Consider the following 56,127-nt stretch of genomic DNA (forward strand, 5'->3'; position numbering starts at 1 on the left):
TCAAATCTGGAAACGCTCTAGGATTGGCCGAAACATCCCTCCGTCGTCTTCCCAGGGCGGAGCAAGGAGCGAAGCGACGCGGCGCAGACCCTGGGAAGACGACGGTGTGGTGGCTTAGCTAATCGCAGCGTTTGAGACTGGCGGCTGAAGGCAGTCGGCAGAACCCATCCCGATCGGTCAGGATGGCTCCTGGCAGTCAGTTGCGATCCTCCGGGAATACCGGAACCGGCATAAATTCGACGCCGTCCTCGGCCAGGCTCTTGGCCTCCTCCAGCGTCGCCTCGCCATAGATGCCGCGCGGATCGCTCTCGCCGAAATGGATCTTGCGGGCTTCCTCGGCAAACTTGTCGCCGACATAGTCAGCGTTCTCGCGCACCTTCTCGGCCATCGCCTTCAATTGCGCCAGCGCCTGCTTCTGGGCCTCTCCCATGGCGAGCGCGATCTTTTCTCGGCTGCGCCCGGTGGAGACGGCCGGTGCCATCAACGCCTTCTCGACCCTGTGCGAGCCGCAGGTCGGGCAATCGACGAAGCCACGCTTCTTCTGGGTATCGAAATCGTCGTTGCTGCGAAACCAGCCCTCGAATTCGTGCTCGTGTTCGCAGATCAGGGAAAAGCGGATCAAGACGCCGCCCCCCTGAGCGGCAGCGCCTCAGCCTGTCCGCCGTTTACGGCAAAATCCCGCGCATTCTTCAGGTTCGGGATTTTCTTGCGCGCGGCGGCTGACTGCGCCGGGTCGATGTCGGCGACGATCACCGCCGGTTCGTCATGTGCCGCTTCTGCGACGATGCGACCCCACGGATCGACGATCAGCGAATGGCCATAGGTTTCGCGGCCGTCCTCGTGCAGGCCGCCCTGCGCTGCGGCGACGACATAGGCGCCGTTCTCGATGGCGCGCGCCCGCAGCAGCACATGCCAGTGCGCCTCGCCGGTCTGGCGGGTGAAGGCGGCGGGCACCGAAAGCAGGACGGCGCCGGCCAGCGCCTCGGCGCGGAAGAGCTGCGGAAAGCGCAGGTCGTAGCAGACGGCGAAACCCAGCCTCGCACCATCGATCCCGGCGCCGCTGATCTCGGTGACGACGGCCTCGGTGCCGGCCTCGTAGGCGGCGGATTCGCGCCAGCTCTCGCCATTGTCGAGATCGACGTCGAACATGTGGATCTTGTCGTAGGTGGCAATCGTGGCGCCATCCGGCGCGAACAGAAGCGCGCGGTTGGCGAGCTTGCCGTCGGCGCGCAGGATGGCGGTCGAGCCGATATGCAGGAAGATGCCAAGGTCTTTCGCCAGCTTGCGCGAGGTCGAGACGATGATGTCCTTGTCCTCGGACGTGAAGGCGGCGGCCCGCGCCTGGCTGTCACGGACCAGCGCACCGGTCATTTCCGGTGACTGGATATAGGTCGCACCCTGGCCCGCGGCCTCGCGCACCAGCCGCTCCAGATCGACCGCGTTGCGCTCGGGGCTGGTGCCCGAACGCATCTGGATCGCCGCCGCCTTGAAAGCACCCATCGTCATGTCCTCAATTCGTCGAGCCATTGGCGAGCAGGCGGTCCAGCCGGCCCTCCGCCTCCAGTTCATGGAGATCGTCGCAGCCGCCGACATGGGTGTCGCCGATGAATATTTGCGGAAAGGTCGAGCGGCCGTTCGCGCGGGAAATCATTTCCCGGCGCAGTTCCGGCGAGAACGAAGCGTCGTGCTCGGTGTAGGCGACCCCCTTACGCTCGAGCAGCCGCTTGGCGGCCGTGCAATAGCCGCACATCATCCGCGTATAGATCGTCACGTCGACCATCGGCCAGCAATCCTGCCTTTCCCAAGTCCATAGAATCGCAGAGTCTATATAGTCGCGGACTCGTCGGCCCGAAAGTCCCCGGGCAGCACGCGCGCAAAGGTCAACACGTCGACGGTCCCGGCACCGCCCTTTTTCAGCGCCTTGGCGACCGCCCGGACAGTGGCGCCGGTGGTATAGACATCGTCGATCAGGAGCACCCGGCGGCCGGCGATCTCGATCTCGGCCTCCTCCGGCACTCTGAAGGCGGCACGCACATTTTCCTCGCGTTCCCGCCGCTCAAGCCCGACCTGCTGGCGGGTGAGTTTGACGCGCCTGACCGCGGAGGGCGCAAAAGGCAGGCCGCCAAGCTGCGATACCGCCCTTGCCAGATCCGCCGACTGGTTGAACTGGCGCCTGAAAAAGCGCCGCCAGTGCAGCGGATCAAGAGCCATTGAAGTTACAGGGTTTTTTCGCATAAAGCCTTGGTGTCGCTTATCTTTGCGTTGACATGGATATTATGGTTATCCATAGTAGCAACCATTCTCGTTATGTTAGGCGGTATGGTAAATGGCACGGCACAAGCTTACGGATTCAAAGGTCAAGGCACTCACCGAGCCGGGCATATACGGCGATGGCGACATGCTGTATCTGCGCGTCCACCCTGCGGGAAGTAAGTCCTGGTTTTTCATATACCGCCGCAACGGTGTACGACGCGAATTGGGACTCGGCAGTTATGGCGGGCCGGTATCCGTCAACCTGGCACTTGCCAGGCGAAAGGCCGAAGAGTTCCGAAACATGCTTGCGGAGGATCGTGATCCATATGCTGAACGCGTGACTCGGAAGGCCAGCCGTTCCACATTCCGGGAAGTTGTCGAAAGCTATATCAAAGACGCAGGCGGCTGGACTCCCAAGACGATAGGGGAGTGGCGCCACCATCTTCTCGTGCATGCCGCGAAGTTGAGCAATGTGGCGGTCGACAGGGTCAACACCGATCTTGTAGAGGAAGTGCTGAGGCCGCTTTGGGCGAAGAAACCAGCGACAGGCCAGAGGGTACGAAGCAAGATCGAGAATATTCTTGACTTCGCCAAGGCGAAGCGATTGCGCAGCGGTGACAACCCGGCACGCTGGACCGGTCACCTCGAACACGTCTTAGACGAGGCTAGCCGGGTCACTGGCGCAAACCATGCCGCCATGCCGTACGCGGACGTCGCAGCGTTCCTCAAGGATCTAGGCGGAGAACCGGAGGAACGATGCCTACGCTTTACGATCCTGACGGCAGTGCGGAGCAGTGAGGCGCGCGAAGCGCATTGGAACGAAATCGACCTGGACAAGAAGCTTTGGACGATACCCGCCACGCGGACAAAGACGGGTAAAGAGCATGTCGTGCCGCTGTCGGACGCCGCAGTGACGGCTCTTGGCGAGCCATCAGGCGGCCATGTGTTCGCCTCTCAGCGGTTGCGGGATCGGCGACCAATAGGCAACGGCCGCATGCGTGAAGTCATGGCAGAGAAGCGTCCAGGCTTTACCACCCACGGCTTTAGATCGGCCTTCAGAGACTGGGCCGGTGATTGCACGGATCATCCGCGAGAGATCGCCGAGATGGCCTTGGCGCACAAAGTGGGGGATGCCACAGAACGCGCATACCGGCGTGGATCCGCGCTGGAGAAGCGCCGTTCGTTGATGAACGACTGGGCGGCGTACTGTACCAGCGGCAACTAGGGATTGTGCCAGACAATCAATTTGGTTGCCTATTTCATTTTTTGGCCTATATAGGCAATGCTACCAGAAGTTTGGTGTAGCCGCCCGTAGGTTTGCGAGATTTCAAACCGGCCGACCCAACGTGGCGGTCACATAATGTCCTTGGGCCATAGGCCACCAATCCCCTATTTCCATCAACGCTTGAGCCGCGTCCGGATTCCGTCCGTTCGCGAGGAGGACACATGACGCCTGCAAACGATAATGCGCCAACTCTGGTTAGCCTAAACGATGCTGCCCGCATGACCAGCCTGTCCCGAACGATGGTCAACCGATATCGAGCGGAAGGGCGCTTCCCGCCTGCAATACCGCTCGGGGACCGCAGAATCGCTTTCATCCGGAGCGAGATCACGGAATGGATTCAGGCGCGCATTGATGCTGCGCGTTCGTTGAGGGCAGCCGCTTAAATTCAAATAAAAACCCACTGCGGATCCAACCGCGGCCACATCGAAAAACGGGAACCACCCTTGAAAATCCTATCTTGCAGACCCGAGCCACATGGCTCGGGCAATGTCATTGCGCGCGTCGATGTCGAACTGACCGAGGACATTCGCGCCTTCAATTTGAAGGTGTCGAAGCGGCCAGATGGGGGTTATGCCGTCTTTGGGCCTAACGCCCTCGGCGGGCGTGTCGTCACCTTCTCTCGCACCCTCGTTGCAGAAATCGCCAGCGCCGCTATCGCAGCGCTTATGGAGCCGACGCCGCATGATCGCACCGCTTCAAATTGATATCGATGCCGCGACGGAACTGGTCACAAAGCGAGGCGGCGGAACAATTCGTATCGATCCTGAAGGCGGCGTATGCGTTTTCAACTATCCAGGCGGGGCGATAAAAAAGCTACGGTTCAATACGCGATGGCGCAACGGGATCGAAACCGCGGTCGAACACGCTGAGCATGAGACTGTGGCGCCTGAGAACTTTCGTGCGTCACCGTCCAAAGACGCCAGCGATCTTCCTCGCCCATCGCCAAAGGCAGCCAACGACAACCGCGAACAGAAATGGCCGGGTATCGTATCGAGCGGCGATCTGGTGCGCGGTTTCGTGCCGCCAGATTACCATCTGGAAGGTATTGCACAGGCTGGCTTCCTTTATTCCACGACGGCAATGACAGGGACCGGTAAGACAGCCGTATTGCTTCTTCTGGCGGCACATACAGCCCTTGGAAAGCCGATCAGCGATCGGGAGGTCCGAAAGGGGCGCGTCGTGTACTTCGCGGGCGAGAATCCCGACGACGTGACGATGCGCTGGATTGCCATGGCCCACCATATGCGCTTCGACCCAGACGCCATGGACGTCCACTTCATCAAGGGTACGTTCAGTATCTCCAAGATGTTCGCTCGTATAAAACAGGAAGTCACCAAACTCGGTGGCGCTGAGTTGGTCGTGGTCGACACATCGGCGGCATATTTCCAAGGCCAGGAGGAAAACAGCAATACGGAACTTGGTCGGCACGCGCGTGACCTGCGCACGCTGACGACATTACCTGGCTCGCCATGTGTGCTGGTGGCGTGCCATCCGGTAAAAGCCGCGGACGCCTCCAACCTGCTACCGCGGGGAGGCGGCGCGTTCATTGCCGAACTGGACGGCAATCTAGTGCTGACTAAGGGTGATGCCGGAAGCATCCGGTTGCACTGGCAAGGCAAGCACAGAGGACCGGATTTCGAGCCGCTTCACTTCGATCTGAAAACCGTAACCGCCCCAGCACTTATCGACAGCAAGGGGCGAGACGTTCCGACCGTGATGGCCTCCGCTGTGTCAACCGGTGAGACAGTCAAGAGAGGCATTGATGCCCGCAAGGACGAGGACGAGGTGCTGCTTCTGATCGAAACGGACGGCGACAAGTCGCTGCAGACAATGGCTGAAATCCTCGGCTGGAAAGAGGGAGACGGAAGCCCTCACAAGCGACGGGTGCAGACCGCGACCGACAAGCTCAAGCGCTTGAAGTTGGTCACTCATACTGGCCGCAAGTGGGGCCTGACGTCGATCGGGCAGACCGCGGCCGTAGACGCTAGGGCAGAGCGCTTCAAGGCCGAACAGGCAGCAACTGCGGCATCGAACCTGGTGGCGAAATCTGGCCGTTCCGAGCCGTACCGAGCGCCGTACGACGACCATGACGAATAGGCCCGAAAACTGGATGTTTTTTGCGAGGTCGTACCGCCGTACGCACGCGCCGTACGGCACATGCAAAAAAGGGGGAAGAACTCAATGATTTCAAGCCGTACGGCCGGTACGGCCTCAAATTGAAAACAGATTGGTTGTGGGGGTGGATTTGTCCACCCCACCACTGTCGTACGCACCGCTAGATTCTTAGGGTCGGTACGGCGGTACGATTTCTAGAAACAAAGAGGAGAACAACGAATGGAAAATGCCGTGATTGCACTGCAAACTCAAATTAAAGCGAAACACCCCACTACCGGAAAACCGATCACAATTGTCGGCGTGGATACGTCTTCGCCGGAACCGCGTCTGATCGTGGTCCATCGCGGCCCAAAGGGAATTTACGCGGAAGCCGTCGACCACGCCGACGAGGTGCCGGAATGACGCCAATACTCGACAGTCGCACCGCAGCCGCGACAGCGCGGCATGACGGCGCCTATCGCGGCAGGCGCATGAGCTGGGCGGAATTCTATCGAGAGCGGCCAGACCTGCGGCCGGCGAATGATAATCGTCCCGCACGACGGGAAAAAATAGAGAAAAAGATTATCTGAACTGCGGCCACTGCGGCCTGACACCGGTCTGGCGGCCGGTATTCCAAACCTGGGGATTCCACATGATTAGTGAAACCGGCTCGATGGCCGACAACGACAACGGCCCGCTCTGCGCCCACCGCTTTACGGACCTAGCCGCCCGGCGTGCCTTCCTCGCCAGCATCCGCGGCAAGGCAGAGCCCGTACTAGCCTGGCCGACTTTCGAACGTCTAGCGCACCTCGGCGACGCAACCAAGCTGGGCGCGCTTATGCGATGGCGAGATATCACCGAGCCTGCCAGGTACATTGCAGCAAACGACAACAACGATGCCGAGGAGGAATTGCGCCGAGAGATTCGGCCTTCAGTGCCAGAATTGCTGGCTGCGGCAGGCAATGCCGGCGTTGAGTTTGGAGAAAAGGAAGAACGACATATCGTCCGGCTCGGAGAACTTGTCTTCAACTTCGATCCGGCACGGCGTCGCCATCCTGGCCTGCTGACCGAATGGGGCACAACGGCGAAAGGGAAGTCGCTCAAGCCCGTCGATCGCGCGCGCGCGCCGATGGGGCGCCGGCCAGCCAAGCGCAGCGCCGAGGCCGTCAAGGCATACCTGGCACGGCCCGCGGCAATTCCCAGCTCGTTAGCCGCAGACCCACACCAACGCCCTATGGGCGGCGTGCGTGGAGCCGGAATGTACGACCCTCTGCCGCGGGAAAAACCTTCCACAACGAACGAGGTTGGCCGCTACGGTGTGAATGAGGCTCGGGCAGAACTGGCCGCACTTGGCGTCGACGGCAGTGTCAGATTTGCCGACCTGCCGTTTCCGGCCACCAAGTGCCCCACCTTCATCCTGCATGGTCCACAATGGACGGGTGGCGTATCTGCTATCAAGGGTTCTGGCGGCGATGGCCTCACCACTGCGGTCGCCCGCGGTCACTACGATGCAGCGGTCGAGTTGGCGCGGATCGCAGAAGCAGAACGACTTCGCAATGCTCTTGGCGAGCATGCCGATGTTCTCGACATGGCGGTTACCGACTCCACCGCCGAGGAAATCGGCGTTGCGGAGGGTTACGCGCCAAGCAGCGCGAAAAAATTCGGGGCGCGGTTGATTGACAGAGCCATTGCAGAATATTTGGCTATTGCGGCTTGAGGCTATCCACTCAAACACGGTGCCGTTCCGTATCTAAATGAATACTGCAGTTAAGCGTCGCCCCCCAGGTCGACGCTCGCCGGATGCGTCGCCAGCGCACCGGCAACCAATTGCGCTGCGATCTTTAGATCGCGGTGCGATCTCCCTTGCTGCTAATTCGGGCTGAACCGGCAGCAAGGGCCAGTTTCTTATTGCCGTCGACTGCGGATGTACCAGCGACAGCATCTATCGCGCCGCAAGGCGCTGATCTCCCGACTCGTTGCAGAGCGTCTTGCTGCAATGGGTCGGTGCAGTTTTTACCTCCAAAAACGCAAATCGCGCTTGGCGCAGAAACGAGGAAGCTTTGCGCATCCATAGTGAGTTACTGCCTGACACGCTGGTCAGCCACACCCGCTTGCCGCGACCTTTCGTCAGTCAAACGATTCGGCAGATGAAGGCAGCAAACCGTATCGCGACAGGCCGGCCATACTGTCCACCGATGACGCCCAGAGATATTGCCAGACTTGTCCTGGCACTCTCAGCGCCCTCGCCTGGCACCGCCGTTGCGCATGAGCGAGACGTGGGACGGTTGGCTCTTTCCGAGGGCGGCGGATCTGCCACCGTTGAGGCTGCGATCGTTGCCCTTATCGACACCAGCCAGGCGGCTGGGCAGATAGCCATCGCGTCATCATTCGCTGAGATCCGAACACCAAGCGGCAGCGCAACATATGGCGTGCTTCCAGAAGGCGCGACCAATATCTTCGTCATCCCCATCGCCGCAATGAAAGCCATCGCGGGCACACTTCTCACGAAAGAAAACCAGTAATGTTTAATCGAAAGCAGGCGCCGACCACCGACGCATCGGACATTCCATCAGTCGAAGAAATCTCACCGCGTCTTGCCGAGATTGCCACGCTGCGAACGGCGCTTGGACAGGAATCGGCCAGTCTGCGCCAGGAGGAATTTATCCTCGCGCAAGAAGACGGACCTGAATTGGTCGACGGTGCCAGAGAGGCGCGCGTTGCGGCCATCTTGGGCTTGGCTCCAAAGACCGTGACAGCACCACGATCACAGCGGCGTCAGCAGATCGCTACCCGGCTCCGCGATATCGAAGAAGCCGGTGACATACTCGCGCGCGAGGTGACAACCGAAAGAAACCGCGCCACCGCAGTCATCAAAGATCGCCTGATGCCGGAATACAAACGGCAGATTCGCGGACTTCTCGACGCATTAATCGCCGCTCACACGGCGCAAGTCGAAATTCGCAACTTTGCAAGTCAGGTCGAAGATGCCGGATACAACACTGGCTGGCTTGACGCACATCCTTGCCGTTGGCTCGACATTGGACCAAACAGCAATATCGGCCGGTTTGTCGATGAGAAAAGGAAGGCCGGATTCATTGCCGACCGTGACATTCCGGGAGAACTCAAATGAGCCGCGCGCCCATCGTAATACCGGATCTTGAGCGTCACGCTGCCCGCGCGCATACCGCTGTCCGGCTTGGCGCTCGCCTGCCAGGTGGCGTTAGCGGCCTCATGCTGGCCAATCACGCTGAGAGCTTGATGGAGCGGCCAGCAGTGCGTGGGTTTGCAGCCACGTATGGCACGCCGTTTTACCATAAGGGTGTTTTGACCGCGCTCATGCCGGGGTGCTTCTCCGCTTCCTTGGCGTCGAGGGGAAATGTTGAGTTCCAGCTCGAGCACGATGACAATATTGTCTTCGGATCGACGGCCACCGGCCTTGCTTTCATCGACACACCGGATGGCCTTGCATTTGAGTTTCCCGTGCCGAAGTCACAAGCCGGAGCCATCTTGCTCAGCATGGTAGCCAGCGGCGATCGGCCAGACATCAGCGTTTCCGCGGACATTGTCGAGTCAACCACTCGCCAGTTTCAGGGCCACGACGTTCGAGTGGTCACTAATGCTACACTGCGCGAGATATCGGCATGCCGTGATGGCGCAATCGGCGAGAGCCATGTCCGCCTCGTGGACCTAGCCGAGGCACCGTCATTGCGCCAAGAGCTTGAGAGTGGCGTCGTGGCCTTCATGGGCCGACATAATGAACGCATGACGAAGGGCAAGGCTCTGTCTGCCCAGCTCGCTAAGATGCTGGACCAAGCGGAAACTGCCACTCCCCGAGGACGGCTAGTCTACACTGTCGACGGCCACCTCGTAGCACCGGACTGATGGGCGGGGGTGGGTCGAATCCCTAGGTCGATTCCAGCCGGTACCGCGTGCCCCCCACAGCGTTAGCGCGTGCTGCCCCGAATCGACTGGTGAGTTTGTCGGCGCTATGCGCTGCAAGGCTTCAGCCAGCCAGAAACCGAGAAAAGACATGGAAAAGCACAAAATCCCCGGCCATCTTCGGCCCGAAACTCGCAAGTGGCTACGTGGAATTCTTGCCGACTTCGAACTTGAAAGCCAGGATTTTCGAGTGTTGGTGAAGACTGCCGAGGCGTTCGACCGCTCCGAACAGGCGCGCGAAGCGCTGGCGGCTGACGGGCTAACCGTTGTCGATCGATACGGCACGCCGAAAGCGCACCCGTGCGTAGCCATCGAAAGGGACAGCCGCACGGCATTCTTCCGCGGCCTGCGCGAGCTTGCGCTCGGTGTAGATGCACCTGAGGCGCCACGAGCGGCTCGCACGCGTGATTACGGATCGCGGCGCTAGAAATGCCGATACGCCGCAAGGTCGATAAACGGCGCGACGGCATGCCTGTCGAGAAGTTACAGCTTATATGGGGATTTTGGGCCAGGCAGAATTTTTGCCAACTTACCGGCCTGCATCCACCTGAAGAAATCGCGAAGGCGCGTCTTTCCGAGGCCGAAGAAGCCGAATTGGGGCGGCTGCACGAAGAGTGCGAGGCGGCGGGCTACGATCCGCTGCTGGCGTGGTGCTGAGCGGCGAGCCGGTACGTGCTGCCCAGACGGTATGCACCGCATGGCAGGATGAAGCGGCGCGCCATCTGTTCAACGGACATTTTTTTATCTCCATCGGTGATTGCCGACGGCTCGCTCAGTTTACGAGGCCGAGCTTAAAAGTCGAATGAAAGCTGGCGAGGCCACGACCTAAAATGAGCACACACATGCTCAAGTCGGCCAAGGCGCGTACGAAAGTACGCCCTAACGCTCACCACTTTAGACTTCAACGTCGACATTTGACGTTCCCTGTTTTCTAAGGCGGAAGGAAGTCCGCCACTCCAGCGCAACTTTATTGCAGCGCCGTGCTCCGTGTGAGTACACCCGAAGCTGCCTAGAAAGCAGGTTGCCGTCGGCAATCACCAGTAGAGATAGCTGATTCACGCACGACAACATGCACCCTTTGTGCGTGTGCTTCCCCGCTTTTCACAGGATCCCTCAACATGACACTGAATTCAGTCACCGCCCGATTTGGCGGTCGCGACGTCACGTTCAAAATCGACCGCCAGGACTTGCCGCTCTTCGAAGCTTATGCCGGCATTCCGGCCTATGAAATGTTCACCCGCATCACGGCCGGAAAATGGACAGTCGAAAACCTCAAGAGCGTTCTGACATTCGCTTCTGTTCCGGCTGGCAAGCTTGCCGAACTGCGGCAATTCACTGGCGTACTTAGACGCATGGCGTCAAGCGACACCGGACTATTGGACAGCTATTTCAAGGGATGTGCCCCTCTTGTTAGACGAACGCTGAGCTCCAATCCTGTCGCCCAATACGCGCTGCTCGCGCAGGCGATCTTGGCCGGTGCTTTGTTCGGCATCACTGCTGCGGACGCGACATTCAGCGACAGCACGGCCGATGGCGAATAGCGGCCTGCGTGATTTTGAACGGCGGCTAAGGGCGCTGCCAGCGGCAGCCAAGCGGGCTGCTGCTGTGGCCTTGAACACGTCAGCAGACGAGCTTGTGAGAGCACAGCGCTTCCTCGCACCCCACGACGATGGCGATCTTCGTGCATCCATAAAATGGCGGCAGACGGCCGAGCTTACCCGCACCGTAGAGGCAGGCGGTGAGGCTACAACTAGGGCGGCCCGTGCCGGCCAAGGCGATTATGACTACGCTCTGTATGATTGAGCGCCACCGCCTTGATGCGCAGCTCAAGAATTCGGCACGGAAGACACGCCCGCCCAGCCGTTCTTCTGGCCGGCTTATCGACTGACAAAGAAACGTATTAGAGCGCGCATTAAGCGGGCGATCAGCAAGGGCGTGAAGGACTCCTATGCCAAATGATTCACCCAAATTATCAGTCGATCTAGAAGCCCGCATAACTGCATTCGAGAAGCAGCTTAGGCGGGCCACCGCCACAGCCGATCGACAATTCGGAGCGATCGAAAAACGCAGCGCAGCTATGACGTCTCGCCTGGACGGGCAGTTCGCCAAGATCGGCAGCGGGTTAAAGGGGAATGTTCTCGGCTTTTTCACAGGCATTGGTAGTGGCGCGTTGGCAGCACTGGCGCCTGTTGCACTGTTCAACACCGCACTCAAGACTATCGATGACGCTAGCCGCTTGGTGGACGTTGCGGACAGGATCGGCCTGACGACTACGGCGCTTCAGGAACTCTCATTCGGATTCAGCCAGGCTGGCGTTGACCAGGCCACGTTCGAAACTGGCATGGAACAGTTCAGCAAAAGGATTGGCGAAGCGGCGACGAAGGGCGGGCGGCTTGCCGACATCCTGAAGGCCAACGGAATTGCCATTCGCGACACCAATGGGCAGATAAAGTCCTCAGAGCAATTGCTTGCGAGCTATGCCGAACTGGTGCGCAACGCCGCGTCTGAGCAAGAGCGGATGGTGCTCGTTACCGAAGCCTTCGGCAAAGGCGGCGGCGACTTCCTAAACGCTCTTAAGGACGGTGCGGCCGGCATTAACGGGATGGCAAAGGCCGCCGAGGATGCAGGTGGCGTCATTGACGAACAATTGCTCCGGCGTGCCGAGGAGATGGGTGACCGCTGGGACGCGGCGTGGCGTCGATTCAGCGTAAGTGCGCAGTCGGCAATCCTGACCGCTATCGAGGGACTAGACGGTCTCAACGGCCGGATGCAAGAATTTCTAAAGAACCGACAAGCAGCCGAAATGGGCGCCTTGGCGGGTTCGCTGGCCGGTCAACCGGGTGATGTGGTCACAGGGCCAGGCCGGAGCGGCAAGCCTGACGCCATAGATACGCGCATAGCGCAGGCGTTCGGCGGTGAGATCCAGAAGGCCGACACGGCCTTGGTCGAAGCGCTGCAAAAGCGATACGGCACCGCGGCAAGCAAGGCAACCGTCATTCCCGGTGAGAAATCATCGGGCGGCGGCGGAGGTGGTGGGCGTAACGCGGCTGCGGCTGCGGCTTTGCGCGAAGCAGAAGCGGTTCTGAGGGTCATCGAAGGACTGAAGGAAGAGCAAGCCCTTATCGGTGCCACTGAAGTCGAGCGCGAAAAAGCGAACGCTCTTCGTCAGGCGGGCACCGCGGCCACGGCAGAGCAACGTGCCGAGATAGAGCAGCTTGTAGAAGCGATTTACCACGAGCGCGAGGCCACGGAAGCTGCAGCCGACGCCTCGCAAGAGTTGCGTGACATCGGCAAGGACGTGCTGGGCGGAATGATCTCCGATCTACGATCGGGCCAGTCGGGTGCAGAAGCCTTGGCGGGCGCTTTGGACAAGGTCGCGTCGAAGCTGCTCGATATCGGCCTAGATAGCCTCTTCAGCGGCAGCGGTGGTGGCCTGGGCGGCATCTTCAGCTTGTTTGGCTTTGCCAAGGGTGGATACACCGGTAACGGCGCTAAGAACCAACCAGCTGGCATCGTACACCGCGGCGAGTACGTCTTTTCAAAAGCGGCCACTGAACGCATCGGCGCCGGCAACCTCGAGGCCATGCACCGCGGCTATGCGTCGGGCGGCTTGGTAGGAAGTATTCCGTCCATTATGCCGAGCGTGCCGCGCATCACGCCTGCCGCCAATCAAAACCGGCCGCAAGTGGTTGAGCTTCATGTCGTCGGAGAGCCGGGGCCGGAGTTCATCCCGACCATTCAGGCGCACTCGCGGGACGTGGCGGTCAAGGTCACACAGGCCGGGATTGGGCAATACGACAAAAGACTGCCGGGCAAAATGCCGGGTCTTATAGCCTCTGCGCAATCGCGACGCCTCTAGGAAAGGGAATCCCATGGAACCAATACCAGACCCAGAAACAGAAGACGACGATACCGACGACCCTGGCACGCCATTCGACGACGGCAGCACATTTGATGATGGCTCCGGATTCGACTGATTAAACAAGCACTGCCGGCATGCCGGATTTTTTAAGGGCTCGCTTTTCGCGGGCTTTTTTCATCTTTGGGACAATAAAATTATGGCGAATGAAGTAGCTGCAGCATTTAACGATGCGTGGCGTGATTATGTCACTGAAGGTGTGCCGTCGAGCGGACCAAACAAGCCTCTAAAATCACAGATCCGTGGCATTGGTCCGATTGTCGATGCGCAATTTGTGCTGGTAAGAGAGGAGATCGCTGCAGTCGAAGCTGACACCGTTGCGGCGGTTGAGGTAATCACTGACGCGCTAAGCGAACGCGTTGATGACGTGGAGGCGATAGCCACTGCTGGCATTATTTGGACCACCCAGACGATTAGGGTGCGCTCTACTGCCAACGTCGTTCTCGCAAATGGACTAGTGAACGCTGCGACGCTCAACGGAGTTACGCTAGCGACTGGAGACTTTGTCTTTCTTGGATCGCAAACCGCGCATGCGGAAAACGGCATCTACACTGTTGTGGCTGCTGGCGCGACGTCCCGCGCCGCTTTTGCCGACAGTGCGGCTGAACTGGCGCACATTGGCTTTGTTATACAAGAGGGCACAGACGGGACCGGTGAACGTTGGACGCTCCCGTTGGCGGCCGCCGACATCACGCTCGGCACAACGGCACTAGTCTTTGCTGAAACCGGCATCGAGCCCGGCTATGCGGCGGAGGTTGAAGCGGCTCGTGGTGGCGAAGCAACGCTCAGTGATCGGCTTGACACTATCGACGCTCGACCGTCCGGTTTCGAGGAATACGGCGTCGCGATCTATAAATCGGATGGTATTGAACTTGGCGGCTACTACGCTGAGCGGTCTGTCAGCGTCGACCTGACGCTGATAAATCTCTTTGCGGAAATCATCGCCGGAGATGTCGGGTCGGAGGTGGATTTCTACCTGGCAGTCAATGACTCGGTAGCCTATGGACCGGCAACTGTCGTTCTGGGATCTCCGATAGATATCACGGGACTCTCGATTGCCCTCAGCGAGGGGGATAAGGTCTCCTTCTTTGTTCTCTTCGTAGATGGGGCTGTCACTGAGTTCTTTGTCAAGACCTTTGGAGAAATGTCATGAGCATGCTGCCATATAGCAACAGAGGCGCTCCGTTGACTCTGAATAGCGGCGGGTACTTCTCGAATGACGGCCACTCACAGTATGCCTGGTATGCCGGAACGCAGTACAACTCGCTGTACGATGCTGTATCGAACAAAACTTTCGTGGCTTACTATACTGTGTTGATGGACGCTTTTAGACTGGTCCGTGTCAGGGCCTACGATCACACCGCAAAGACGTGGGGGCGCAGCCACAATGTAGGATTGCGTAGCTACGAGATCAGTGACGACCACGGCGTCCCCGGCATGGCACTCAACGCCGATGGTAGACTTGTGGTTTCGTATGGAAACCACAACGGTAATTTCAGGCTGTCCGTCTCCACCAATCCTCGCGACGAAACATCGTGGAGTCAGGCAGCTGATCTAGTTGGTGCCTATACGTATCCGCACCTTGTGCTGCTTGCTGATAGCAGCATGGTTTGTTTGTTTCGCAAAAACTATATGACTGGTGAAGGGGGTTATACCAGCGATTGGAATAGTACCCTGGTATATAGAATACTAACGTTCGCTGGGACAGCGGTAACGGCCGGAGCGGAGGTTGAGGTCGGTGGAATGAATACGGAGCTTGGCAGCCGGTGGTATCAGAGCGCCGCCATACTGGGCGGCGACGGGCTTATACACCAGACCGCAAGTCGCGCCAATCATTCGGATACCATGCGGCTGAATGTCTACTATTATAAGATCGACATTGCAAACCAACAGTTAGTCTCCTTCGATGGTTTGACCAGTGTGCCGTTCCCCGTGACAAACACTGACATGACGGATACTTTCAAAATATACACGACAGCAGAAGGTAATACATCCAACACTCCGGCATTTGGTTTTGATGCTGCCGGTCGCTCGCATGTCGTAACGCATGAAGGTTACAGTGACCCAGGCGGAAATCCATACTATCCGCAAGACATCAAGCACATGGTCGGGTCTGCTGGTGTATTCTCAGCGGCAGTAACCATCGGGCAGAGCGACTGTCGATACAACTCGGAGGCGGTCGTTCCCATTGCCGATGGAGGTATCTGCGTTATGTGGATGAAGAATACCATCGGGGTCGATCAGCGCGGCGGCGATCTCGTAGGCAAGAACCTTGCCGCTGGCGGCGCGTCAACCGAATTCGGCCCGGAAATAACCTTTATGAAGCAGGACGTGGATCGCTATGCACTCGACAGTTGCGCAGCGGTCAAGGACGGTCATGCAAATCTGAGGGTCATATTCATGGAGATGACGCAAGAGCGCGTCACGGCATTAGCATCCGACCAGCGCTGCTATGCGTGGGGTGATAGGGGTATGGTGCCAGGGCGAGTTCGCCCGTTTGTAAAACCGAAGGCACTGACCGGAGATGGGTTCTGGCTCGATCTCTCCGACACTACCGCTGTATTCTCCGATGCCGGTGTGACGAATGCTGCTCTCGATGACAACGTAAATCAAATAAATGACAAGTTCGGAACAGGGAACACTCTGTACAACGTGTCGGATACGTCATCCCCAGTACTTGCGAGAGTTGGAAACCAGTATTGCCTCCAATTCAGCGCTGGTGGCAACGGAAGTAGATACCTTACAGGCCAGTCGAAAGCTTGGGCTGCTGGTGGGTATATGGTGACGGCCGTCTTGCGTCCCTTCCGGGATGGCACCGCGATTGGGTCCGTTCTTAGTCTGGACCAAGGATCTGGAAACCCAAGGGTTGCCATACCGATCGATCTCAACACCGAAAATGTGCGAGCCACCACGTTTAGCCTATCAGGGCCAACGATCCTGACGATCACCGATGGTGCAAACGTAGTAAAGCATGGCCAGGACCACATCATCCAATCCTACACCATCGGTGCTATGATGTATGTCTTCGTCAACGGTGTTCTCGTGGCATCCGGGACTAATAGCGGAGGAGTGGTTAATACGGCGGCGGTCCTGATGCGGATTGGTGCCACCGCCGCCGCCACCCCGGCGTTTTTCTACATGGGCTTAATGACGGGGCTGATACATCGTGTAGGTGAGCAAACCCCGGAAATGCGGGATGCCGACTACGCATGGGCTTTGGCCCAGTTGCCAAGTTGAGGCCATAAGAACGCGGGCGGCTGGGGACCGTGCTGAGTTCCCAGCCCCGGCCCTGCTGCGGCTCCTGGCGCTGTCTGCACTGCTGGCGGCAATCCAAGGGACATGGAACGCTCAAGTGGCCATTGCGGCCTAGCCTGGCGCGGCCTAAGGTCTAGGCATGGATCACAGCAAATGCCCGAGAATATTCATCGAAGGGTTGCCCGAGCCCGAACGGGAACCCGCAACGACATTGAACCGTCAACTTTTTAAACTGGGGCCAATTGTAGATCGCCTCCGGCCTGCGTTGTTGCTGTTCGATTTTTGCGAGATATGGATAGAGGGCCGCCGAGTGCACCGCGACAACACGAGAGCTGCGAACCCCGATCCGGAAGTGGAACTATCTTCTAGCACTGAGTTTTTTGCCGATTCCAAAAGCTTCGTAGAATGGATGAGCATTGCAGATCGCGATGTCGCCCATACGATAGGAGACTTTGCGGGCCTTCTTCGGGACATTTGCGAGACCATCAAAACGATACCTACTGTTTTGGCCAAGCTTGAAGGTGATGACATCGACAGGTTCTTTGAGCGTATCCATAATAGTCTCCCTCCTGCACACCTTTCGCAGGGTGCGGTCGACGCCCTAGAGAACGTCCTGCTTAAATTTTATGATTCGCTGAGACCTGCGGAGACAGAGACGCGGCGCCTTTGGGATATTTGGCGTGAGCGACCCGCTTAATCTACCATGTCGCGCAGTGGCTTCTTGCGCTTCTGCGGTCGGTATTTCTCCACCAGCCTGACCTTATCAATGTCGACCGTCACCAGCGGTCCCATGGCGATTGTGACCTTGCCGGCTTCCTCGTCTATTCGCGTGATCTCGCCGGTAAGCTCGATCTGCTGGCCCTTCTTCACCTTGGTATGGTCAATGATCGAATGCGGGAGGCCATAGCTCGGGATGGAAACGCTGACGCGGCCCTCCGTGACCCGTCTGCGGACCGTGGCCGTGATCGTCACCAGATCTCCAATCGCTAATTTGGCCATCAGGAATCGAGCTCCAGAGGCTCGTGCGCCGGTTGCTCATGCCAGATGACCTGCCGCAGGTCGCGCCGGTCCACCGGCTGTCCGCAGATGGGGCAGGTGTGGAAATGGGCGCCCTCACTGGCCGGAGGATCACCGTGGCGCGTGACTGTTATTGGCGGCCCAAGGTCTGACAGCTTTGTCATGACCCTTCGAACATTCAATTTAGCTAAAATGTTCCGGAACTAATTTAGCTTGCGCGCCTTGAATCGCGCGTCCTGAGTTCACAGCATGCGTCTGAAGTTCATCCCCCCCGTTCAGGCACGCGCGCACATGCCGACCATGTCGCGCTGCCTGTAGCCGCCAGACCGCGCCGGCGAGGCATCGTGGCGGTGATGGCGGCTGGCTTCGCTGCGCTTGGTCTTAGTGATGCGCAGGTCGAAACGTTCTTCGTGGCTGCGGTGCTGTAATCAAATGAAATTGGCAGGCACCAAACTCTGGCGACTTCAGTGTTTGGTGCCCGTCCTCTCGGCAACTAGTTGTTCAATATCCATCGCGACTTCATCGAATAGCGCCTCGAGCTCGGCTTTGGTTTTAAGATTGAAGGTGTGCTTGAGTTCCTCAACCATCTCCTCGTCGAAGAATGATTCCCAGTCGGCCAAAGGCATTTGTTACTCCTGGTAATTGCTGTCGCACGATGACCCCAATCCGTCTGTTTATCCAACCATCCGAGCTTCATGGCAGTCAATGGCATTTGGCGCCGATGTCGGGCAACTAGAGCACTGAACGCTCTCGCCGGGGCATCCCATGCGGTGCGTACCGTCTGGGCAGCACGTGCCGCCCGACCGCCGCCACTGCGGACAGTGGAACACGATGCCGGCGCCGCGGCAGTGCGGGCCATGCATAAAAGTCAGTCATTCTGCGGTGCCCAACCTTTCTTCCGCGCCAGTCGCTCGAGTCGAAGGCGCTCTTTGCGTTCAGGCGTCCAATATGCCTGGTCACGGTTGGTGCGATCGAGGGGTTCGGCATCTTTCCATCTAACTAGGGACGCCTTTGTTGCTTCCCGTTCCGCCGATTGCTTGGCGTGGGTTTTTTCCCACCTGATACGGCCAGGTGACTTCGGCTTAGGCGCCAAGAGTCTCTGTAGGCTCTTGTACATTTGATAGTCCGACGACCTTGGTTCGACATGCCGCCGCGGTAACGACGGCTCAACCCGCAGCGTGTCCTTTATTGCCTCGACGTCTTTTCCGGTTAGAAGAATATTCCTTCCTGCGACCATGCACAGCCCGTGGCGCCTAGCGATCTTTGCAACGCCACGGTTTGTAAGACGCAACAGGTCGGCAGCTTCGCCGATAGTGTAGATCTTATCGTTATCCATCCGCTACGGATTCCACGGAATAGTAGTGAAGTCCATAGGATTATAAAAAAGGTTCACTTGCATATTTTACTTTCACAAAAGGCAATTGTGCATGTGCTTGCCTAGCTACTAGCGAGCGTTATACTCTGCATCGGCCTTCCGGACCGGGTAGGCTGATTGCGGAGAATCGATTGTCGACGCCTCGGCAGTCAGGGCGCGCTGTAGCTTGGTAACTGCAGCGCGCTTTCTATTCGGTCTTGGGCAGGTAGCCCTTCGCCTCCAGATCGTCAGCTAAAACTTTCTCTACGTAGCTGCTTACCGTGCGCCTGTCCGCTACAGCGGCCTTTGCCAGCGCCTCTTTGATTGCGGGAGGCAATCTAAGTGCAAGGTTGGCTGATTTGGCGTTGGCCATTGAAAGTTTCCCTCAGTTGCGATTGTCATGCAATGTAATGCATAATCTCGTTGACGGCTATCTCGATTTATGTAATGCATTGTCATGCAAAGCATTGCAAGCGGCAGAATGGACTGCGCGCCAGGACGGTTAACGAGGTGTAGGAGAGAATGATGAACCTTGGTAAACACGTGATCGTGCTCGACACGGGCATGCGCGGGCTAGTGGTCGGCATCACACAGATTCTTGGTGAAGCCACCCGCCACCTGGTGCGACTGGCCGCGGGCGGTGAGGTGTGGATTTCCGCGCTGGATCTCGAGTTCCTTTGATCCGTTGGCGGCTTTCACCGGAAAGGACAAAGACCCCGCTTCGGCGTGGTTTTTGTAGATACTGTCAACCAAGTCCAGTATGTTGCGCGATATGGTAACTAGAAACTACACATAGCAAAATCAAGCACTTATAGGCCAAAAGCGCCGCCAGTGCAGCGGCACCGGCACGACCACATCGGCTTCCGCGATCAGTTCGGCACCGGCGCGCAGCATCCAGCGCGCCATCCACGGCGCCAGATCGGTGCGGTCCTGGTATTTCAGCCCTTGCACCATCTGGCGGGCGACACCGGAGTAAGCGACCGCGGCCCGTGCGCGCTCGAAGGGCGGCGGGTCGGCGATCGCCTCGGCCGACAGGAACCCCTCGCCCATATGATGGGTGAACGGCGTGCCCATCACCGGGCACCATGGCCGCTCCAGAAGCCTGAGTTTCGGCCAGCAGGCGCCGCACAGCACGCCGGGCTGCGAGACATGCCGTCGGCAGCCGGCGCAAACCGGCGGAAACAGGATGCGCGCCGGCCAGTCCAACGCCTTTCGAGCGACACTCTTGATATCCAGCATTGGATCGGCCACGTGGTTCTTTTTCCGCCACCCTATATCAGAGAGCGGAAACCAGGAACCGTCAGTTGCAACCTATAGTCGATACCTCTCTCTGGCTGGCGCACAAGCGCCGGGCGCTCGCCTATCCGACTGCCGGCGCGGACTTCCTGATGCGGCGCGCAGCTGAAGAGCTCACCGACCGGCTGGGCGCTGTGGAACGCAAATTTGACAGGGCGGCCGTCCTGTTTTGCCAGACGCCGGCGGCAGTCGACGTGCTCGCGACAAGCGGCAAGGTGACGGACATCGTGCGCGTCGAGGCGGATGCGGCCTTCCTGGGCGATGGAGCGGGAGGCGATGCCGCGGGACTGGTGGCGCCGCTGGAGACCGTGCCGTTCGAGCCGGAAAGCCTCGACCTCGCCGTGTCGCTTTTGTCGCTTCAGGCAATGAACGACATTCCCGGCATGCTGGTGCAGATCCGCCGCGCTCTGAAGCCGGACGGTCTTTTCCTCGGCGCTTTTGCCGGCGCCGGCACGCTTTCCGAGCTGCGCGAATGCCTGCTCGCCGCCGAGACCGAGCTTTACGGCGGCGCCAGCCCGCGCGTCATCCCGTTCACCGACGTGCGCGACGCCGGCGCGCTTTTGCAACGCGCCGGCCTGGCCTTGCCCGTCGCCGACGTCGAGACGGTGACGGTGCGCTACGATTCCCTGTTCGGCCTGATGGCAGACCTGCGTGCGATGGGCGAGACCAGCGCTCTGACCGACCGCAGCAGGCGACCGGGCACTCGAAGGCTGTTTGCCCGCGCCGCCGAGATCTATGCCGAACAATTTTCGGATGCCGATGGCCGCGTCAGGGCGAGTTTTCCGATCGTCTGGATGTCGGGCTGGGCGCCCGACGCCTCGCAGCAAAAACCGCTGAAGCCGGGCTCGGCGAAAATATCGCTGAAGGCAATACTGGAAAACCCCGGCGGGCGTTGACCCGATGCCACGGGTCCCGGTGGCCGGTCGTGATCACTTCGCGAAAGCGTTCACAAGCTTGCTGGAATTGTCGCTGAACAGCCACGTGATTGCGTCGGCGGCCTTGCCGACACCGCCTACGATGGTAAGCGACAGCACGGCCACGATCAGCCCATATTCGACAGCCGTCGCGCCGGTCTTGTCTTCCCAAAATCGTTGCAGCAATGTTTTCATGGCCGTCGATCCCGCTTGCCGGACCCTAGCGCGGACCTGTTAAGAAAGGTTAACGGCAAAGGCTTAACAGGCGATGAAAGCACCGCTTTGGCCGGTGCAGCAGTCGCCGCTGCGCTGGCCATTGTCGCGTATCACGCAGATCGAAGTGGGCAGCGGCTGCAGCACGCTCCTGCGCAGCGTGTAGGTCTCACGACGGCCGCTCGAGCCCGTGCCTGTGCTCCCGACCGACCCCGTGCTCATCCTGTCGAGGCCGCCGGCAAAATCGTCGCGGCCGGATCGCGTCCGGCTCTCGAGCAAGGGCGTCGCGATCAAGGCCAGCGCCACCGCGGCCGAGCCGAACAAAAGCGTGATTCGCAATATTCCCATGCCGACATGGACAGCGCTGTAATTGCGATCGGGTCGGATCGATTCCCAGTCCCTGTCGAGGCTCATGCAACGCCCTCCGGCGAAGGCCCGAATACGGCCTTCCCACGATTTCCACGCCTCAATTTTTCACAGCGAGATAAATCTTCCCTTAACGCTGTTTAATCGGGCAGTGGCGGCACGATTACAGAAGATCGATGAGGAACTGGATCAGCGGCGCGTCGGCCGGCGGCATCGGAAAATCGCGCATCTGGAGCGGCCGCACCCATTTCAGCACCTGCCCCTCCTTCGGCTGCGCGATGCCGCGGAAGCGACGGCAGACGAACAGCGGCATCAGCAGGTGAAAATCATCATAGGAATGGCTGGCGAAGGTGAACGGCGCCAGGCAGGGAATATCGGTTTCGATGCCGATCTCCTCGTACAACTCGCGGATCAGGCATTCTTCCGGGGTCTCGCCGGGCTCGACCTTGCCGCCCGGAAATTCCCACAGGCCGGCCAGTTGCTTGCCTTCGGGGCGCTGCGCCAGAAGCACGCGGCCGTCGGTATCGACCAGCGCGCAGGCTGCGACCAGGAGCAGGCGCTTGCCGACAGGGTTTACGCCAGTCATGCGCCGGGCGGCCGGCGATAATGGTAACGATAGACTTCGTCGAACCCGAGCGAACGATAGAGCGCCAGCGCCGGCGCATTGTCGGCCTCGACCTGCAGCCAGGCTTCCCGAGCGCCGCGCAGCCGTGCCCATTTCAGCGCCGACAGGATGAGGTGGCGGCCATGGCCCTGGTTGCGCACCGATCTGTCGGTGGCAACCTCGAACAGCCCGGCAAGATCGCCATCATGGACGCAGATCAGCGTCGCCAGCGGTTCGGTGCCGTCTTCGAGCGCGAACAGCCCGGCCTCCGGCTGGATGGCGCCGATGATCTCCGACAGGCCCGGCCGCAGCGACACATCCGATGCGCTTACCTTGAGCGCCGCGCCGATGAAGCGGCTGATGTCCTTCAGCGGGATCTGGTCCATGGCGGCATCGAGCTGGGCGTCCGCCAGCGGCAACCGCATGACCAGCGATTCGTCGAATGTGCTCCAGCCGTCGCTGTCGAGATGTTTGGAGAGGATCGGCCCCGACAGCGGCGATATGCGGAAGGTCAGCGGCCGGCCATAGGCGTCGAAACGACGGCTGGCGCGGCCGATGCGCTCGGCAATGTGCTGGATGTCGCCCGGATCGAGCGGGTTGACCGAATTCAGCCGCTTGGCAGGATGGCCCGCCGTCAGCCGCACCACCCAGGTGCCGTCATAATGGACGGCCGCCGCCGGCCAGGCGCGAAAGCCGGCCGCCTCATAGCGACGCACGATGGCAAGCACGCTTGCCGGATGTCTGGAAACCAATGCCATCAGCTCCGATAATCGCCGTTGATGGCGACATACTCCTTGGTGAGGTCGCAAGTCCACACCGTCGCCTTGCCGCGGCCGATGCCGATATCGGCACGGATGCGGATCTCGTCTCGCTTCATGTAGGCCGATGTCGCCGCTTCGGAGTAGGCGGCATCGCGCTCGCCCTGATGCGCCAGCCGGATGTCGCCGAACCAGATCGACAGCAGGTCGCGGTCGGCCGGTTCGCCGGCCTTGCCGACGGCCATGACGACGCGGCCCCAATTGGCGTCCTCGCCGGCGACCGCCGTCTTGACCAGCGGCGAGTTGGCGATCGACAGCGCGATGCGCTTGGCCGAGCGGGCCGATTTCGCGCCGGTGACGGTGACCTCGACCTGCTTGCGCGCGCCCTCGCCGTCGCGCACCACTTGCAGCGCCAGCGATTTCAGCACCTTGCCGAGCGCGCGGCGGAAGGCGCCGAGGCGCGCATCCCCGGCATCGGTGATGTCAGGCGCGCCGCGCCTGGATGCCGTGCCGGTGGCGAACATCAGCAGCGTGTCGCTGGTCGAGGTGTCGCTGTCGACGGTGACCGCATTGAAGGTCTTGGCGGTGCCGCGCGACAAAAGATCCTGCAGCACGGGGGCTGCGATCGGCGCGTCGGTGGCGATGAAGGAGAGCATCGTCGCCATGTCGGGCGCGATCATGCCGGCGCCCTTGGCAATGCCGTTGATGCTGACGTCGGCGTCGCCGAGTTTTACCGTCGCGGTCGCCAGTTTCGGATAGGTGTCGGTGGTCATGATCGCCTTGGCGGCTTCGGTCCACAGATCCGGCCTGCCGTCCTTGACCAGTCCGACGAGCAGATGGCTGAACTTGCCGGCATCCAGCGGCTCGCCGATGACGCCAGTCGAGGCCAGAAACACCTCGCCCGGCGTGCAGCCGGCAGCCTTGGCTGCAGCCTCGCCGGTCATTGCCGTGGAAGCTCGGCCCTTGTTGCCGGTGAAGGCATTGGCGTTGCCGGAATTGACGACCAGGACGCTCGCCTTGCCGGCGCTAAGATTCTGCCGGCAGAAATCAACCGGCGCCGACGGGCATTTCGACTTGGTGAACACGCCGGCGACCGTGGTGCCGGCATCGAAGACCATGGTCAGCAGGTCGGTCCGGTTCTTGTACTTTATCCCGGCCTCGGCGGTGGCAATGCGGACGCCCTCGATGTCAGGCATTTCAGGATATTTCTTCGGCGCGAGCGGCGAAATCGTGGCTGACATGAAGACCTCGGGCGGGAAAAACGCAAGGGGGGAACGCCGGTTTGCCCGATAGCGAGCGCAGGCGCAAGGGCGTTTGGTGGTCGGGCACGTACCCTTTCACATCAGAGCGAAACACTCGGTCGCACGAAACGGACCGTTTCGTTTCGCCGAGAAAGCGTGTACGACTTGCCGACAAAAATCATGGGCAAGGGAAACTGCATGGGCCTGGATCAGGGGCGGAGGTCGATCGGCGCACGTCGCAACCCCGACAGCGCCGACGCCATTCTCGACGCCGCCGAGGCAGTGCTGGTCGAGGCCGGTTATTCCGGCTTCTCGATCGAAGCGGTGGCGCGGCGGGCGCGTGCGGGAAAGCCGACAATCTATCGCTGGTGGCCGAGCAAGGCCGCCTTGCTGTTCGACGTCTATCAAAGGCTAAAGCGCGTCGACCATCCCGACACCGGCAACCTCGAGGACGATCTCGTGGGCTTCCTCAAAAGCCTGTTCTCGCACTGGCGCGAAACATCGTCAGGCAGCACCTTCAGATCGCTGATCGCCGAGGCGCAGTCGGACGCAACAGTCGCCGCCGTGCTTGCCGAATACACCAAAGGACGCCATGCCCATACCGGCCAGATGATCGAACGCGCCAAAGCAAGAGGCGAAGTGGCGGCCGACATCGATTCCACGCTCGTCGCCGACTTGGTCGCCTCCTTTGCCTGGACGCATCTTTTGACCAATCGCCTCGATGAAGACGAAACGACGCTGCGCAAGGCGGTTGGCTATCTGTTGAAGGGCATAGCCGCTGACGACGCCGGCTCGGTTGGCGCCGCGGCGGTCCGGCGGAGGCGTCGACGCGTCATCGCCCGCACCACCCGGTAGAGCGACAGGGCCGTAGGGCACATCAGGCGATCAGTTGTTGACGCCGGCGCTGCCCCTCATTGCCCTGCCGGGCATTTCTCCCCGTATAGTGACGGGGAGAAAGGGCTGACCGCAACCTCAGCACGTTTCCTGCAACGCTGGAGATTGGCGAAATCCTTTGCGAAGGCTGTCCTTCTCCCCGTCACTATACGGGGAGAAGATGCCGGCAGGCAGATGAGGCGCAGCGCCGGCGCCAACAATTAGTTGGCACTATCATCTGCGACGACCGCCTGCCCTACTTGGTGTTTTCCAGCGCGTCGACCGTCTTCTTCAGCTTCTCGTCCGGGATCTCGACCTTGGCCTCGGCGCGCAGCGACTTGACCAGTGCGATATATTTATCGCGGATGACTGCCTGACGGGCCTGGTCCTTGACTTGGTCGAAGGCCGGCGGCTGCTTCGCGCGCTTGTCCTCGACCTGGATGACGTGCCAGCCGAACTGCGACTGCACCGGCTGCTCGGTGTATTTGCCGACCGCCAGCGCGAAGACCGCCTTGTCGAATTCCGGCACCATCTGGCCGGGTCCGAACCAGCCGAGATCGCCGCCGCTGGTCTTGCCGCTCGGATCGCTGGTGTGCTCGTTGGCGAGTTTCTGGAAATCGGCGCCGCCGTCGAGCTGCTTGATGATCGCATTGGCCTCTTCCTTCGTCTTCACGAGGATGTGACGGGCATGCACCTCGTTGGCCGGCGGCGTGTTGGCGATTTCCTGGTCGTAGCGGGCGCGAACCTCGGCATCGGTGATCTTGCCGACGACATCCTTCTCGACCATTTCGCCATGCAGGGCGCGCTGCTGCAGGAATGCCATGCGGCGCTGGAAGTCGGGATCCTTGTCGAGGCCGGTGGTGACCGCCTGGGCGGCCATGACCTTGATTTCGATCGCCGCCGAAAGTGCCGCGGCGCGGCGCTGTTCGGGCGGCATCTGCGCGAACTGCTGCGACAGTTCGCCTTCGGCAAGCGCAAGGTCTGCCTCGGTCAGCTTCTGGCCGTTGATCGTGGCGACCACGGCGTTCGGATCGACCGGCGCGGCCGGTTGGGCGGGGGCGCCTGGCTGGGCCGGGGCTGGTTGGGCAGGCGCGGTGTCCTGCGCCATCGCTGGCGACAGCGACAGCGCCGACAGCCCGAATGCCATGCCGAGGCTGGCGAGCGACGCGCGGCGAAACAATGAGCACATACGATTAACTCCAATGGGGGATAGCTAGGGCAGGATGGCTTCCAGACCAGCCGGATTGTGGCGGAATTTGGCACGGTCGACAGGGCGAGCGCGCCGTTGACATCGATTGAGCCCCCTCTTATCTGTCCAACGACTTTGCGTCCAGAACCGTTTTCCGGGCGCTTTTTGCGTTTGTCCGCGTTTCACGTGGATTTGACGGTGCCGGCCGGTACCCGTCGCAACGACTTGGAATGCTATCGAAAGGACCATTGAATGGTCAGTTTTGGCGGTCTCGCCCGTAAGGTTTTCGGCTCCTCCAACGATCGCCGGGTCAAGTCGACCCGACCGCGCGTCGAAGCGATCAACGCCATGGAAAACGAAATGCGGGCGCTCTCCGACGCCGAGCTGACCGCCCGCACGGAAAAATTCCGCCAGGACGTCGCCAACGGCGCCAGCCTCGACGATCTCCTGGTGCCGGCCTTCGCCACCGTGCGCGAAGCGGCGCGCCGCGTGCTCGGCATGCGCCCGTTCGACGTCCAGCTGATCGGCGGCATGGTGCTGCACAATGGCGGCATCGCCGAGATGCGTACCGGCGAGGGCAAGACGCTGGTCGCCACGCTGCCCGTCTATCTCAACGCGCTCGCCGGCAAAGGCGTCCATGTCGTCACCGTCAACGACTATCTTGCCAAACGCGACTCCGAATGGATGGGCCGCGTCTACAAATTCCTCGGCCTTAGCGTCGGCGTCATCGTCCATGGCCTGTCCGACGAGGAACGCCACGCCGCCTATGCCGCCGACGTCACCTACGCCACCAACAATGAGCTCGGCTTCGACTATCTGCGCGACAACATGAAATACGAGCGCGCCCAGATGGTGCAGCGCGGCCACAGCTACGCGATCGTCGACGAGGTCGATTCCATCCTGGTCGACGAGGCGCGCACGCCGCTGATCATTTCCGGTCCGCTCGAGGACCGCTCGGAAATGTACAACACCATCGACGCCTTCATGCTGAAGCTCGAGCCGGCCGACTATGAGATCGACGAGAAGCAGAAGACCTCGATCTTCACCGAGGAGGGCACCGAGAAGCTGGAAAACCTTTTGCGCGACGCCGGCCTGCTCAAGGGCGAGTCGCTCTATGACGTCGAGAACGTCGCCATCGTCCACCACGTCAACAATGCGCTCAAGGCGCACCAGCTGTTCCAGAAGGACAAGGACTATATCGTGCGCAACGGCGAGATCGTCATCATCGACGAATTCACCGGCCGCATGATGCCGGGCCGCCGCTATTCGGAAGGCCTGCACCAGGCGCTCGAGGCCAAGGAGCATGTGGCGATCCAGCCGGAGAACCAGACGCTCGCCTCCGTCACCTTCCAGAACTATTTCCGCCTCTACAAGAAGCTCGCCGGCATGACCGGCACGGCGCTGACCGAGGCCGAGGAGTTCGCCAACATCTACAATCTCGACGTCACCGAGATCCCGACCAACCTGCCGGTCATCCGCATTGACGAGGACGACGAGGTCTACCGGACCGTCGAGGAGAAGTACAAGGCGATCGTCAGGGAAATCAAGGAAGCCCGCGCCAAGGGACAGCCTACCTTGGTCGGCACCACCTCGATCGAGAAATCCGAGCTGCTGGCCGAACGCCTGCGCAAGGAAGGTTTTACCGATTTCGAGGTGCTGAACGCCCGCCACCATGAGCGTGAGGCCGCGATCGTCGCCCAGGCGGGAAAACCCGGCGCCATCACCATTGCCACCAACATGGCCGGCCGCGGCACCGACATCCAGCTCGGCGGCAATGCGGACATGCGCATCGCCGAGGAGCTTGGCGACATGCCGGCCGGCCCCGATCGCGACGCCAGGGAAAAGGCAATTCGCGACGACATCGCCCGGCTGAAGGAGAAGGCGCTCGCCGCCGGCGGCCTCTACGTGCTCGCCACCGAGCGCCATGAGTCGCGCCGTATCGACAACCAGTTGCGCGGCCGCTCAGGCCGCCAGGGCGATCCCGGGCGCTCAAAATTCTTCCTGTCGCTGCAGGACGATCTGATGCGCATCTTCGGCTCCGAGCGCATGGACGGCATGCTGCAGAAGCTTGGCCTCAAGGAAGACGAGGCGATCATCCACCCCTGGATCAACAAGGCGCTGGAAAAGGCGCAGAAGAAGGTCGAGGCGCGCAACTTCGACATCCGCAAGAACCTGCTGAAATATGACGACGTGTCCAACGACCAGCGCAAGGTGGTGTTCGAGCAGCGCCTCGAACTGATGGACGGCGAAGGCCTGTCCGAGACCATCGCCGAGATGCGCGAGGGCGTCATCGAGGAGATCGTTGCCAAGGCCATTCCCGAAAACGCCTATGCCGAGCAGTGGAACGTCGCCGGCCTCAAGGCCGAGGTCGCCGAATTCCTCAATCTCGACCTGCCGGTCGAGGACTGGGTCAAGGAAGAGGGCATTGCCGAGGACGACATCCGCGAGCGTATCAGCCAGGCCGCCGAGACTGCCGCGAAAGAGCGTGCCGAGCGCTTCGGCCCCGACGTGATGGCCTATGTCGAGCGCTCCGTGGTGCTGCAGACGCTCGACCATCTGTGGCGCGAGCACATCGTCAACCTCGACCACCTGCGCTCGGTCGTCGGCTTCCGCGGCTACGCCCAGCGCGATCCGCTGCAGGAATACAAGGGCGAGGCGTTCGAGCTGTTCCAGGCGATGCTGGGCAATCTGCGCCAGGCCGTCACCGCGCAGTTGATGCGCGTCGAGCTGGTCCGCCAGGCCGCCGAAGCGCCGCCGCCCGAGGCGCCCGACATGTTCGGCAGCCATCTCGACGGCACCACCGGCGAGGACGATTTTAACGGCGGCGACACCGGGCTTCTGGTTCGCCAGGAGACCCACGCCACCGTCGCCCCCGAAAACCGCGACCCCAAGAACCCCGCCACCTGGGGCAAGGTCGGCCGCAACGAGGCCTGCCCGTGCGGGTCAGGGAAAAAATACAAGCATTGCCACGGGGCGTTCGCGTAAGTTTCCTTCGCCCCGTTCACGGAGAGAAGGTGCCCGAAGGGCGGATGAGGGGCCAGAGCCGGCGTCCGCGATTGGCCAATCTCCCCACCTGAGGGGGAGATGGCCGGCAGGCCAAAGGGGGATGCTGTCCCGCCGACAGCGGAAATGGGCCTTCAGCTCTTATTTCTTTCCATCAACTGGCCTGTCGTTTCGTCGCGTTCTGCCGCGAACGGTGAACATGGCACAAGGCCGGCGCTGCCCCTCATCCGCCTGCCGGCACCTTCTCCCCGTGAAACGGGGCGAAGGGAGCACTCCCTCCACCCCACCCAACCGTTTCTTAATGTGTTTTCGTTAGACGCAGAGCCAGAAAAGAGGCGGAAAACGGAGTGTAATCAGGGTGCGCTTTTCCGCGGCGACGACAGCCGGGCGGTTCCTGCCGCAGCGCCTTGCGCTGCGCGCAAAGCCGCTGCTTACCCGCGTCGATGCCGTGCTGTTCACCGCCGACGAGCGCGGCGAAGCCAGCCGCATGTCGCTGATTGCCTTTTCCATCCGCATCGTCAGCGCCGTCATCGCCTTCGTCAGCCAGGTGCTGATGGCGCGCTGGATGGGCTCGTTCGAATACGGCATTTTTGTCCTTGTCTGGGTGACGATGGTCATCGTCGGCAACCTCGCCTGCCTCGGCTTCCACACCTCTGTCATCCGCTTCATTCCCGAATATCGCGAGCGCAACATGCTGGCCGAACTGCGCGGCATCGTGCTGACCAGCCGCCTGTTCGTGCTGGTTGCCTCGACGGCGATCGCCGGGCTGGGCGCGCTCGGCGTCTGGCTGCTCTCGCCCTTTATCGAGAACTACTATGTCGTGCCGTTCATTCTCGGCCTCATCTGCATGCCGATGATCGCCATGTCCGACCTGTTGCAGGGGCTGGCGCGGGCCAACTCGTGGGCGCTGTTTGCGCTGGCGCCCACTTATCTGGTACGGCCGGTGCTGATCCTGGCGCTGATGGCGCTGATGCTTCAGGTCGGCTTTGCGCCCGACGCCAGGACGGCGATCTTCGCCTCGATCGCCGCCGCCTATGCCACCACGCTCGGCCAGCTCATCGGCATCACTGCGCGCATCGACAAAAAAATCCCGGCCGGGCCGATGAAGCTGCATTTCGCGCAATGGTTCCTCGTGTCGCTGCCGATCTTCCTGGTCGAAGGCTTCTTTTTCCTGCTCACCAATGCCGACGTGCTGATGGTCGGCGCCTATATGAATCCTATCGACGTCGCCGTCTATTTCGCCACGGTCAAGACGCTGGCGCTGGTGCATTTCGTCTATTTTGCGGTCAAGGCGGGCGTTGCCCAGCGTTACGCGCAATTCACCCATGGCGAGCCCGAAAAGCTCGCCGCCTTCGCCCGCGAAACCGTGTCGTGGACGTTCTGGCCATCGCTGTTGATGGCGCTGCTGGTGCTGGTGCTGGGCGAGCCGATGCTGGGCTTGTTCGGGCCTGAATTCGTTGCCGGCTACCCGCTGTTGTTCCTGCTGGTCGTCGGCGTCGTCGCCCGCGCCGCCGTCGGCCCCTGCGAAAGCCTGCTCACCATGAGCGGCAACCAGAACATCTGCGCCGCCGTCTACGCCATGACGCTGGCCTTCAACATTGGCCTCAATCTGGTGCTGATCCCGCTTTTCGGCTTGTGGGGCGCGGCGATGGCCACCGCCTTTGCCATGATCTTCGAGGCCGGCGCGCTGGCCTTCACGGTCTGGCGCAGGCTCGGCATCGTCATGGTCATCTTCGTAGCCAAAGGAGCCGCCTGATGGCCGCCATCCCGTTGCTCGAGGAAACCAGCGGCGGCCCGGCCGGCGCCCTGGTGTCGGGCCTCGCCGGGCTCGCCCGCGAAGCCGACCCCGCCCATATCGAATTGTTGGCCAACGGCCGACCCCAGCGCAAACTGGCTATTTACGCCGCCTCCGCCGGCTTCGACCTGGTCGAGGAACTCGACTATCTCTGCGCCCGCACGATCGAGCCCAACGTGTTCTTCAATCCGCGCTTCCTGGCACCCGCCATGCCGCGACTGGAAGACCGCGAGGTGCGGCTGGCGGTCATCCGCGACGGCGACGAATACCGCAACCGGCTGCGCTTGCTGGTGCCGTTCTCGGTGGAGCGGCCGGCGACGCCGCTGGGCGTGCGGGTGATGCGCACATGGTCGAGCCCGTTCGGGCCGATCGGCACGCCGCTGGTCGACCGTGACGATCCCGTCGGCGTCATCGAGGATTTCTTCGCGATGCTGTCGCGGCCGCATCTCAAACTGCCAAAAGTCTTCGTGCTGCCCGACATCCGGCTCGACGGCCCGGTGGCCAGCCTGCTGGCCACCGTCGCCGAGACGCGTGGGCTGACGCTGGTCACCACCGGCAAGGCCGAACGCCCGATGCTCGAAAGCGAGATCGACGGCGATGAGTATCTGAAGGCCTCGCTGCGCTCGCACCATTATCGCGAGTTCCGCCGCCTGAAGCGCCGCCTCGCCGACCTCGGCAGGCTGGAGCATCTGGTGGCGCGCGGACCGGAAAACATCCGCCATGCCATCGAGCGTTTTTTGACGCTCGAGGCCGCCGGCTGGAAAGGCCGCGAGCGCACCGCCATGGCCATCGACCGCTACCGCGCCGCCTTTGCCCGCGAGGCCGTGCACCGGCTGGCCGAACGGGATCTGTGCCGCATCCATTCACTGACGCTCGATGACCGCACCATCGCCAGCCTGATCGTCTTTGTCGAGGCCGGCGTCGCCTACACCTGGAAGACGGCCTATGACGAGACGCTCGCCGCCTATTCGCCGGGCACGCTGCTGATGATCGAGGTGACCAGGCAGCATCTCGACGACCCCAACATCATGATCAGCGATTCCTGCGCCGTGCCCGACCATCCGGTGATGAGCCGGCTGTGGATGGAGCGCAGGCCGATCGGCACGCTGGTCGTCGGCCTGACGCCCGACGCCGACCGCCTCGCCCGCCAGGCGGCGTCGCAGCTCCACCTCTACCGCGAAACCCGCCACATGGCGCGCCTGCTGCGCAACCGGGTGAAGAGCTTGCTGGGACGGCGGTAGGCTGGTGGGCAGCGCTGCACGCCGTAGCGGCTGGTGAAGCGATATGGATCGTGCCGCGCTTCTGGCTCGCGATCATGGGGGCATAGCCAGTCTGGAGGAAGGTTAGCTGGCAATATTGCGGATGCAAGCGCCTTCTGAGCCGCTGCATTCTTCGGCTGATGTTACGGAATGGATCCCAGGGTCCGCCCCGCGTCGCTTCGCTCCTTGCTCCACCCTGGGATGACGAAGTCGTGGTGGGATTTAGCTAATCGCAGACGTTGGAGATTGGCGGCCGCAGGCCGGTCGGCAGCGACCGTCGACGGTCCCTTTCAGGCTCAGTCGAAGAACCAATCGCTGTGTCGAGGGCCTAGGTCATCAGGGTTAATTCTCCCAACCAGCGGAAAGGATTAGCATCGGCGACAATCTCGGCCGCGCAACCAGCATCATTGCCGCCTTGCACGGCCAGAACAAAAAACTGGGAGGAATGCATGACGAAAACCACTTACTTCAGGCGCCGCAGTATTCTCGCGTTGACTGGCCTCATCGGCGCCTGCCTGACTGCGGCCGCAGGTCAGGCCGCCGAGCCGGACAAGGCCGAGATCGAGGCCCTGAAAAAATCGCTATCCAAGTACGAAGACTACAAGGCCGCCATCCGCGACCTCTATCTGTCGACAGTCGGATGCGTTTATTACAGCGGTGAAAAAGTGGCTGGAGCTATGGATTACCCTAAGGGCGCGATGGGCATTCATTTCGTCAACGTCGCGAGCGTCAGCCCGACACCAGATCCGACGCGCCCCAATGTCCTTATCTATGAGCCGGTCGACGGCGGCTTGCGCCTGGTGGCCGTGGAATGGCTTGTTCCGCTGACGCCCGACACAAAGGAGCCGCCGAAACTGTTTGGACAGACATTCCAGGGGCCGATGGAGGGGCATTATCCGCTTATTCCGACGGAGTTCTACCATTACGATCTTCACGCCTGGCTGTTCAAAGACAACCCGCTCGGAATGTTCAGCCCGACGAACCCTGACGTGAAATGCGACAATTACGCGTTTCCGATGCCGGAGCAGCCGACCAAGATGGTGCCGGGGCCGATGTAACAGCGACCCAGTACGCAATGGCCCGGCCTCACTTGCAGCTATCCCAAGGTGCGCCTGGGATAACCTCCCACCGAGCTTTCCAAGGTTCTCGGGTGGGAAATGGTGCCCCTAGCCGGGAGGCAAGATTTGAACCTTTTCAACGCTCAATTTCGAAAGTGGGACAGAACAGGCCATTCAAGATCCTTATCTTTTTCGTCGAGATTGTCTCACCGAAACCTAGCTACCTCTTCGATGCCTGACCGGGACCAATCGATAGCGATCGACTGGCAAACTTGCACGGCAAAGGGGTCGCAAGTTCAAACCGTGCCGCTGTAGACGTCACAGCATCGGCGTGGCTTGAAATGGGGCCGACAGCAGACTGGCAGCTTCAAGGTGCGAATCCTCAAAACCTGACATTTGCGGAGGCGCGAGGCATCGTGGTCATCTGACCCCAAAAGCGGACTCTCGCTTCAATGCACCTTTCAAGGGGCGAGGTTTGTACCGGTAGCCTTGGCGAGTGTGGCGGAGGGAAGTTCCCCGAACTGCCGTTTATACTCCGCAGAGAACTCGCCCAAATGCCAGAAGCCAAAGCCCGACGCAGCGGCGGTAACTGTCTGGTCGTCGGCAGGGTGCGTGAGGGTGCGCCGTACGGCATTGAGCCGCAGTTCGAGAAGCAGCGCTTTGGGCGGGCGTCCGAACGCCTCCACGCAGGCCAGGAACAGCGTTCGTTCTTTGACACCGAGGGCCTCGCACATCGTGCTGATGCTGAACGGTGTCTCCAGACTGCCAATCAACATGTCGCGCAGCCTAAGAGCGACACGAGCTCTCCGGTGCAGCGGTTCTGCAACCTCTGTAGAGGGCACCATTCCCAAAACGACATCGACGACCCGATCTTCGATTGCTGCCAGAACCATCTCTGAAGGTTCGTTACCCTCACGGTCCAGCAACGTCTTGAGCAATCTGGCCAAGGCTAGGCCCCGGCGCACGATCTCGCGCTCGGCAATTTTCCATGGCCGATCCAGATGTTTCCGATCGAGACCCGGCTCGCCTCGGCGTATCTGCATCCATCGCTCGATCTGGTCGACCGGGATTGCTGCCAAGGCGAGATCGGTGCGACCGTTCGCCGTGAAAGCAATGTCGTCGCACGGCCCGACAAGAAGCGGTTGGCCTGCCGCCACTTCTCGGCCTCGCAGGTGAAGGGAGCCGTCGGCGACGATAGGAAACGCGATGACCCAACTGCGAGGGGGAGCGCTGCCGCGCAGCATAATTCCCGGGCTCCAGCTTTCACGCCCGAGTTGCAGCGTATTTAGAACTGCCTGAGCCATGCGGCCCGCGAATTTGCCCCGGTTTATATGTTCGTATTTCTGGTCCCAGTCGATCGCACTTGCCGCCATCAAATCGAAGTCCGAGTAGCGGGACTCGATCGAGGCAAGCATCTCAACATGGCGAGGTTCAACGTTCACTGCGCCGCCCCCTCGGCCCGACTGCGCTCATTGGACCAGTGCAAAGCTTATTTGTCTGAGGCCACGTTAGCAATTCATTCGATGGGCGCCAGCGTTCGCGGTTGCAGGATTCCGATAGCCTTCCACCGCAATTGGGTATCCAATGCGTGCACATCCTCAGTCCGCGCCGTTGCCGGACAGGATTGCAAAGCTACTCAAGGCAACTGGAGCAGCGTCACGAAACTCAAGCTGCAGTGCTACACTTTCGTGGCATCGGATTGGTGCCAAGGGGGGCCGCTGACAAATTCCAGGTGTCCTGCTGGATCGCCAACAAGATGCGGAGGCTGCCGGGGAGACTGTCGGAATCAAAGAGGGAGGATGCCGGTGATGAGTAGAAGCTTCTTATGTCTGATCGCTCCGTCATTAGGGACCGCCCCGTAGAGGAAACGGTATTGGAGAGAGCCATGAATACCACTCATCGTTTGCGCCGTTACACGGCACAGAAAACTAACAATCGGCGTTTGGCTTACGCTTTGGCCATTGCGACTGCGCTCACCGCATCGCCCGCGCTGGCGCAGTCGACGAATACGACGCCGGTACCCTCGACTCCTCGGCCGCTGCGCCAGGCAAGGCCCCCGGCTACTCGCCGTACGCCGGCCGTAACTTCCCCAGCCGCGTGTTCTGGGGCGACACGCATCTTCACACCAGCTCATCCATGGATGCAGGCGCCTTCGGCAATCGGCTCGGCTTCGAGGACGCATACCGCTTCGCGCGCGGCGAGGAGCTGACGGCTTCCGGCGGCGAGAGGGTGAAGCTGTCGCGACCGCTCGATTTCCTCGTTATTGCCGACCACTCCGACAATATGGGCTTCTTCCCTGCCCTGTTTTCGGGCAAGCCCGAAATGCTTGCCGACCCGACCGGCCGCAAATGGTACGATATGGTTCAGGCCGGTGGACAGGAGGGCGTGAAGGCTGCGCTCGAGATCATCGACAACTTCTCGCGCGGCACATTTCCGCCAGCGCTGCAGTTTCTGCCGGGCTCGGACGGTTACAGCTCGACCTGGGATCAGATCATCGCCGCGGCGGAGAAATACAACGAGCCGGGGCATTTCACCGCCTTCATCGGCTATGAGTGGACCTCGCAGGTGCCGCCCGGCAACAATCTGCACCGTGTCGTGATCTATCGCGACGGCGGCGACAAGGCGGTCCAGACCCTACCGTTCACGACCTATCCTCCGCAGGGCAGCACTACTCCGGAGGATTTGTGGAAACATCTCCAGGCCTACGAGGACAAAACTGGTGGTCGGGTGCTGGCCATCGCACACAACGGCAATCTGTCGAACGCCTGGATGTTCCCGACAGAGACCAACCCGGCAACCGGCCAGCCTCTGTCGGCGGAATACGCAAAGACACGTGCTCACTGGGAGCCGCTCTACGAGGCAACACAGATAAAAGGGGACGGCGAGACGCATCAATACCTGTCACCAAACGACGAATTCGCCGGCTACGAACTCTGGGACAAGGGCAATTTGAACCTCAGCGAAGCGAAGAAGCCGGAGATGCTGCAAAGCGAGTATGCTCGCTCGGCGCTGCAGATCGGCCTCCAGCTCGAGGCGAAGCTCGGGACGAACCCTTACAAGTTCGGCATGATCGGCTCGACCGACAGCCACACCTCGCTCGCCACCGCCGAGGAGGACAACTTCTTCGGCAAGCACAGCGGGGCGGAGCCGACCCCGACTCGTTTCGAACACGAATTCATGCGCAATGGCGATCTGTTCCTGACCGGCTGGCAGCAGGTCTCCTCCGGCTATGCCGGCGTCTGGGCGACGGAGAATACGCGCGAGGCGATCTGGGACGCCATGCGCCGCAAGGAGGTCTATGCCACGACAGGCCCGCGCATGCTGGTGCGCTTCTTCGGCGGCTGGGACTTCGCCGAAGCCGATGCGCAATCACGCAACCCCGCCTTCGCAGGATATGGCAAGGGCGTTCCGATGGGCGGCGACCTCCGCGCCGCGCCCGCCGGCAAGTCCCCGACCTTCCTGGTCGCGGCGCTCAAGGATCCGATCGGCGGCAATCTCGACCGTATCCAGATCGTCAAGGGCTGGATCGACGCCGCAGGCGCGCGCCAGGAGAAGGTCTACGACGTCGTCTGGTCGGACGAGCGCGTGCCCGGCGCCGATGGCAAGCTGCCTGCGGTCGGCAACACAGTCGACGTGGCAACGGCCACCTGGACGAACACGATCGGCGCTTCCGAACTGATCAAGACATGGACGGACCCGGAATTCGATCCCGCGCTGCGGGCGGTCTACTACGCCCGCGTGCTTGAAATCCCGACGCCGCGCTGGACCGCCTATGACGCGGTGCGTTTCGGCGTGAAGATGCCTCCTGAAGTACCGATGTTCGGGCAGGAGCGCGCTTACACGTCGCCGATCTGGTACACGCCGGAAGGGTGATCGTGGGGCAAGGGTCATGTGGAAAAATGCTCCGGCAAATAGGGCCCGCCGATGGCGGTTCAGGCCGCTCGCGGCGGCGGCTCTTCTCGCCGTCGCCCCGCCCTCCGCCTTCGCATGCGGCTATGAAAACCCAGCGACCTCGCCCTCGGCCTGTTGAACTGGGTGCTACCGAACGCGCTGCATGTGCGCACCGCCGTCTGGCAGGCCGAGAAGTCCGGCATCCTGCCGCCGCGCCCCGAGAACCCGGCAAAGGATCTGTTTGGGAGCGGATTTCGCCAGGCCGCAGCGAGCATGACCGGCCTCGGCGTGCGGATGAGCGCCGCCGCTCCTGCCACCGGCGGCCCAAGCTTCTCCGTCGTGTTGATACCTGCCGTGATGTGGACAACGTACACGCCGACCGCCAGAGGCTACTCCGTCAAGGTTCACGCCGACGGCCCGGCTAAGGGCGACATTGTCATCGTGACGGACGAAAAGGTTGTCCGCGCGCTCGTCGATGGATCATTCGATGCCGCCGCTGCCGAGAGCCACGGGCTGGTTCGGTTCTATGGTCCGGCGGACGGCCAGGAGCGGGTCCGAACGGCACTTGCCGCCCTCCCGACGAAGAGGTCTAGCGTGAGATATCCATTATTGTCGGAGGCACCGCAATGACGAGCGCTGTTCTCACGAAGCTGCTGCGCGAACCGCTGCTGCATTTCCTCGTCATCGGCGCGGCCCTTTTCGGAGTGTACCAGTGGACCACAGGTGACGAGGCGGCTCCCGACGAAATCGTCGTCAGTGCCGGTCAGATCGCCAGCCTGCAGGCGATTTTCAGCCAGACATGGCAGCGGCCGCCGACCTCGAGCGAAAGGGAAGCGCTGATAGCGGACTACATCCGCGATGAAGTGCTTTACCGCGAGGGCGTCGCCATGGGTCTCGACCGTGACGACGTAATCGTCCGCCGCCGTATCAGGCAGAAGATGGAGTTCGTCGCTGACCTCTCCGCCGACGTCCAGCCGACGGACGCCGAATTGAAGGCTTTCGTGGCCGATCATCCGGATCGGTTCAGCGGCGAGCCACGCGTCTCCTTCACCCAGGTCTATTTCCCAGCAGGCGCGCAAACCGCGAACGAAGCGGAGGTGGAACGTTTGCGCCTGGCCCTGAATGCAGGAACAGCAGACGCCTCGACGGCGGGCAGCCCGTTGCTCGCAGGTTCCGATTTCCGCGACCTAGCAATTTCAGACGTGGCGCAGACATTTGGCACCGATTTCGCAGCCTGGATCGACAAGGCGACGCCAGGCACCTGGCAAGGTCCGGTAACCTCGGGGTACGGCACGCACCTGGTGCGGGTGAGCGAGCGTGTCGAAGCGCGCCAACTGCCGTTCGAGCAGGTCCGTGACGCCGCGCGCAGGGAATGGCTCCATGCCCGCAAAGTCGTTGCCGCCCACGCGCTGTACGAGGAGTTGCGGTCCCGCTACGTTATCAAGGTCGAGGACCTGCCCGGCGCGCCTTCAGCGACAGTTGTCGGGGCGGCGCAGTGATCCGCCTGCTGGCTGGCATATGCCTCCTTCTGACGGCCATGGCAGGCCAGGCGCAGGCCCATGACCTTCGCCCCGCCTATCTCGCCATCGCCGAAAGCGCGCCGGATGTCTATGCGATCACCTGGAAAGCGCCGGCACTAGGCGAGCGGCGGCTTGCGATCTATCCGAGGCTACCCGAGAGCGCGGTTGAGGCAACGCAACGCGAAGGCGCCTTTCTGAGCGATGCCTATGTCGAGCGATGGAGCGTTCGTGCGCCGACCGGCTTGGCCGGCGAAACGATAATAATCGACGGTTTGCCCGAGAGCCGAACAGATGTGCTGGTGCGCATCGAGAGGCTGAACGGCGAGACCAGCACGACGCGGCTGACGCCGGCCCGCCCTTCCTTCGAGGTTCCGGCCTCAATGGGGCTGAGACAGGTGGCCGACGCCTATCTGGGGCTCGGCGTCGAGCACATACTCTTCGGCGTCGACCATCTTATTTTCGTCCTGGCGCTGATCCTGCTGGTGCGGGGGTGGAAGCGCATCTGTCTGACGGTGACCGCCTTCACCGTCGCGCACAGCATCACGCTCGGCGCGGCGACGCTTGGCTACCTCAATGTGCCCGGACCGCCGGTCGAGGCCGCAATCGCGCTCAGCATTGTTCTTGTCGCGGTGGAGATTGTGAATGTCAGCAGAGGCCAGGAGAGCCTCGCTGCTCGCATTCCTTGGCTCATCGCCTTCGCGTTCGGCCTGCTGCACGGGCTGGGTTTCGCCGGCGCGCTGAACGAGGTTGGACTTCCTGGCCATGCCATCCCGGTCGCGCTCCTGTTTTTCAACATAGGAGTGGAGCTTGGGCAACTCCTATTCATCGCTGCCGTCATGGCTTTGTTTGCGATCCTGCGCCCACTCTGGATTCGCGTTGTCCGCCCCGACGCAAGCTGGTCGCACTCCCTGCCTATGGTGGGCGCAACCTACTGCATCGGTGGAGTCGCTTCCTTCTGGCTGATCGAGCGCGTCTACGGATTTTGGGCCTGAGCGAACTAATATGCCCGGCTGTTCCACGTCGAGCAGCGTTACTTCGTAGCGGCGGATAGCGCCCGAGTGCGTGCACCGGTCGCCATTGTCAAAGAACTAACAAGAAGAACCCTTGGGAGGAGAAAGCCATGAAGATCACCCGCAAGCAATGCCTTATGGCGGCAGTGCTAGGTATGACGCCGGTCTGTTCCGGCACCCAGGCTCAGACGCCCGATAACGTGGACACGCGCATCGGCACGTTGAACTTCCGGTTGGGATTCCCGACTGACGAAACCGCGCAGAAGCTCTTCGATGAGATCGACTATCAGCGCGCCGTGCAAGCTTACTTATGGGCCTATCCAGCCGTCTCGTTCGAGTCCATCCGCGTCGGGCTCAAGCGGGATTTGGGCCTCGACCTTAACGATCTGACTATTGCCGACAACTTCGCCGACCCCGAGGGCCTCTGGCTCACCGCCAACGACACGACCATCTACGCATTGGCCAACGTCGATCTTGGGAAGACGGGACCGATTGTTGTCGAAATTCCGCCCGGAGCGATCGTCGGATTGATCGACGACTTTTGGCAAAGGTCCATCACTGACCTTGGCCTGCCGGGCCCCGACGGGGCCAACGGGGGCAAGTTCCTCATGCTGCCGCCAGGCTACAAAGGCGACGTGCCCAAGACCGGCTATCACGTCCTTCAGGGGACGATGAACAACTACAACGTCATGGTTCGCGGCATCATCGAGAACGGCGACCAAGACGGTGCGGTACAGGCGGTTAAGCGCGTGAAGGTTTATCCGTTGAGCGAAAGCGACAATCCCAGGCCGAACAAATTCATCTCCATGTCGGGGCAGGCCGCGAATACGCTTCCGCCCACGGGGATGGCGTATTGGGAGCGTCTTTCGGACTACATCAACAACAACCCGGTTCACAACCGCGACCTGTTCTTCATGGGTATGCTGAAGCCGCTGGGTATCGAGAAAGGCAAGGAGTTCAAACCCGATGCGCGCCAGCGCGCGATCCTCGAAGAGGCGGCGAAGATGGGCGATGCCATGGGTCGTGTGATGCTGTTCGAAGGACCCGAGAGATTCGGCCAACCCGAGCCGTTTCCAGGCACAAAGTGGCACTGGGTGTTCCAGGTGAATCCGGTCCAGCAGACCGACACATACGGCCAGATCGATGAACGGCTGCACTACACCTACGGCGCGATCTATACGACGCCCGCCCTGGGTGTGATGAAGGCCGGTCCCGGCGGAAACTACGTTCAGGCGTTCAGGGACAAGGACGGCAACCGCTTGGACGGCGGCAAGTCGTATCGCCTAAACGTGCCAAAGGACGCGCCAGCCGCGCAGTTCTGGTCGCTGACGCTATACGACACCGGCACCCGCTCGATGATCCAGAACTCGGGCAACGACTCGGCCCGCTCGTCGCTCGACGAACTCAAGACCAACGCCGACGGTTCTGTCGATCTCTACTTCGGCCCAACATCGCTGGCTGGCATGGAAAGCAATTGGATCGAGACGATTCCCGGCAAGGGCTTCTACCCCATGCTTCGTTTTTACACGCCGAAGGAGGGGCTGTTCGACGGGACATGGAAGCTGCCGGACATCGAGTTGATGAAATGACCCTAGAGGAACCCAACAAATGCGACGCATCGCGATAGTTGCTCTTTTGGCCACTGTCTCTTCAGTGGCGACTGCGCAAGAGAAACCCAACGTCGTCATCATGCTGGGCGACAATGTCGGTTATGGAGATATCGGCGCCTATGGAGGTGGCGACGTTCGCGGAATGCCGACGCCACGCATCGACGAAATCGCAAGCAGTGGCCTCAGGTTCACACAATATCTGGTGGAGCCAGCCTGCACGCCTTCGCGAGCAGCTCTGATGACGGGGCGTTATTCAGTTCGCTCAGGTCTGAGCACCATCATCGTGGGCGGCACTCCAAACACCCTCCAGGAGAACGAAGTCACCCTGGGCGAACTGTTCAAGAGCCAAGGCTACGCCACCGGCATCGTCGGGAAATGGCATCTCGGCGCGAGCGAGCAGAGCTGGCCGACGCGGCAAGGTTTCGACGAATACAAGGTGGGCGTGCTGGAGAGCACCGACGGCACATTGTATCGCGATAGCATGCAGCGAGCGGGGATGCCGGAGGCCGCGATTGCGGCAGCCGAGCCGTGGGTCTGGGAAAGCGACGCCGAAGGCAAGCTGCAGAAGGTGCGGCCATACACGGTCGAATACCGACGGCAGGTCGAAGGCGACATTGCCGAGGCGGCGATCGAATACATAGACCGAGAGGCGAACGCCAAGCAGCCCTTCTTTCTGTACGTAGGCTTCACGCATACGCACTATCCGACATTGGCTGGTCCAGATTTTACTGGAAAGTCGCGGATCGGCGTCTATGGCGACGCTGTCATGGAACTCGATTTCCGCACCGGCCAAATACTCGACGCCATCAAGACGGCGGGGATCGAGGACAACACGATTGTCATCTGGCTGTCGGACAACGCGGCCGCTCCGACCGCCGGGCCGTTCGACTCGCGAAGCGGCTCGAACGGCCCCTTCAGAGGCGAGCTTGGCGATGCGCTGGAAGGGTCGGTTCGCACGGTTGGCATGATCAAATGGCCAGGAAAGATCACGCCGCGTGCAAGCAACGAGATGGTGGCTGTCCACGACTGGTTTCCCACGCTAGCCAGCATTATTGGAGCAAAGGTTCCAACCGATCGCCCCATCGACGGCGTGGATCAGAGTGCCTTCCTGACAGGCGCTCAACCGAAGTCCAACCGTGATAGTCTGATCACTTTCCTGGGCGAAGAAATCGCGGCTGTGAGGTGGCGGGAGTTTCGGCTCTATCCGAAACAATTCGTGCCTTCCGAAGGCAATCCGTCGATGTACGGCCTCGGAGGAAATCGGGTCGAGACGACGGGATTTCCGCTCGTCTTCAACATCGAGGCGGACCAACGCGAAGAGGTCAACATCATTGGCACTGCCGCCTGGGTTATCGGTCCGTATCTCAAGGCGATTGGCGAATACCAGAAGACGCTGGAGCAATATCCCAATCCCAAGGCGGTCAGCCTGACGGAATTCGGAAAGTAATTGTGAGCCTCGGAAAACGAGGTAGGGAGGATCGGGTGAAACGACTTTTGATGTCAGCGGCTATGGCTGGTCGTAGCAACCGCCGCGAGCGCCCAAGACAAGCCCAATGTTGTTCTGGTCTTGATGGACAACCTCGGCTACGGCGAGATTGGAGCCTACGGCGGCGGGGTCACGCGCGGCGGGGCGACTCCGAGGCTCGATACGCTTGCAGAGCAAGGAGTCCGCCTGACAAACTACAACGTTGAAGCGCAATGCACACCGTCTCGGGCCGCGCTGATGACGGGGCGCTATGCGGTTCGCACCGGAAACGGATCGGTGCCGCTCGATACAGGAATGTATGGCCTGACCCAATGGGAATACACGATGGCAGAAATGCTTTCGGATGCCGGGTATACGACAGCCATGTTCGGCAAGTGGCATCTCGGTCAGACGCCGGGACGCTACCCGACCGATCAGGGATTTGACGAGTGGTACGGAATTCCCAATTCGACCGACGAAAGCTATTGGCCGTCCCAAGCACAATTCAACGCAGTCGCGAAGGAGCAGATTAGTCCGTATGCCGTTGCGGAGTACGTCTATGACGGCCGCAAAGGTGCGGAGCCCAAGCCGGTCAAAGTCTACGATCTTGACGTGCGTCCGGAGATAGACGGCGAGCTAACCGCCAAGGCGCTTGACTTCATCGACCGCCAGACGGTCGCGAAGAAGCCCTTCTTTCTTTTCGTACCTTACACCATCCCGCATATGCCGGTGGTCGCGAGCAAGGAATTCGCCGGCGCTAGCGGCAAGAGCAAATGGGGCGACGTGCTGATCCAGATGGATACTTATGTCGGCCGGCTGCTCGACCGCCTGGAAGAGAAGGGTATTTCCGACAACACTATCTTCATTTTCACATCCGACAACGGCCCTGAGATGATCCCTGGTCAGCACGGATGGTCTGGACCCTGGCGCGGTTCTTACTTTACTGGCCTTGAAGGATCGCTCCGTGTTCCGTTTATCGTCCGCTGGCCCGGCAAGATACCGGCTGGAGTTGTGTCCGACGAGATTGTCCATGAAATGGATCTGTATTCGACGTTGGCGGCGTGGACGGGAGGCAAAGTCCCGAGCGACCGCATCATTGATAGCTTGGACCAGTCCGCTTTCCTCGCGGGCACTCAGCAGAAATCCAGCCGCGACAGCGTCGTTGTGTATGTCGGCAACGACCTGTTCGGCGTGAAGTGGCGCAACTGGAAAATGATGTTCAAAGAGGTCGAGCGGGGAACCGACGAAAAGATGACGTTTGATTTTCCGCGTATGTACAACCTGTATGACGACCCTAAAGAAGAGTATCAAATAAACAACGAAACAGCGCAGCATTTTTGGGTGCGGTGGCCGATGGGCGAAGTACTTAAGGCCCATCAAGCGTCGGTGGCTGAGGAGCCTCTCATAAGACCGGGAACGCCGGACCCGTATTCACCGCCCAAGGCCAACTAACGCGCTATCAACGGGGAGATATCGATGCGGGGACGATACGCACTTCTGGTAGTCTTGACAGTGCTCGCCGATCTTCCTGACGCTGCGTTTGCAGACGAGAACGGCATAAGTTTCTGGCTGCCAGGACAGTATGGCAGTTTTGCCGCGACGCCTGTGGAGCCTGGATGGACGTGGACGACCGTCTACTACCATGCATCCGTCGATGCCGGCGCCGACCAAGAGTTTCCACGCGGCGGCGGGGTCAGCCTGGGTCTCGAAGGCCAGGGCGATATCATTCTCTTCGGCCCGACCTATACGTTCGCAGAGGCGGTGGTTGGCGCGCAATTGTCTTTAGGCGTGATTGGCATAGCAGGCCGCAACGAAGCCTCCGTCGACGCAATCCTTGAAGGTCCAAACGGAAACCAGATTTCAGCAAGCGCATCAGATTCGATCACGGCCTTTGGCGATCTTTACCCCACTGCGACGTTGAAATGGAACAAAGGCGTCCACAACTACATGACCTACGTCACCGGGGACATTCCAGTCGGCGCCTATAAGGCGGAGCGACTGGCGAATCTCGGCATTGGACATGGAGCAATCGATGTCGGCGGGGGATACACATACTTCAATCCTTCCACCGGAACTGAAGCGTCGGCCGTACTCGGCTTCAACTACAATTTCGAGAATCCTGATACCGACTACCAGAGCGGCGTGGACATGCACATCGACTGGGGCGCAGCGCAGTTCCTCAACGAGCAGTTCTTCGTTGGCGTTGTTGGCTACTATTACCAGCAGGTCACCGGCGACAGCGGCTCCGGTGCAGTCCTTGGCGACTTCAAATCCCGCGTCGCCGGAATAGGCCCGCAGGTCGGCTATCTCTTCCCTGCCGGCGACGGCATTCAAGGTGCGTTCAACGTCAAGGCGTATTGGGAATTCGCTGGCCAAAACAGGCCTGAAGGCTGGAACTTCTGGGCCGCCTTCTCATTCTCGCCGGCCGCGCCAAAATAAATAACGCCGCGAAGGTTTTCAGCGGCGCGCAATCGAGGTCGCCGTTAGGATTCGAATGTCTGCCCTTTGGCGCAAAGCAACCTGCAGCCTGCAGCCACTGCGATAGCAATGTCCGCTATTGGCGAATGGACGGGGCCGTGAGAATGACTGCCATTGGGCGCGAAGCGGCCATCCAAGGTTCGGCCAACGAAAATCGTCTTTGGTAGCAGGGGCATCAACTCATGCCACGCGACAGCAGGCAACTATCCGAGCTCGTGGATCGTTACGCCCGGCACAACGGCCTTGGCGATCTCGCATAGGTGCTGGTGATGCGTGAGGTAGATCACCTGACCCGCACTTGCCATCTCGCCAAACAACCTGAAAACCTCCTCGGACCGGAAATGGTCAAAGGTTTCCATTATGTCATCGGCAATGAATGGCACGGAGGGTCGAAACTGGGCAAACTCGTAATAGCCGGCTAGCCTCAGGGCCAGGTAGAGCTGAAAACGCGCGCCCTTTGACAGCGGCGTCGGCGACCTTGGACTGCCCGTCGCGCTGCAATGCGATGAGGACTTCGCCGCCTTTCACCGGTTGGGTTGCCAGACCCGAGTACTGACCGCGCGTGATGAGCGCGAAAGCGTCAGATGCCCGCGCCATCATCCCGGAGCGGTGACGCTCGCGGTATACGCGCAGAGCATTGCCAGCGGACATAACTCCCAGTTTCAGCTCGATGTAACGGACTGCCTTTTCCTCGATCTCGAGAAGGACGGTGCGACGTTCGGCATCTATTCGGGCAACAGCGCTATCGCCGCCAATGGCGTCCAGTTTGTCGGCCGCTCGCGTCTGCCGAATAAGCTGTTGTTGTAAGGCTCTCACCCAAAATCCTGGCTTGACGGTCATCGGTTCTCGATGAAATCTGCAACAGCGAGCACAAAAGCGGCAGCAAGCGGGGGACACTCCCCTTCGACCTCCTGGAGCGGAAGCACGTCCTCGAAATTCGAGATGATCTCCGTTCGACGCCAGGTGCTCAGAATGAGGTCGTGAAGGTCATCTCGGCCATGTACGGTTGGGCGATTGAGAACGAGATCGTCCGGAGCAATCCAGCTCTCGGGATCAAGCGTCTGAAATCTGGCGATGGATTTCACACATGGTCCGTCGCAGAGGTGCGTCAGTTCGAGGCACGCCATCGGGTGTCGAGGTGGAGCTTCCCATTCTTCCTCAGTTGAGGGCGACAATCGACGCCAGTGCCTGCGGTGACCTGACCTTCTTGACGTCGGAGTGGGGAAAACCATTCACCGTTAATTCACTTGGTAACAAAATGCGGGACTGGTGCGATCAAGCGGAGTTGCCCCACTGCACCCTTCACGGCCTTCGAAAAGCAGGAGCCACTATCGCAGCCGAGAACGGTGCCACTGACGAGCAGCTCATGGCGATCTTCGGTTGGACCACCAAGCAGCAAACGACGCACTACACGAGGAGGCGCAACGCCGCCGGATGGCTGGACAGGCCGCCCATCTCTTGGTTATTCCGGAACAAATCAGGACGAAATTGTCCCACCGAAAAAGTCGATGACAAAGAGTGGGACAAAAATCAGAAAAAGGTCCGGCAAATCAACACCGGTATAAAGGTGGTGGTGCCCCTAGCCGGGATCGAACCAGCACTCCTTGCGGAACTCGATTTTGAGTCGAGCGCGTCTACCAATTCCGCCATAGGGGCTCAGGCCGGGCGGCCTGGATGGGCGCGGACTATACGGTTGGAGGCCCGTTCGTCAACTGGCCAATTCCGGGGATGTGGCCTTCGCTCAGGCTTGGCCTTTCGATTTCGTGAAGCTACGGCCATTGTGCGGCGCGAAAAATCTTTCTAGACAGGCAGCGCATTGAAGCGCGTCGCGTCTGGAGAGATTCATGTGGCGCGCTTCTGGTCTTGGTTTTTATGCATTGTGGTCCCAAAGGCACTGCGCATTTTGGGCGACTTGCATCAGGAGTGCCGATGCTTCGCGGACTTTACGACTGGACCTTGTCGCTGGCGGCGAAGAAATCCGCCGAATGGTGGCTGGCCTTCATCGCTTTCGTCGAAAGCTCGGTGTTCCTGGTGCCGGCCGATGTGCTGTATCTGCCTATGGCGCTGTCACGGCCGGATCGCGCCTATCGCTACGCGCTGGTCGCCACGTTGGCCTCCGTTCTGGGTGGCATAGCCGGCTGGTACATCGGCCACTACGCCTATGACACTGTGGCGCGGCCGATCCTTGAATTCTACGGCAAGTATGACGACTTTGAGACACTGCGCGTCTCGGCGGGCACCGGATTCATCATCCTGATGCTGATCACCTCCGGCCTCGCCCATCTGCCGCCGATCAAGGTGGTGACGATCCTGTCCGGCGTCATCGGCACGCCTTTGCTGCTGTTCATCGTGCTGGCGATCGTGGCGCGCGGCGCCCGCTTCCTGTTCCTCGCCTGGCTGCTGCGCCGCTATGGCGAACCGATCCGCGAGTTCATCGAAAAGCGCCTCGGCATGATCGCGGGCGCCGGCGCCGCTGCCCTGATTTCGCTCTATATCGTCGTCAAATACGCGTTTTAGAGCATGATCCCGAAAAGTGGGAACCGGTTTTCGGAAAAGATCATGCTCAACAAGAAGGCGAACGGTAGATCGATGACAGCGACCGTGAATGCCGACACTGGACGCCAGCGCATACGGACGGCGTTATTCCTCGCCGCCGCCATGGCCGCCACCGTCGGCTCGGCGCTGGCCTTCCAGCACCTCGGCGGCTACATCCCCTGCAAGCTCTGCCTCGAGCAACGCACCCCCTATTACATCGGCGTGCCGCTGATGCTGCTGGCGGCGCTTGCGTCGACATTGCGCGCTCCCGCATGGCTGACACGCGGCCTGCTGGCCGCCGGCGGCCTGCTGATGGTCCACGGCGTCTATCTCGGCGTCTATCACTCCGGCGTCGAATGGGCGTGGTGGCCGGGGCCGACCGACTGTGCAGCGGCTGCCGGACCGGTCGACACCGGCGGCAAGGGCGTGCTCGATGCGCTCGACCAATTCGTCCCGCCCACCTGCGACAAGGCGGCTGTGCGCATCCTCGGCCTGTCGCTGGCCGGCTGGAACGCCATCGCCAGCTTTGTCCTGGCGGTCATCGCCTTCCGCAGCGCCTTTGCACGCGGCTGAGTGGCACAGCGCAGAGTTCTCCAGAAATTCGTCAGGCCGGAGCGCATGACGTGGCTTTCGAGAACCGGAGCGGAGCGTACTCAAGTACGTGAGCACCGGAAGCGCAGAAAGCTGCGTCAGGCGACCGGCATGGCGGATTTCTGCCGAACTCTATGGTTCCAGTTCGACATCCCAGTACAGATAATCCATCCAGCTTTCATGCAAATGGTTGGGCGGGAACAGGCGGCCATTGTTGTGCAGGTCATGCACCGTCGGCTGAAAGGGTTTCTGCAGTGGCCACATCTTGGCGTGCGCCGGCATCATGCCGCCCTTCCTCAGATTGCAGGGCGAGCAGGCGGCGACGACATTCTCCCACGTCGTTGCGCCGCCGCGATGGCGGGGAACGACATGGTCGAAGGTCAGATCCTCCGGCGTGCCGCAATACTGGCACTGGAAACGGTCGCGCAGGAAGACGTTGAAGCGGGTGAAGGCCGGATGCCGCGACGGCTTCACATAGGCCTTGAGGCTGACGACGCTCGGCAGCTTCATCGAGAAGGTCGGCGACGACACGGCGTGCTCGTATTCGGCGACGATGTTCACCCGCTCGAGGAACACCGCCTTGATGGCGTCCTGCCACGACCAGAGCGACAGGGGGTAATAGCTGAGCGGACGGTAATCCGCGTTCAGCACCAGTGCTGGAAGCCCATCCGGAGATACGGCAACCGTCACGTCATTGACCTCCTTAGCTCTCGAACCTGTCGGCGCGGATACTGTAAGCCCGACATGACAGGGATGTGAAGCGGCTTGTCGATCAAACGCCACGCCAAAAGCGTCTGATTTCAATGCTTTTTTGCGAATTCAGTCCGGAGGCGCGGCGTCCCTGCCCTTCAATTCGCGATAATAGGCCCAGAAAAGCCGCGATGCGACACCTCGCCATGGGCTCCATGATTCGGCGAGCTGGATCAGTGTTTTCTCGGGCGGTCGCGGGTCGATGCCGAGCGCGTGGCCGACCGCGCTCTGCAGGGCAACGTCGCGTGCCGGGAAGACATCGGGGTGGCCGGCGGCGAACAGAAGATAGACTTCCGCCGTCCACGGGCCGATGCCTGACACCTTGGTCATCGCCGTGATCGCCTCAGCGGCGTCGAGCAAGCAGAGATGATCGAGGTCGAGGCCATCGACCACCGCCTGGGCGACGGCGATCAGGCCGCGCTGCTTCGGCCGCGACAGCCCGGCCTCGCGAAAGATGGCATCGTCGGCGGCGAGAATGGCTTGCGGCGTCAGCGGATCGACGAGTTTTGTCAGCCGCCCGAAGATGGCGTCGGCGCTAGCGCGGGAAACCTGCTGCGAGACGATGATCGAGGCAAGGCTTCTGAACCCCGGCTCGGAGAGACGAAGCGGCACCTCGCCGGCCATGCCGCGCACCTTTTCAAGACGCAGGTCGAGCAGGCAGAGCGCGTCCAGCCCTCGCGAGATGTCGTCGAGCGTGGCGATGCGTTGCATGTCTGCTTGTTCCCGGCGCAAAATGGCAGATGTAACCAGGCGCAAAGTAGCAACTGGCGAAAGCGCCGCACAACCCGATTGCCGCCGAACGATGACACTCCTGACATTCCGCTTCGCACCGAGCCCGAATGGCGAACTGCATCTCGGCCATGCCTATTCGGCGCTGCTCAATCAAAGATTGGCGAGGGCAACAGGCGGGCGGCTGCTGCTGCGCATCGAGGACATCGACACGACGCGCTGCATGCCGGAATTCGAGGCCGGCATTATTTGCGATCTGAAATGGCTGCGGCTTGGCTGGGAAGAACCGGTGCGCCGACAATCGGAGCATTTCGCGGATTATCAGGCCGTGCTCGACCGGCTGATCAGGGAAGAGCTCGTCTACCCGGCGTTCATGAGTCGCGGCGAAATCCGCGCCTTCATTGCCGCCAGCGAAAAGCGCGGCCGCAACTGGCCGCGCGACCCGGACGGCGTGCCGCTTTATCCCGCCGTCGACAAGGCATTGCCGATGAGGGAACGCAAGCGACGGATCGCCGAGAATGCGCCCTTCGCCTGGCGGCTGGACGTCGATGCTGCGATGGCGCGCGTCGGCACGGGTCTGTCGTGGCTGGAATTTTCGGATGAGAGGCTTTCCGCAACACGTGCGGTCCAAGCCCGGCCGCAGGACTGGGGCGATGTCATCGTGGCGCGCCGTGAAATCCCGACAAGCTATCATCTCGCCGTCGTCGTCGACGACGCGCTGCAGGGCGTCAGCCATGTCGTACGCGGCCAGGACCTCTATTCCGCCACCGGCGTGCAGCGCCTGCTCCAGGAGATCCTCGGCCTGCCGCGACCGAGCTACTTCCACCATCGTCTCGTCCTCGGCCCGGACGGACGAAAGCTGTCGAAGAGTCTTGCGGACACCGGCCTTGCCGCCTTGCGCGCGGCCGGCGCATCACCGGCCGATGTCACGCGGCTGATTGGGTTCTAGATCGGCGCATACGAACGCAAATATGAGCGCATCCTTCAATTCGAATGAGCCTATGGATCAACCGTTTGGTTTTGCTTGCCCGGTTGAACCGCATTACAGCAGTCGCGACACTCAACCCACACCGATCACGCGGCAGCCTTCCGAAAATGCACAGCATCAAGCGGTTCATCCCCGCCTCCTTTGTTGTCCTGTGGGCGACCGGCTTCATTGGCGCGCGTTACGCCATGCCCTGGGCCGAGCCCTTCACCTTCCTGGCTACGCGCTTCGTTTTGGCCGCCGTCCTGTTGGCCGCCTTGATGGCAGCACTCGGTTCCAGGCGGGCGACGCGTGCGGAAGCGCTCCACGCGACTGGCGCCGGCATCCTGATGCATGGCGTCTATCTCGGCGGCGTGTTCTGGGCCATCCACAGGGGCATGCCGGCCGGGCTCTCGGCCCTGATCGTCGGGCTGCAGCCGCTGATCACGGCGGTGATGGCCGGCAGGTTTCTCGGCGAGGCCATCCTGCCGCGCCATTGGGCCGGTCTCGGCATCGGTCTGGTCGGTGTGGTCATTGTGCTCTGGCCGAAGCTCGGTGCGCTCGGCGGCGGCGTGACGGCCGAGACGCTGGCCGCCTCGCTTGTCTCGGTGCTCGGCATGAGCGCCGGCACGATCTGGCAGAAGCGCTTCGCCTCCGGCGGCGATCTCGTGGCGGCCACCAAGTGGCAATATGTCGGCGGCGCGTCGGTGATGCTTCTTGCCTCGCTCGCCTTCGAGAAGCGAACCGTCGTCGTCAATGGCGAACTGATCTTTGCCATGGCGTGGCTGGTGCTGGTGCTGTCGATCGGCGCCATCTTCCTGTTGATGGTGATGATCCGCGACGGCGAGATGTCGAAAGTCGCTTCGCTGTTCTATCTGGTCCCGGCCGTCACCGCGGGCATCGCCTGGCTATTGTTCGGCGAGCGGTTGAACCTGGTCCAGGTCGTCGGCATGGCGATCGCGACGCTCGGAGTCGGGCTGGCAACCGCTCAGCCAAACAAGAATCAGCCAACTCGGGCGCGTGCCTCCAGATAGCGGCTGATCGCGGCATTGAGCTCACCGCCGAGGATGAAGATCGCCGAGACCATATAGAGGAAGACGACCGCGACCATGATCGAGGCAAGGCCGGCATAGGTCGTCACATAGGACGAGAAACGGTCGAGATAGGCGGCGAAGATGGTCGACCCGATAAGCCAGGCAATCAGCGTAAAGATAATGCCCGGTATGATCGATACGAAGCGGCGCTTGCCCGCAGGCAGCCAGTAATGCACCGCGAACAGCCCGCCGACGATGACGATCGAGGCGATGATGTAACGCCACAGCGTGATCGTTCCCATATAGGGTTTTACCCATTCGAAATTGGCCTCGGCCAGCCGCGCCAGCAACGGCGCAAACACCAGAAGCACGCTGATCACCAGAAATCCTGCCGTGGCGATCAGCACGAAGGCTATGCTCTGCACCCGGCGGTAGATGATGCCGCGCGTTTCCGAAACGCGGTAGGCGCGGTTGAGCGAGGTGCGCAGCGCCTCGATGCCGTTCGAGGCGAAGAAGGCGGCAAGCAGCACGCCATAGGTCAACAGGTCGGTGCGCTGCACGGTGAGCACGTTGAGCACCTCGCGCGCGATCGGCTTGGCGATCTGCTCGGGCCAGGTGTCGAAGACGAGGTGCACGGCGGTGTCGGCAAAGGCCTGTGCGCCGAGGAAGCTGGCCAGTGTCGTGGCGAAAATCAGAAAAGGGAATAGCGCCATCAGCGCCGTGATCGCCAGATGACTGGCCATTGCCCAGCCATCGTCTGCATCGAAATGGCCGAACGCGTCATAGAGCACGCGTTTGAGGGCTACGATCTTCCGCAACAAGAACCGCGTTCCCTTCGATTGTCTCGACGCCGCGAATATGGGAAGGGATTGCAGCAAATGGCAAGCCTGGCTCAAACAACGCTTCCTCCCGGAGAAAAGTTGCGCACCATCATCGTCACCGGAGCTTCTTCCGGGATAGGCGCCTATTGCACGCGGGCGCTGAAGGCGGAAGGCTGGCGGGTGTTCGCGACGGCACGCAAGCCGGAGGACATCGCCGCCCTCGAGGCCGATGGCATCGAGGCTTTCTATCTGGACTATCGCGAACCGGGCTCCATCGAGACGCTGGTGGCGTCGGTGCTGGAGCGGACCGGCGGACGGCTCGATGCCCTGTTCAACAACGGCGCCTACGCCCAGCCCGGCGCCGTCGAGGACCTGCCGGTCGCGGCACTCAGGGAGCAATTCGAGGCGAATGTCTTCGGCTGGCATGACCTCACCCGCCGTGTCGTGCCGGTGATGCGCCGCCAGGGCCATGGCCGTCTTGTCCACTGCTCCTCGATCCTCGGCCTGGCGCCGCTGCCCTTTCGCGGCGCCTATTCGGCGTCGAAGCACGCGATCGAAGGACTGATGCTGAGCATGCATCAGGAACTCCAGGGCAGCGGCATCCATGTCTCGCTGATCGAGCCGGGGCCGGTGACATCGAAGATCGCCAGCAACGGCCTTGTGTGGTTTCTCAGGAATATCGACCGTGAGAATTCCGTCCACCGCCTCGCCTACGAGGCGCAGCTGCAACGGCTGCAGGCCGGTGGCAGCACGTCACGGCTGAAGCCCGGGCCGGAGGTGGTTCATGCCGCCTTGCGCCATGCGCTTCTGTCGCGGCGCCCGCGTCCGCATTATGTGGTAACGGTGCCGGCCAGGATCGGCGTTGTCCTCAAACGCATCCTGCCGGCATCAATGCTCTACCGCCTGCTTGCCAAACGCGCCTGAACGCAATCGACTGGAAACACACTATGGCAACCGTCTTCAACATCCTAGCTGTCCTCGTCATGGTCGCCGTGGTAATCGTGCTGATCCGCGGCCTCATCAACATGATGCGCGGCGGCTCCGGCATGACCTCCAACAAGCTGATGCAGACGCGCGTGCTGCTGCAGTTCGTGGCATTGGTGCTGATCATGCTGGCGGTGTATTTCACCCGCAAGTGAGGGCTTTTAGGAGGCGGAGCGTGGTCAAGCTCAACAAGATCTACACCCGCACCGGCGACGACGGCACCACCGGCCTCGGCACCGGCGAGCGGCGGCTGAAATCCGATCTGCGCATCGACGCCTATGGCACGATCGACGAGGCCAATGCCTGCATCGGCATGGCCCGCATCCACACCGCGGCAACACACCTGGCGATCGACGCGATGCTCGGCCGCATCCAGAACGATCTGTTCGACCTCGGCGCCGATCTGGCGGTGCCGGACGACGGCAAGCCGCTCGGCTATGAGCCGCTGCGCATCACCGCTGTGCAGACCGACCGCGTCGAAAAGGACATCGACCTGCTCAACAAGGATTTGCAGCCGCTCAAATCCTTCGTGCTCAACGGCGGCACGCCGGCGGCGGCGGCCCTTCACCTCGCCCGCACGGTGGCGCGGCGGGCGGAGCGCGTCATGGTGGCTTTGACGCAGGCCCCAGGCGAGCACGTCAGCCGCGAGGCGATAAAATACATCAACCGCGTGTCGGACTTTCTGTTTGTCGCCGCACGCGCGGTCAATGACAATGGAAACGCCGACGTGCTATGGGTTCCCGGCAAGAACCGCTGAATCGCCGAGGCGAGAGGGGGTCCGATGTTCATCCCGCTTTATGACACCAACCGGCTGCGCCACATCAAGCAGCAATATGTCACGATCGGCCTGATCGCGTTCAATACGCTCATCTACTTCGCCACCGCGGTTGGCGGCGAGCAGTTCACCAACGCCGCGGTGCTGGGCCTCGGCTTCATCCCGTCGGTCGTCCACGACAGCGTCGAGTTGGCGCCGCAGTTTGTCGTGATCCCGGAGAGCCTGAGCTACGTCACCTATTCCTTCCTGCATGCCGATATTTTCCATCTCGGCGGCAACATGCTGTTCCTCTGGGTGTTCGGCGACAATGTCGAAGACGCGCTCGGTCACATCCGCTTTCTCATCTTCTACCTGCTCTGCGCCATCGCCGGCGCCTTCTTCCAGGGCCTGATCGCATGGGACTCTCAGGTTCCGCTGATCGGCGCCTCAGGCGCCATTGCCGGCGTAGTCGCCGCCTATCTCATCCTCTATCCCAGGGTGAAGGTCTGGGTGCTAGCCTTTGCCCGCATTCCGCTGCGCATCCCGGCCTTCATCCCGCTCATCCTGTGGATCCTGTTCCAGATCGTGATGTTCGCCGCGGGTGGCGAGGATCAGATTTCCTGGGCCTGCCATGTCGGCGGCATCATCGCCGGGGCCGTGCTGGTGCTCATCCTGCGCAACCGCGCCGTACCACTGCTTGCCGGTGCGGATGAAGAGGCAGTGGTGGTGGCCGGCCAAATGCCTGTTGCCGCAGAGCCGGCGCCAGGCGAGCCGCTGCCGGCGCAGCCGGCGCCGCGCTGGGGACGGGGAAGCGCCTCCAGTCCGGACTGAACCGATTTGAGTGCGGCGCGGATGATTTGGGCGCGGCCCGGATATTGACGTGCGGGGTCGCCGCAACTACGGAAGCTTTCCCACACGAATGCATGTCGCGCAAAGTGTGCAGCGGTCTTGCGATAACGACATGCATGAAACAACAACCTGAAGCGCGTCGCGTGAGGCCGGTCAAAATGCGACGCGCTTTAGGCGGTCGGAGACTAGAATTCCGACCGGAATGTCGGCTTTCGACAACTCTGAAGGTGCGCACACTGCTATAGCGCGCCCGACTATCTTGAAAAAGGTGGCTATCGTGAAAGAGGTGACAGGCAAATGAAGATCCTTGTGCCCGTGAAGCGGGTTGTGGATGCGAATGTGAAGGTTCGTGTCAAGGCTGACGGTTCGGCGGTGGAACTCGCCAACGTCAAGATGGCGATGAACCCGTTCGACGAGATCGCGGTCGAAGAGGCGATTCGGCTGAAGGAGGCCGGCA

The 56,127-nt window shown here is 61.1% G+C and carries 57 protein-coding genes, 1 tRNA gene and 5 pseudogenes; 41 read left to right on the plus strand and 22 right to left on the minus strand.

Translation table 11 applies throughout. From position 1 onward, the window contains the following. Positions 1 to 196: 196 nt before the first annotated feature. The 4 genes and pseudogenes from NMG70_RS31735 to NMG70_RS31750 form a co-directional block, all read right to left on the minus strand. Complete coding sequence (locus NMG70_RS31735; protein ID WP_077372759.1) at positions 197 to 622, minus strand: DUF1178 family protein; 426 nt, start codon at positions 620 to 622, stop codon at positions 197 to 199. Further along, complete coding sequence (locus tag NMG70_RS31740) at positions 619 to 1,500, minus strand: carbon-nitrogen hydrolase family protein (protein WP_254028140.1); 882 nt, start codon at positions 1,498 to 1,500, stop codon at positions 619 to 621. Before NMG70_RS31740 ends, NMG70_RS31735 begins: the two co-directional genes overlap by 4 nt. Before the next feature lie 10 nt (positions 1,501 to 1,510). Next, positions 1,511 to 1,780, minus strand: coding sequence for a glutaredoxin 3 (gene grxC, locus NMG70_RS31745; protein ID WP_254028141.1), 270 nt, complete (start codon positions 1,778 to 1,780; stop codon positions 1,511 to 1,513). Between the two features lie 44 nt (positions 1,781 to 1,824). Continuing rightward, a pseudogene (locus NMG70_RS31750) lies at positions 1,825 to 2,199 on the minus strand (ComF family protein); the annotation flags it as partial. A 127-nt stretch (positions 2,200 to 2,326) separates the two neighbouring features. Here NMG70_RS31750 and NMG70_RS31755 point away from each other — a divergent pair. The 16 genes from NMG70_RS31755 (at position 2,327) to NMG70_RS31825 (ending at position 16,727) form a co-directional block, all read left to right on the plus strand. Beyond that, positions 2,327 to 3,478, plus strand: a complete 1,152-nt coding sequence (locus NMG70_RS31755) for a tyrosine-type recombinase/integrase (RefSeq protein ID WP_254028142.1) — start codon at positions 2,327 to 2,329, stop codon at positions 3,476 to 3,478. A 221-nt stretch (positions 3,479 to 3,699) separates the two neighbouring features. Further along, a complete protein-coding gene (locus tag NMG70_RS32750) occupies positions 3,700 to 3,921 on the plus strand; it encodes a helix-turn-helix transcriptional regulator (RefSeq protein ID WP_301555201.1) in 222 nt (73 codons plus the stop codon). Between the two features lie 60 nt (positions 3,922 to 3,981). Next, positions 3,982 to 4,242, plus strand: coding sequence for a hypothetical protein (locus NMG70_RS31765; RefSeq protein ID WP_254028143.1), 261 nt, complete (start codon positions 3,982 to 3,984; stop codon positions 4,240 to 4,242). Further along, a complete protein-coding gene (locus tag NMG70_RS31770; RefSeq protein ID WP_254028144.1) occupies positions 4,220 to 5,635 on the plus strand; it encodes an AAA family ATPase in 1,416 nt (471 codons plus the stop codon). The genes NMG70_RS31765 and NMG70_RS31770 overlap by 23 nt, the downstream gene beginning before the upstream one ends. Before the next feature lie 237 nt (positions 5,636 to 5,872). Next, the gene (locus NMG70_RS31775) at positions 5,873 to 6,055 is read left to right on the plus strand and encodes a hypothetical protein (RefSeq protein ID WP_254028145.1); all 183 of its coding nucleotides are present in this window, start codon (positions 5,873 to 5,875) and stop codon (positions 6,053 to 6,055) included. A 229-nt stretch (positions 6,056 to 6,284) separates the two neighbouring features. Further along, the gene (locus NMG70_RS31780; RefSeq protein WP_254028146.1) at positions 6,285 to 7,349 is read left to right on the plus strand and encodes a hypothetical protein; all 1,065 of its coding nucleotides are present in this window, start codon (positions 6,285 to 6,287) and stop codon (positions 7,347 to 7,349) included. Between the two features lie 271 nt (positions 7,350 to 7,620). Continuing rightward, positions 7,621 to 8,154 (plus strand): hypothetical protein, encoded by a 534-nt coding sequence (locus tag NMG70_RS31785; protein WP_254028147.1) that lies wholly within the window; start codon positions 7,621 to 7,623, stop codon positions 8,152 to 8,154. Continuing rightward, the gene (locus NMG70_RS31790; RefSeq protein ID WP_254028148.1) at positions 8,154 to 8,762 is read left to right on the plus strand and encodes a hypothetical protein; all 609 of its coding nucleotides are present in this window, start codon (positions 8,154 to 8,156) and stop codon (positions 8,760 to 8,762) included. The genes NMG70_RS31785 and NMG70_RS31790 overlap by 1 nt, the downstream gene beginning before the upstream one ends. Continuing rightward, the gene (locus NMG70_RS31795) at positions 8,759 to 9,514 is read left to right on the plus strand and encodes an HK97 family phage prohead protease (RefSeq protein WP_254028149.1); all 756 of its coding nucleotides are present in this window, start codon (positions 8,759 to 8,761) and stop codon (positions 9,512 to 9,514) included. Before NMG70_RS31790 ends, NMG70_RS31795 begins: the two co-directional genes overlap by 4 nt. A gap of 106 nt (positions 9,515 to 9,620) precedes the next feature. After that, positions 9,621 to 9,998 (plus strand): hypothetical protein, encoded by a 378-nt coding sequence (locus NMG70_RS31800; RefSeq protein WP_254028150.1) that lies wholly within the window; start codon positions 9,621 to 9,623, stop codon positions 9,996 to 9,998. A gap of 2 nt (positions 9,999 to 10,000) precedes the next feature. Beyond that, the gene (locus tag NMG70_RS31805) at positions 10,001 to 10,228 is read left to right on the plus strand and encodes a hypothetical protein (RefSeq protein WP_254028151.1); all 228 of its coding nucleotides are present in this window, start codon (positions 10,001 to 10,003) and stop codon (positions 10,226 to 10,228) included. A gap of 461 nt (positions 10,229 to 10,689) precedes the next feature. After that, the gene (locus NMG70_RS31810) at positions 10,690 to 11,112 is read left to right on the plus strand and encodes a hypothetical protein (RefSeq protein WP_254028152.1); all 423 of its coding nucleotides are present in this window, start codon (positions 10,690 to 10,692) and stop codon (positions 11,110 to 11,112) included. After that, positions 11,102 to 11,374 carry an HK97 gp10 family phage protein gene (locus NMG70_RS33120; protein WP_367185636.1) on the plus strand — a complete coding sequence of 91 codons (273 nt, stop codon included), beginning with the start codon at positions 11,102 to 11,104 and terminating at the stop codon, positions 11,372 to 11,374. The genes NMG70_RS31810 and NMG70_RS33120 overlap by 11 nt, the downstream gene beginning before the upstream one ends. 274 nt (positions 11,375 to 11,648) lie before the next feature. Then, positions 11,649 to 13,430: a phage tail tape measure protein gene (locus NMG70_RS31815; protein ID WP_254028153.1), complete on the plus strand. Its 1,782-nt coding sequence runs from the start codon at positions 11,649 to 11,651 to the stop codon at positions 13,428 to 13,430. 199 nt (positions 13,431 to 13,629) lie between these two features. Continuing rightward, entirely contained in the window at positions 13,630 to 14,643 is a 1,014-nt protein-coding gene (locus NMG70_RS31820) for a hypothetical protein (RefSeq protein WP_254028154.1), read from the plus strand. Beyond that, positions 14,640 to 16,727, plus strand: a complete 2,088-nt coding sequence (locus NMG70_RS31825) for a BNR-4 repeat-containing protein (protein ID WP_254028155.1) — start codon at positions 14,640 to 14,642, stop codon at positions 16,725 to 16,727. The genes NMG70_RS31820 and NMG70_RS31825 overlap by 4 nt, the downstream gene beginning before the upstream one ends. Before the next feature lie 376 nt (positions 16,728 to 17,103). On the opposite strand, the gene NMG70_RS31830 is transcribed toward NMG70_RS31825, so the two are convergent. The 4 genes from NMG70_RS31830 to NMG70_RS31845 all read right to left on the minus strand — a co-directional run bounded on the left by NMG70_RS31830 (position 17,104) and on the right by NMG70_RS31845 (position 19,489). Then, complete coding sequence (locus NMG70_RS31830; protein ID WP_254028156.1) at positions 17,104 to 17,301, minus strand: hypothetical protein; 198 nt, start codon at positions 17,299 to 17,301, stop codon at positions 17,104 to 17,106. A gap of 137 nt (positions 17,302 to 17,438) precedes the next feature. Continuing rightward, positions 17,439 to 17,744 carry a hypothetical protein gene (locus NMG70_RS31835; RefSeq protein WP_254028157.1) on the minus strand — a complete coding sequence of 102 codons (306 nt, stop codon included), beginning with the start codon at positions 17,742 to 17,744 and terminating at the stop codon, positions 17,439 to 17,441. A gap of 482 nt (positions 17,745 to 18,226) precedes the next feature. After that, positions 18,227 to 18,388, minus strand: coding sequence for a hypothetical protein (locus NMG70_RS31840; protein WP_254028158.1), 162 nt, complete (start codon positions 18,386 to 18,388; stop codon positions 18,227 to 18,229). A 936-nt stretch (positions 18,389 to 19,324) separates the two neighbouring features. Next, positions 19,325 to 19,489 carry a hypothetical protein gene (locus tag NMG70_RS31845; protein WP_254028159.1) on the minus strand — a complete coding sequence of 55 codons (165 nt, stop codon included), beginning with the start codon at positions 19,487 to 19,489 and terminating at the stop codon, positions 19,325 to 19,327. Between the two features lie 152 nt (positions 19,490 to 19,641). On the opposite strand from NMG70_RS31845, the gene NMG70_RS31850 reads away from it, so the two are divergent. Further along, a complete protein-coding gene (locus tag NMG70_RS31850; protein ID WP_254028160.1) occupies positions 19,642 to 19,797 on the plus strand; it encodes a hypothetical protein in 156 nt (51 codons plus the stop codon). A gap of 135 nt (positions 19,798 to 19,932) precedes the next feature. Here NMG70_RS31850 and NMG70_RS31855 read toward each other — a convergent pair. Further along, positions 19,933 to 20,367, minus strand: a pseudogene (locus tag NMG70_RS31855) (ComF family protein); the annotation flags it as partial. Between the two features lie 53 nt (positions 20,368 to 20,420). Between NMG70_RS31855 and NMG70_RS31860 the strand changes: the two are divergent. Next, a complete protein-coding gene (locus tag NMG70_RS31860) occupies positions 20,421 to 21,308 on the plus strand; it encodes a methyltransferase domain-containing protein (RefSeq protein ID WP_254028161.1) in 888 nt (295 codons plus the stop codon). 33 nt (positions 21,309 to 21,341) lie between these two features. Here the strand turns inward: NMG70_RS31860 and NMG70_RS31865 are convergent, their stop codons facing one another. The 5 genes from NMG70_RS31865 to argJ form a co-directional block, all read right to left on the minus strand. After that, complete coding sequence (locus tag NMG70_RS31865; protein ID WP_254018348.1) at positions 21,342 to 21,521, minus strand: Flp family type IVb pilin; 180 nt, start codon at positions 21,519 to 21,521, stop codon at positions 21,342 to 21,344. Positions 21,522 to 21,584: 63 nt separating this feature from the next. Beyond that, positions 21,585 to 21,953, minus strand: coding sequence for a hypothetical protein (locus NMG70_RS31870; RefSeq protein ID WP_254028162.1), 369 nt, complete (start codon positions 21,951 to 21,953; stop codon positions 21,585 to 21,587). A gap of 115 nt (positions 21,954 to 22,068) precedes the next feature. Next, a complete protein-coding gene (locus NMG70_RS31875; RefSeq protein WP_254028163.1) occupies positions 22,069 to 22,491 on the minus strand; it encodes a (deoxy)nucleoside triphosphate pyrophosphohydrolase in 423 nt (140 codons plus the stop codon). Further along, positions 22,488 to 23,267, minus strand: a complete 780-nt coding sequence (locus tag NMG70_RS31880; RefSeq protein WP_254028164.1) for a GNAT family N-acetyltransferase — start codon at positions 23,265 to 23,267, stop codon at positions 22,488 to 22,490. Before NMG70_RS31880 ends, NMG70_RS31875 begins: the two co-directional genes overlap by 4 nt. Next, entirely contained in the window at positions 23,267 to 24,508 is a 1,242-nt protein-coding gene (gene argJ, locus NMG70_RS31885) for a bifunctional glutamate N-acetyltransferase/amino-acid acetyltransferase ArgJ (protein WP_254028165.1), read from the minus strand. Before argJ ends, NMG70_RS31880 begins: the two co-directional genes overlap by 1 nt. A 198-nt stretch (positions 24,509 to 24,706) precedes the next feature. Here argJ and NMG70_RS31890 point away from each other — a divergent pair, with 198 nt between their 5' ends. Further along, complete coding sequence (locus NMG70_RS31890; protein WP_254028166.1) at positions 24,707 to 25,363, plus strand: TetR/AcrR family transcriptional regulator; 657 nt, start codon at positions 24,707 to 24,709, stop codon at positions 25,361 to 25,363. A 274-nt stretch (positions 25,364 to 25,637) separates the two neighbouring features. Here NMG70_RS31890 and NMG70_RS31895 read toward each other — a convergent pair whose 3' ends face one another. Then, complete coding sequence (locus tag NMG70_RS31895) at positions 25,638 to 26,570, minus strand: peptidylprolyl isomerase (protein ID WP_254028167.1); 933 nt, start codon at positions 26,568 to 26,570, stop codon at positions 25,638 to 25,640. Between the two features lie 252 nt (positions 26,571 to 26,822). On the opposite strand from NMG70_RS31895, the gene secA reads away from it, so the two are divergent. The 4 genes from secA (at position 26,823) to NMG70_RS31915 (ending at position 33,685) form a co-directional block, all read left to right on the plus strand. After that, positions 26,823 to 29,555, plus strand: a complete 2,733-nt coding sequence (gene secA / locus NMG70_RS31900; protein ID WP_254018341.1) for a preprotein translocase subunit SecA — start codon at positions 26,823 to 26,825, stop codon at positions 29,553 to 29,555. Between the two features lie 376 nt (positions 29,556 to 29,931). Next, positions 29,932 to 31,329, plus strand: a complete 1,398-nt coding sequence (locus NMG70_RS31905) for a lipopolysaccharide biosynthesis protein (protein WP_254028168.1) — start codon at positions 29,932 to 29,934, stop codon at positions 31,327 to 31,329. Further along, positions 31,329 to 32,609, plus strand: a complete 1,281-nt coding sequence (locus NMG70_RS31910) for a GNAT family N-acetyltransferase (protein ID WP_254028169.1) — start codon at positions 31,329 to 31,331, stop codon at positions 32,607 to 32,609. The genes NMG70_RS31905 and NMG70_RS31910 overlap by 1 nt, the downstream gene beginning before the upstream one ends. Before the next feature lie 467 nt (positions 32,610 to 33,076). Continuing rightward, positions 33,077 to 33,685, plus strand: coding sequence for a hypothetical protein (locus NMG70_RS31915; protein WP_254028170.1), 609 nt, complete (start codon positions 33,077 to 33,079; stop codon positions 33,683 to 33,685). Between the two features lie 461 nt (positions 33,686 to 34,146). Here NMG70_RS31915 and NMG70_RS31920 read toward each other — a convergent pair whose 3' ends face one another. Beyond that, positions 34,147 to 35,127, minus strand: a complete 981-nt coding sequence (locus NMG70_RS31920; RefSeq protein ID WP_254028171.1) for a helix-turn-helix domain-containing protein — start codon at positions 35,125 to 35,127, stop codon at positions 34,147 to 34,149. 694 nt (positions 35,128 to 35,821) lie between these two features. On the opposite strand from NMG70_RS31920, the gene NMG70_RS31925 reads away from it, so the two are divergent. The 8 genes from NMG70_RS31925 to NMG70_RS31960 all read left to right on the plus strand — a co-directional run bounded on the left by NMG70_RS31925 (position 35,822) and on the right by NMG70_RS31960 (position 45,620). Then, positions 35,822 to 37,558 (plus strand): DUF3604 domain-containing protein, encoded by a 1,737-nt coding sequence (locus NMG70_RS31925; RefSeq protein WP_254028172.1) that lies wholly within the window; start codon positions 35,822 to 35,824, stop codon positions 37,556 to 37,558. A gap of 153 nt (positions 37,559 to 37,711) precedes the next feature. Beyond that, entirely contained in the window at positions 37,712 to 38,206 is a 495-nt protein-coding gene (locus NMG70_RS31930; protein WP_254028173.1) for a hypothetical protein, read from the plus strand. Beyond that, the gene (locus NMG70_RS31935) at positions 38,203 to 39,075 is read left to right on the plus strand and encodes a peptidyl-prolyl cis-trans isomerase (protein WP_254028174.1); all 873 of its coding nucleotides are present in this window, start codon (positions 38,203 to 38,205) and stop codon (positions 39,073 to 39,075) included. The genes NMG70_RS31930 and NMG70_RS31935 overlap by 4 nt, the downstream gene beginning before the upstream one ends. Next, the gene (locus NMG70_RS31940) at positions 39,072 to 40,088 is read left to right on the plus strand and encodes a HupE/UreJ family protein (RefSeq protein ID WP_367185637.1); all 1,017 of its coding nucleotides are present in this window, start codon (positions 39,072 to 39,074) and stop codon (positions 40,086 to 40,088) included. The genes NMG70_RS31935 and NMG70_RS31940 overlap by 4 nt, the downstream gene beginning before the upstream one ends. 128 nt (positions 40,089 to 40,216) lie before the next feature. Then, positions 40,217 to 41,695 carry a DUF1254 domain-containing protein gene (locus tag NMG70_RS31945; RefSeq protein WP_254028175.1) on the plus strand — a complete coding sequence of 493 codons (1,479 nt, stop codon included), beginning with the start codon at positions 40,217 to 40,219 and terminating at the stop codon, positions 41,693 to 41,695. Positions 41,696 to 41,714: 19 nt separating this feature from the next. After that, positions 41,715 to 43,163, plus strand: coding sequence for an arylsulfatase (locus NMG70_RS31950; RefSeq protein ID WP_254028176.1), 1,449 nt, complete (start codon positions 41,715 to 41,717; stop codon positions 43,161 to 43,163). A 114-nt stretch (positions 43,164 to 43,277) separates the two neighbouring features. Further along, entirely contained in the window at positions 43,278 to 44,633 is a 1,356-nt protein-coding gene (locus tag NMG70_RS31955) for an arylsulfatase (protein ID WP_301555206.1), read from the plus strand. Between the two features lie 24 nt (positions 44,634 to 44,657). Beyond that, a complete protein-coding gene (locus NMG70_RS31960) occupies positions 44,658 to 45,620 on the plus strand; it encodes a SphA family protein (RefSeq protein ID WP_254028177.1) in 963 nt (320 codons plus the stop codon). Between the two features lie 242 nt (positions 45,621 to 45,862). On the opposite strand, the pseudogene NMG70_RS31965 reads toward NMG70_RS31960, so the two are convergent. Together NMG70_RS31965 and NMG70_RS31970 are read right to left on the minus strand one after the other, a co-directional pair. Continuing rightward, positions 45,863 to 46,466, minus strand: a pseudogene (locus NMG70_RS31965) (ATP-binding protein); the annotation flags it as partial. Between the two features lie 29 nt (positions 46,467 to 46,495). Then, on the minus strand, positions 46,496 to 46,744 hold the full coding sequence (locus NMG70_RS31970; protein ID WP_254028178.1) for a hypothetical protein: 249 nt from the start codon (positions 46,742 to 46,744) through the stop codon (positions 46,496 to 46,498). A gap of 2 nt (positions 46,745 to 46,746) precedes the next feature. On the opposite strand from NMG70_RS31970, the pseudogene NMG70_RS33455 reads away from it, so the two are divergent. Beyond that, positions 46,747 to 47,070: pseudogene (locus NMG70_RS33455) on the plus strand (tyrosine-type recombinase/integrase); the annotation flags it as partial. Positions 47,071 to 47,230: 160 nt separating this feature from the next. Here NMG70_RS33455 and NMG70_RS31980 read toward each other — a convergent pair. Further along, a tRNA-Leu gene (locus NMG70_RS31980) sits at positions 47,231 to 47,315 on the minus strand. A gap of 273 nt (positions 47,316 to 47,588) precedes the next feature. Between NMG70_RS31980 and NMG70_RS31985 the strand changes: the two genes are divergently transcribed. Then, positions 47,589 to 48,176, plus strand: coding sequence for a YqaA family protein (locus NMG70_RS31985; RefSeq protein WP_254028179.1), 588 nt, complete (start codon positions 47,589 to 47,591; stop codon positions 48,174 to 48,176). Between the two features lie 72 nt (positions 48,177 to 48,248). Beyond that, positions 48,249 to 48,767 carry a disulfide bond formation protein B gene (locus NMG70_RS31990; RefSeq protein WP_254028270.1) on the plus strand — a complete coding sequence of 173 codons (519 nt, stop codon included), beginning with the start codon at positions 48,249 to 48,251 and terminating at the stop codon, positions 48,765 to 48,767. A 150-nt stretch (positions 48,768 to 48,917) separates the two neighbouring features. On the opposite strand, the gene NMG70_RS31995 is transcribed toward NMG70_RS31990, so the two are convergent. Continuing rightward, a complete protein-coding gene (locus NMG70_RS31995) occupies positions 48,918 to 49,475 on the minus strand; it encodes an HNH endonuclease (RefSeq protein WP_023797250.1) in 558 nt (185 codons plus the stop codon). A gap of 129 nt (positions 49,476 to 49,604) precedes the next feature. Then, complete coding sequence (locus tag NMG70_RS32000; protein WP_254028180.1) at positions 49,605 to 50,246, minus strand: DNA-3-methyladenine glycosylase family protein; 642 nt, start codon at positions 50,244 to 50,246, stop codon at positions 49,605 to 49,607. 91 nt (positions 50,247 to 50,337) lie between these two features. Between NMG70_RS32000 and gluQRS the strand changes: the two genes are divergently transcribed. Both gluQRS and NMG70_RS32010 read left to right on the plus strand, forming a co-directional pair. Beyond that, entirely contained in the window at positions 50,338 to 51,213 is an 876-nt protein-coding gene (gene gluQRS / locus NMG70_RS32005) for a tRNA glutamyl-Q(34) synthetase GluQRS (protein WP_254028181.1), read from the plus strand. Between the two features lie 146 nt (positions 51,214 to 51,359). Then, complete coding sequence (locus tag NMG70_RS32010; protein WP_254028182.1) at positions 51,360 to 52,262, plus strand: DMT family transporter; 903 nt, start codon at positions 51,360 to 51,362, stop codon at positions 52,260 to 52,262. On the opposite strand, the gene NMG70_RS32015 is transcribed toward NMG70_RS32010, so the two are convergent. Then, entirely contained in the window at positions 52,232 to 53,083 is an 852-nt protein-coding gene (locus NMG70_RS32015) for a YihY/virulence factor BrkB family protein (protein ID WP_254018332.1), read from the minus strand. The genes NMG70_RS32010 and NMG70_RS32015 overlap by 31 nt on opposite strands. 57 nt (positions 53,084 to 53,140) lie before the next feature. Here NMG70_RS32015 and NMG70_RS32020 point away from each other — a divergent pair, with 57 nt between their 5' ends. The 5 genes and pseudogenes from NMG70_RS32020 to NMG70_RS33460 all read left to right on the plus strand — a co-directional run. Next, positions 53,141 to 54,007, plus strand: a complete 867-nt coding sequence (locus tag NMG70_RS32020; RefSeq protein WP_254028183.1) for an SDR family oxidoreductase — start codon at positions 53,141 to 53,143, stop codon at positions 54,005 to 54,007. A 23-nt stretch (positions 54,008 to 54,030) separates the two neighbouring features. Continuing rightward, positions 54,031 to 54,222 carry a twin transmembrane helix small protein gene (locus NMG70_RS32025; RefSeq protein WP_023797244.1) on the plus strand — a complete coding sequence of 64 codons (192 nt, stop codon included), beginning with the start codon at positions 54,031 to 54,033 and terminating at the stop codon, positions 54,220 to 54,222. Between the two features lie 20 nt (positions 54,223 to 54,242). Then, the gene (locus NMG70_RS32030; protein WP_254028184.1) at positions 54,243 to 54,824 is read left to right on the plus strand and encodes a cob(I)yrinic acid a,c-diamide adenosyltransferase; all 582 of its coding nucleotides are present in this window, start codon (positions 54,243 to 54,245) and stop codon (positions 54,822 to 54,824) included. Between the two features lie 24 nt (positions 54,825 to 54,848). Next, entirely contained in the window at positions 54,849 to 55,652 is an 804-nt protein-coding gene (locus NMG70_RS32035; protein ID WP_254028185.1) for a rhomboid family intramembrane serine protease, read from the plus strand. Between the two features lie 315 nt (positions 55,653 to 55,967). Next, a pseudogene (locus NMG70_RS33460) lies at positions 55,968 to 56,127 on the plus strand (electron transfer flavoprotein subunit beta/FixA family protein); the annotation flags it as partial.

This window comes from Mesorhizobium ventifaucium, from assembly GCF_935822925.1.
Taxonomy (GTDB): Bacteria; Pseudomonadota; Alphaproteobacteria; order Rhizobiales; family Rhizobiaceae; genus Mesorhizobium; species Mesorhizobium ventifaucium.

Bases quoted from the DNA above. Each gene is read 5' to 3' on its own strand.
- NMG70_RS31740 (WP_254028140.1), bottom strand. From the start codon at position 1,500: ATGGGTGCTTTCAAGGCGGCGGCGATCCAGATGCGTTCGGGCACCAGC.
- grxC (WP_254028141.1), bottom strand. From the start codon at position 1,780: ATGGTCGACGTGACGATCTATACGCGGATGATGTGCGGCTATTGCACG.
- NMG70_RS31755 (WP_254028142.1), top strand. From the start codon at position 2,327: ATGGCACGGCACAAGCTTACGGATTCAAAGGTCAAGGCACTCACCGAG.
- NMG70_RS32750 (WP_301555201.1), top strand. From the start codon at position 3,700: ATGACGCCTGCAAACGATAATGCGCCAACTCTGGTTAGCCTAAACGAT.
- NMG70_RS31770 (WP_254028144.1), top strand. From the start codon at position 4,220: ATGATCGCACCGCTTCAAATTGATATCGATGCCGCGACGGAACTGGTC.
- NMG70_RS31775 (WP_254028145.1), top strand. From the start codon at position 5,873: ATGGAAAATGCCGTGATTGCACTGCAAACTCAAATTAAAGCGAAACAC.
- NMG70_RS31780 (WP_254028146.1), top strand. From the start codon at position 6,285: ATGATTAGTGAAACCGGCTCGATGGCCGACAACGACAACGGCCCGCTC.
- NMG70_RS31790 (WP_254028148.1), top strand. From the start codon at position 8,154: ATGTTTAATCGAAAGCAGGCGCCGACCACCGACGCATCGGACATTCCA.
- NMG70_RS31795 (WP_254028149.1), top strand. From the start codon at position 8,759: ATGAGCCGCGCGCCCATCGTAATACCGGATCTTGAGCGTCACGCTGCC.
- NMG70_RS31800 (WP_254028150.1), top strand. From the start codon at position 9,621: ATGCGCTGCAAGGCTTCAGCCAGCCAGAAACCGAGAAAAGACATGGAA.
- NMG70_RS31805 (WP_254028151.1), top strand. From the start codon at position 10,001: ATGCCGATACGCCGCAAGGTCGATAAACGGCGCGACGGCATGCCTGTC.
- NMG70_RS31810 (WP_254028152.1), top strand. From the start codon at position 10,690: ATGACACTGAATTCAGTCACCGCCCGATTTGGCGGTCGCGACGTCACG.
- NMG70_RS33120 (WP_367185636.1), top strand. From the start codon at position 11,102: ATGGCGAATAGCGGCCTGCGTGATTTTGAACGGCGGCTAAGGGCGCTG.
- NMG70_RS31815 (WP_254028153.1), top strand. From the start codon at position 11,649: ATGACGTCTCGCCTGGACGGGCAGTTCGCCAAGATCGGCAGCGGGTTA.
- NMG70_RS31820 (WP_254028154.1), top strand. From the start codon at position 13,630: ATGGCGAATGAAGTAGCTGCAGCATTTAACGATGCGTGGCGTGATTAT.
- NMG70_RS31825 (WP_254028155.1), top strand. From the start codon at position 14,640: ATGAGCATGCTGCCATATAGCAACAGAGGCGCTCCGTTGACTCTGAAT.
- NMG70_RS31830 (WP_254028156.1), bottom strand. From the start codon at position 17,301: ATGGATACGCTCAAAGAACCTGTCGATGTCATCACCTTCAAGCTTGGC.
- NMG70_RS31835 (WP_254028157.1), bottom strand. From the start codon at position 17,744: ATGGCCAAATTAGCGATTGGAGATCTGGTGACGATCACGGCCACGGTC.
- NMG70_RS31840 (WP_254028158.1), bottom strand. From the start codon at position 18,388: ATGCCTTTGGCCGACTGGGAATCATTCTTCGACGAGGAGATGGTTGAG.
- NMG70_RS31845 (WP_254028159.1), bottom strand. From the start codon at position 19,489: ATGGCCAACGCCAAATCAGCCAACCTTGCACTTAGATTGCCTCCCGCA.
- NMG70_RS31850 (WP_254028160.1), top strand. From the start codon at position 19,642: ATGAACCTTGGTAAACACGTGATCGTGCTCGACACGGGCATGCGCGGG.
- NMG70_RS31865 (WP_254018348.1), bottom strand. From the start codon at position 21,521: ATGAAAACATTGCTGCAACGATTTTGGGAAGACAAGACCGGCGCGACG.
- NMG70_RS31870 (WP_254028162.1), bottom strand. From the start codon at position 21,953: ATGAGCCTCGACAGGGACTGGGAATCGATCCGACCCGATCGCAATTAC.
- NMG70_RS31875 (WP_254028163.1), bottom strand. From the start codon at position 22,491: ATGACTGGCGTAAACCCTGTCGGCAAGCGCCTGCTCCTGGTCGCAGCC.
- NMG70_RS31880 (WP_254028164.1), bottom strand. From the start codon at position 23,267: ATGGCATTGGTTTCCAGACATCCGGCAAGCGTGCTTGCCATCGTGCGT.
- argJ (WP_254028165.1), bottom strand. From the start codon at position 24,508: ATGTCAGCCACGATTTCGCCGCTCGCGCCGAAGAAATATCCTGAAATG.
- NMG70_RS31890 (WP_254028166.1), top strand. From the start codon at position 24,707: ATGGGCCTGGATCAGGGGCGGAGGTCGATCGGCGCACGTCGCAACCCC.
- NMG70_RS31895 (WP_254028167.1), bottom strand. From the start codon at position 26,570: ATGTGCTCATTGTTTCGCCGCGCGTCGCTCGCCAGCCTCGGCATGGCA.
- secA (WP_254018341.1), top strand. From the start codon at position 26,823: ATGGTCAGTTTTGGCGGTCTCGCCCGTAAGGTTTTCGGCTCCTCCAAC.
- NMG70_RS31910 (WP_254028169.1), top strand. From the start codon at position 31,329: ATGGCCGCCATCCCGTTGCTCGAGGAAACCAGCGGCGGCCCGGCCGGC.
- NMG70_RS31915 (WP_254028170.1), top strand. From the start codon at position 33,077: ATGACGAAAACCACTTACTTCAGGCGCCGCAGTATTCTCGCGTTGACT.
- NMG70_RS31925 (WP_254028172.1), top strand. From the start codon at position 35,822: ATGGATGCAGGCGCCTTCGGCAATCGGCTCGGCTTCGAGGACGCATAC.
- NMG70_RS31935 (WP_254028174.1), top strand. From the start codon at position 38,203: ATGACGAGCGCTGTTCTCACGAAGCTGCTGCGCGAACCGCTGCTGCAT.
- NMG70_RS31945 (WP_254028175.1), top strand. From the start codon at position 40,217: ATGAAGATCACCCGCAAGCAATGCCTTATGGCGGCAGTGCTAGGTATG.
- NMG70_RS31950 (WP_254028176.1), top strand. From the start codon at position 41,715: ATGCGACGCATCGCGATAGTTGCTCTTTTGGCCACTGTCTCTTCAGTG.
- NMG70_RS31960 (WP_254028177.1), top strand. From the start codon at position 44,658: ATGCGGGGACGATACGCACTTCTGGTAGTCTTGACAGTGCTCGCCGAT.
- NMG70_RS31985 (WP_254028179.1), top strand. From the start codon at position 47,589: ATGCTTCGCGGACTTTACGACTGGACCTTGTCGCTGGCGGCGAAGAAA.
- NMG70_RS31990 (WP_254028270.1), top strand. From the start codon at position 48,249: ATGACAGCGACCGTGAATGCCGACACTGGACGCCAGCGCATACGGACG.
- NMG70_RS32000 (WP_254028180.1), bottom strand. From the start codon at position 50,246: ATGCAACGCATCGCCACGCTCGACGACATCTCGCGAGGGCTGGACGCG.
- gluQRS (WP_254028181.1), top strand. From the start codon at position 50,338: ATGACACTCCTGACATTCCGCTTCGCACCGAGCCCGAATGGCGAACTG.
- NMG70_RS32010 (WP_254028182.1), top strand. From the start codon at position 51,360: ATGCACAGCATCAAGCGGTTCATCCCCGCCTCCTTTGTTGTCCTGTGG.
- NMG70_RS32020 (WP_254028183.1), top strand. From the start codon at position 53,141: ATGGCAAGCCTGGCTCAAACAACGCTTCCTCCCGGAGAAAAGTTGCGC.
- NMG70_RS32025 (WP_023797244.1), top strand. From the start codon at position 54,031: ATGGCAACCGTCTTCAACATCCTAGCTGTCCTCGTCATGGTCGCCGTG.
- NMG70_RS32035 (WP_254028185.1), top strand. From the start codon at position 54,849: ATGTTCATCCCGCTTTATGACACCAACCGGCTGCGCCACATCAAGCAG.